Annotated in this window: 47 protein-coding genes, 1 tRNA gene and 1 pseudogene (2 of these 49 running past the window's edge); 30 read left to right on the forward strand and 19 right to left on the reverse strand. The window is 57.2% G+C overall.

All coding sequences use genetic code 11. From position 1 onward, the window contains the following. Both AEAC466_RS33005 and AEAC466_RS33010 read left to right on the forward strand, forming a co-directional pair. Window positions 1–516 carry the final stretch of a glycoside hydrolase family 3 N-terminal domain-containing protein gene (locus AEAC466_RS33005; protein WP_023458106.1) on the forward strand. Its footprint begins 1,773 nt before the window's first position, so 516 of the gene's 2,289 nt are visible here — the last part of the coding sequence; its start codon lies beyond the left edge, outside the window; it ends in the stop codon at window positions 514–516. Beyond that, window positions 516–2,369 carry a family 43 glycosylhydrolase gene (locus AEAC466_RS33010; protein ID WP_023458107.1) on the forward strand — a complete coding sequence of 618 codons (1,854 nt, stop codon included), beginning with the start codon at window positions 516–518 and terminating at the stop codon, window positions 2,367–2,369. Before AEAC466_RS33005 ends, AEAC466_RS33010 begins: the two co-directional genes overlap by 1 nt. Window positions 2,370–2,399: 30 nt before the next feature. On the opposite strand, the gene AEAC466_RS33015 is transcribed toward AEAC466_RS33010, so the two are convergent. Beyond that, window positions 2,400–3,086: a DUF6445 family protein gene (locus AEAC466_RS33015; protein ID WP_031238696.1), complete on the reverse strand. Its 687-nt coding sequence runs from the start codon at window positions 3,084–3,086 to the stop codon at window positions 2,400–2,402. A gap of 54 nt (window positions 3,087–3,140) precedes the next feature. Beyond that, on the reverse strand, window positions 3,141–3,416 hold the full coding sequence (locus tag AEAC466_RS33020; RefSeq protein ID WP_023458109.1) for a hypothetical protein: 276 nt from the start codon (window positions 3,414–3,416) through the stop codon (window positions 3,141–3,143). Between the two features lie 330 nt (window positions 3,417–3,746). On the opposite strand from AEAC466_RS33020, the gene AEAC466_RS33025 reads away from it, so the two are divergent. The 5 genes from AEAC466_RS33025 to AEAC466_RS0122355 all read left to right on the forward strand — a co-directional run bounded on the left by AEAC466_RS33025 (window position 3,747) and on the right by AEAC466_RS0122355 (window position 10,039). After that, window positions 3,747–4,373: an RNA polymerase sigma factor gene (locus AEAC466_RS33025; protein WP_023458110.1), complete on the forward strand. Its 627-nt coding sequence runs from the start codon at window positions 3,747–3,749 to the stop codon at window positions 4,371–4,373. Continuing rightward, entirely contained in the window at window positions 4,360–5,331 is a 972-nt protein-coding gene (locus AEAC466_RS33030; protein WP_023458111.1) for a FecR family protein, read from the forward strand. The genes AEAC466_RS33025 and AEAC466_RS33030 overlap by 14 nt, the downstream gene beginning before the upstream one ends. A gap of 103 nt (window positions 5,332–5,434) precedes the next feature. Beyond that, the gene (locus AEAC466_RS33035) at window positions 5,435–8,326 is read left to right on the forward strand and encodes a TonB-dependent receptor (RefSeq protein WP_023458112.1); all 2,892 of its coding nucleotides are present in this window, start codon (window positions 5,435–5,437) and stop codon (window positions 8,324–8,326) included. A 261-nt stretch (window positions 8,327–8,587) separates the two neighbouring features. After that, window positions 8,588–8,663, forward strand: a tRNA-Lys gene (locus AEAC466_RS33040). Between the two features lie 161 nt (window positions 8,664–8,824). Next, window positions 8,825–10,039 carry a tyrosine-type recombinase/integrase gene (locus AEAC466_RS0122355; protein ID WP_031238699.1) on the forward strand — a complete coding sequence of 405 codons (1,215 nt, stop codon included), beginning with the start codon at window positions 8,825–8,827 and terminating at the stop codon, window positions 10,037–10,039. Between the two features lie 277 nt (window positions 10,040–10,316). Here AEAC466_RS0122355 and AEAC466_RS44440 read toward each other — a convergent pair whose 3' ends face one another. Then, a complete protein-coding gene (locus AEAC466_RS44440) occupies window positions 10,317–10,472 on the reverse strand; it encodes a hypothetical protein (protein WP_155913598.1) in 156 nt (51 codons plus the stop codon). A 200-nt stretch (window positions 10,473–10,672) separates the two neighbouring features. Here AEAC466_RS44440 and AEAC466_RS33045 point away from each other — a divergent pair, with 200 nt between their 5' ends. From AEAC466_RS33045 to AEAC466_RS33060, 7 genes and pseudogenes are all read left to right on the forward strand, one after another. Continuing rightward, complete coding sequence (locus AEAC466_RS33045; protein WP_155913600.1) at window positions 10,673–11,158, forward strand: hypothetical protein; 486 nt, start codon at window positions 10,673–10,675, stop codon at window positions 11,156–11,158. 130 nt (window positions 11,159–11,288) lie between these two features. Beyond that, window positions 11,289–12,014: a helix-turn-helix transcriptional regulator gene (locus AEAC466_RS33050; protein WP_023458114.1), complete on the forward strand. Its 726-nt coding sequence runs from the start codon at window positions 11,289–11,291 to the stop codon at window positions 12,012–12,014. 73 nt (window positions 12,015–12,087) lie between these two features. Then, complete coding sequence (locus AEAC466_RS33055) at window positions 12,088–12,723, forward strand: acyl-homoserine-lactone synthase (protein ID WP_023458115.1); 636 nt, start codon at window positions 12,088–12,090, stop codon at window positions 12,721–12,723. 13 nt (window positions 12,724–12,736) lie between these two features. Next, window positions 12,737–12,967: a hypothetical protein gene (locus AEAC466_RS44445; protein ID WP_155913602.1), complete on the forward strand. Its 231-nt coding sequence runs from the start codon at window positions 12,737–12,739 to the stop codon at window positions 12,965–12,967. Between the two features lie 124 nt (window positions 12,968–13,091). Beyond that, window positions 13,092–13,190: pseudogene (locus AEAC466_RS45295) on the forward strand (hypothetical protein); the annotation flags it as partial. A 2-nt stretch (window positions 13,191–13,192) separates the two neighbouring features. Further along, the gene (locus AEAC466_RS43745; protein WP_162148942.1) at window positions 13,193–13,903 is read left to right on the forward strand and encodes a DUF2285 domain-containing protein; all 711 of its coding nucleotides are present in this window, start codon (window positions 13,193–13,195) and stop codon (window positions 13,901–13,903) included. Further along, a complete protein-coding gene (locus AEAC466_RS33060; RefSeq protein ID WP_081714613.1) occupies window positions 13,875–15,632 on the forward strand; it encodes an ATP-binding cassette domain-containing protein in 1,758 nt (585 codons plus the stop codon). The genes AEAC466_RS43745 and AEAC466_RS33060 overlap by 29 nt, the downstream gene beginning before the upstream one ends. A 340-nt stretch (window positions 15,633–15,972) precedes the next feature. On the opposite strand, the gene AEAC466_RS33065 is transcribed toward AEAC466_RS33060, so the two are convergent. From AEAC466_RS33065 to AEAC466_RS33125, 15 genes are all read right to left on the reverse strand, one after another. Then, entirely contained in the window at window positions 15,973–17,097 is a 1,125-nt protein-coding gene (locus tag AEAC466_RS33065) for an acyltransferase family protein (protein WP_023458119.1), read from the reverse strand. 36 nt (window positions 17,098–17,133) lie between these two features. Next, the gene (gene copD, locus AEAC466_RS33070; RefSeq protein WP_023458120.1) at window positions 17,134–18,057 is read right to left on the reverse strand and encodes a copper homeostasis membrane protein CopD; all 924 of its coding nucleotides are present in this window, start codon (window positions 18,055–18,057) and stop codon (window positions 17,134–17,136) included. Window positions 18,058–18,067: 10 nt separating this feature from the next. Beyond that, on the reverse strand, window positions 18,068–18,433 hold the full coding sequence (copC, locus tag AEAC466_RS33075; protein ID WP_023458121.1) for a copper homeostasis periplasmic binding protein CopC: 366 nt from the start codon (window positions 18,431–18,433) through the stop codon (window positions 18,068–18,070). A 27-nt stretch (window positions 18,434–18,460) separates the two neighbouring features. Then, window positions 18,461–19,213 (reverse strand): copper resistance protein B, encoded by a 753-nt coding sequence (locus AEAC466_RS33080; RefSeq protein WP_023458122.1) that lies wholly within the window; start codon window positions 19,211–19,213, stop codon window positions 18,461–18,463. Beyond that, on the reverse strand, window positions 19,203–21,278 hold the full coding sequence (locus tag AEAC466_RS0122370; RefSeq protein ID WP_023458123.1) for a copper resistance system multicopper oxidase: 2,076 nt from the start codon (window positions 21,276–21,278) through the stop codon (window positions 19,203–19,205). Before AEAC466_RS0122370 ends, AEAC466_RS33080 begins: the two co-directional genes overlap by 11 nt. 108 nt (window positions 21,279–21,386) lie before the next feature. Then, window positions 21,387–21,788 (reverse strand): hypothetical protein, encoded by a 402-nt coding sequence (locus AEAC466_RS33085; protein ID WP_155913605.1) that lies wholly within the window; start codon window positions 21,786–21,788, stop codon window positions 21,387–21,389. 115 nt (window positions 21,789–21,903) lie between these two features. Further along, entirely contained in the window at window positions 21,904–24,354 is a 2,451-nt protein-coding gene (locus tag AEAC466_RS33090; protein ID WP_081714606.1) for a copper-transporting P-type ATPase, read from the reverse strand. A gap of 9 nt (window positions 24,355–24,363) precedes the next feature. Beyond that, window positions 24,364–24,639: a metal-sensitive transcriptional regulator gene (locus tag AEAC466_RS33095; RefSeq protein WP_023458126.1), complete on the reverse strand. Its 276-nt coding sequence runs from the start codon at window positions 24,637–24,639 to the stop codon at window positions 24,364–24,366. A 175-nt stretch (window positions 24,640–24,814) separates the two neighbouring features. Then, complete coding sequence (locus tag AEAC466_RS0122375; RefSeq protein ID WP_031238708.1) at window positions 24,815–25,222, reverse strand: copper-binding protein; 408 nt, start codon at window positions 25,220–25,222, stop codon at window positions 24,815–24,817. Next, window positions 25,219–28,374, reverse strand: coding sequence for an efflux RND transporter permease subunit (locus AEAC466_RS33100; protein WP_023458128.1), 3,156 nt, complete (start codon window positions 28,372–28,374; stop codon window positions 25,219–25,221). The genes AEAC466_RS0122375 and AEAC466_RS33100 overlap by 4 nt, the downstream gene beginning before the upstream one ends. After that, window positions 28,371–29,855 (reverse strand): efflux RND transporter periplasmic adaptor subunit, encoded by a 1,485-nt coding sequence (locus AEAC466_RS33105; protein WP_023458129.1) that lies wholly within the window; start codon window positions 29,853–29,855, stop codon window positions 28,371–28,373. The genes AEAC466_RS33100 and AEAC466_RS33105 overlap by 4 nt, the downstream gene beginning before the upstream one ends. Further along, window positions 29,852–31,084, reverse strand: coding sequence for a TolC family protein (locus AEAC466_RS33110; protein ID WP_023458130.1), 1,233 nt, complete (start codon window positions 31,082–31,084; stop codon window positions 29,852–29,854). The genes AEAC466_RS33105 and AEAC466_RS33110 overlap by 4 nt, the downstream gene beginning before the upstream one ends. Before the next feature lie 131 nt (window positions 31,085–31,215). Beyond that, window positions 31,216–31,557 carry a hypothetical protein gene (locus AEAC466_RS33115; protein ID WP_023458131.1) on the reverse strand — a complete coding sequence of 114 codons (342 nt, stop codon included), beginning with the start codon at window positions 31,555–31,557 and terminating at the stop codon, window positions 31,216–31,218. Between the two features lie 159 nt (window positions 31,558–31,716). Further along, window positions 31,717–31,968, reverse strand: coding sequence for a hypothetical protein (locus AEAC466_RS33120; RefSeq protein WP_023458132.1), 252 nt, complete (start codon window positions 31,966–31,968; stop codon window positions 31,717–31,719). Between the two features lie 78 nt (window positions 31,969–32,046). Further along, a complete protein-coding gene (locus tag AEAC466_RS33125; RefSeq protein WP_023458133.1) occupies window positions 32,047–32,451 on the reverse strand; it encodes a helix-turn-helix domain-containing protein in 405 nt (134 codons plus the stop codon). A gap of 399 nt (window positions 32,452–32,850) precedes the next feature. On the opposite strand from AEAC466_RS33125, the gene AEAC466_RS33130 reads away from it, so the two are divergent. From AEAC466_RS33130 to AEAC466_RS33140, 3 genes are read left to right on the forward strand one after another with little or no spacing between them, the layout of a single operon-like run. After that, window positions 32,851–33,609 (forward strand): ImuA family protein, encoded by a 759-nt coding sequence (locus AEAC466_RS33130; protein WP_023458134.1) that lies wholly within the window; start codon window positions 32,851–32,853, stop codon window positions 33,607–33,609. Then, complete coding sequence (locus tag AEAC466_RS33135) at window positions 33,584–35,047, forward strand: DUF6504 family protein (RefSeq protein ID WP_023458135.1); 1,464 nt, start codon at window positions 33,584–33,586, stop codon at window positions 35,045–35,047. The genes AEAC466_RS33130 and AEAC466_RS33135 overlap by 26 nt, the downstream gene beginning before the upstream one ends. Beyond that, window positions 35,047–38,265, forward strand: a complete 3,219-nt coding sequence (locus tag AEAC466_RS33140) for an error-prone DNA polymerase (protein WP_023458136.1) — start codon at window positions 35,047–35,049, stop codon at window positions 38,263–38,265. The genes AEAC466_RS33135 and AEAC466_RS33140 overlap by 1 nt, the downstream gene beginning before the upstream one ends. A gap of 145 nt (window positions 38,266–38,410) precedes the next feature. Here the strand turns inward: AEAC466_RS33140 and AEAC466_RS33145 are convergent, their stop codons facing one another. Then, window positions 38,411–39,706, reverse strand: coding sequence for a hypothetical protein (locus tag AEAC466_RS33145; RefSeq protein ID WP_023458137.1), 1,296 nt, complete (start codon window positions 39,704–39,706; stop codon window positions 38,411–38,413). Between the two features lie 244 nt (window positions 39,707–39,950). On the opposite strand from AEAC466_RS33145, the gene AEAC466_RS33150 reads away from it, so the two are divergent. From AEAC466_RS33150 to AEAC466_RS33210, 13 genes are all read left to right on the forward strand, one after another. Next, on the forward strand, window positions 39,951–41,111 hold the full coding sequence (locus AEAC466_RS33150) for a cysteine desulfurase family protein (protein ID WP_162148943.1): 1,161 nt from the start codon (window positions 39,951–39,953) through the stop codon (window positions 41,109–41,111). Next, on the forward strand, window positions 41,108–42,244 hold the full coding sequence (dndC, locus tag AEAC466_RS33155) for a DNA phosphorothioation system sulfurtransferase DndC (protein ID WP_023458139.1): 1,137 nt from the start codon (window positions 41,108–41,110) through the stop codon (window positions 42,242–42,244). The genes AEAC466_RS33150 and dndC overlap by 4 nt, the downstream gene beginning before the upstream one ends. Then, entirely contained in the window at window positions 42,237–44,519 is a 2,283-nt protein-coding gene (locus AEAC466_RS33160; RefSeq protein WP_023458140.1) for an AAA family ATPase, read from the forward strand. The genes dndC and AEAC466_RS33160 overlap by 8 nt, the downstream gene beginning before the upstream one ends. Next, on the forward strand, window positions 44,516–44,953 hold the full coding sequence (locus tag AEAC466_RS45205) for a DndE family protein (protein ID WP_081714607.1): 438 nt from the start codon (window positions 44,516–44,518) through the stop codon (window positions 44,951–44,953). The genes AEAC466_RS33160 and AEAC466_RS45205 overlap by 4 nt, the downstream gene beginning before the upstream one ends. A gap of 229 nt (window positions 44,954–45,182) precedes the next feature. Then, window positions 45,183–45,380 carry a hypothetical protein gene (locus AEAC466_RS33170; RefSeq protein WP_023458142.1) on the forward strand — a complete coding sequence of 66 codons (198 nt, stop codon included), beginning with the start codon at window positions 45,183–45,185 and terminating at the stop codon, window positions 45,378–45,380. A gap of 4 nt (window positions 45,381–45,384) precedes the next feature. Next, on the forward strand, window positions 45,385–47,409 hold the full coding sequence (locus AEAC466_RS33175; protein ID WP_162148944.1) for an AAA family ATPase: 2,025 nt from the start codon (window positions 45,385–45,387) through the stop codon (window positions 47,407–47,409). 41 nt (window positions 47,410–47,450) lie between these two features. Next, window positions 47,451–48,881 carry an FtsK/SpoIIIE domain-containing protein gene (locus AEAC466_RS33180; RefSeq protein WP_162148945.1) on the forward strand — a complete coding sequence of 477 codons (1,431 nt, stop codon included), beginning with the start codon at window positions 47,451–47,453 and terminating at the stop codon, window positions 48,879–48,881. A gap of 8 nt (window positions 48,882–48,889) precedes the next feature. Continuing rightward, window positions 48,890–50,056, forward strand: coding sequence for an ATP-binding protein (locus tag AEAC466_RS33185; RefSeq protein ID WP_023458145.1), 1,167 nt, complete (start codon window positions 48,890–48,892; stop codon window positions 50,054–50,056). Further along, window positions 50,056–50,943 carry a hypothetical protein gene (locus AEAC466_RS33190; protein WP_023458146.1) on the forward strand — a complete coding sequence of 296 codons (888 nt, stop codon included), beginning with the start codon at window positions 50,056–50,058 and terminating at the stop codon, window positions 50,941–50,943. The genes AEAC466_RS33185 and AEAC466_RS33190 overlap by 1 nt, the downstream gene beginning before the upstream one ends. An 822-nt stretch (window positions 50,944–51,765) precedes the next feature. After that, the gene (locus AEAC466_RS33195; protein ID WP_162148946.1) at window positions 51,766–52,527 is read left to right on the forward strand and encodes an RNA polymerase sigma factor; all 762 of its coding nucleotides are present in this window, start codon (window positions 51,766–51,768) and stop codon (window positions 52,525–52,527) included. Window positions 52,528–52,585: 58 nt separating this feature from the next. Continuing rightward, a complete protein-coding gene (locus tag AEAC466_RS33200) occupies window positions 52,586–53,569 on the forward strand; it encodes a FecR family protein (protein ID WP_162148947.1) in 984 nt (327 codons plus the stop codon). Window positions 53,570–53,673: 104 nt separating this feature from the next. Further along, complete coding sequence (locus AEAC466_RS33205; RefSeq protein ID WP_023458149.1) at window positions 53,674–56,214, forward strand: TonB-dependent receptor; 2,541 nt, start codon at window positions 53,674–53,676, stop codon at window positions 56,212–56,214. Window positions 56,215–56,216: 2 nt separating this feature from the next. Next, a protein-coding gene (locus AEAC466_RS33210; RefSeq protein ID WP_023458150.1) for an Atxe2 family lasso peptide isopeptidase crosses the window boundary here: on the forward strand, window positions 56,217–57,671 show its 5' portion. 675 nt of this gene lie beyond the right edge of the window; 1,455 of the gene's 2,130 nt are visible here — the first part of the coding sequence; its start codon is at window positions 56,217–56,219; its stop codon lies beyond the right edge, outside the window.

Raw genomic sequence — 57,671 nt, forward strand, 5'->3', positions numbered from 1 at the left:
TGCAGCTTTCCGCAGAAGTCGGGCCAGGAACCCTTCTATTACAACCACCGCGCCACCGGGCGGCCGCAACTGTCGGAAACCGATATCAATTATCGTACGCGTTACCGCGACGCCAGCTTCGAGCCGCTCTATCCCTTCGGCCACGGCCTGACCTATGGCCGTATCGTCTATGGCCCAACACAGCTCAGCGCCGACAGCCTGCCGTGGGCCGGTCAGGTGACGGTGTCCGTCACCATCGCCAATTCGGGCACGCGTCCCGTGCATGAAGTGGCCCAGCTCTATATCCGCGATCGCGTCGCCTCGGTGACCCAGCCGATCCGTTCGCTGAAAGGCGTGCGTCATCTCGATCTGGCGGCGGGCGAAAGCAAGACCGTCACCTTTGCCCTGACCCGCGCCGACCTGGCGTTTGTCGGGCTCTCCATGAACTGGCAGGCGGAACCGGGTGAGTTCGATATCTGGATCGCCCCGTCGTCTTCCGCCGGCACATCCGCCCGTCTTAAGCTGCTGAAGGCCTGATGATGAAAAAGACGCTTGCCCTGATCACCGTTTCGCTGCTGGCGATGAGCGCACCGGCCCACGCGGAGCAGAAAACCTACGCCAATCCGGTCGATATCGATTACCGTTACAATTTCGAACAGATGAACGAAGGCATTTCCTACCGGACCGGTGCTGACCCGGCGGTGGTGACGCATGACGGCGCCTATTACATGTTCCAGACCCTGGCCGACGGGTATTGGCGTTCGACCGACCTGATCCACTGGGACTTCATCACCCCGAGCCGCTGGCCGTTCGAAAGCATCGTGGCGCCGGCGCTCGTGTCGGACGGCAAGACGCTTTACATCATGCAGTCGCATACCCGCCAGACCGGCCTGCTCAAAAGCGACGATCCGGCGTCGGGCAAGCTCGACTTCTGGGTGCGCCGCACGCCGCCGGTGCCGACCGCGGTGCGTGAAGGCGCGGACGACAGCCATCTTGGCCCCGATCAGGTTCAGCCCAGCCCATGGGATCCGGGCCTGTTCATCGATGATGACGGCAAATGGTACATGTACTGGGGATCGTCCAATGTCTACCCCATCTACGGCATCGAAATGACGCCGCAACCCTTCGCCTATAAGGGCAAGCCCAACCGCTTCATCTGGATGGACCCCGAACACCACGGCTGGGAACGTTTCGGTCAGGACCATTCCGGCACGCTGCCCAACGGCACGCCGATCAACCCCTACAGCGAAGGGGCGTGGATGACCAAGGTCAACGGCAAATACTATCTGCAATACGGTGCGCCGGGCACGGAATACAATGTCTATGCCAACGGCACCTACGTATCGGACAAACCGCTTGGGCCCTTCACCTATGCCGATTACAACCCCGTGGCCTATAAGCCCGGCGGCTTCGTCGAAGGGGCGGGGCATGGCTCGACCTTCAAGGACCTGCACGGCAATTACTGGAACACGGGCACGCCATGGCTTGGCTATAACTGGACGTTCGAACGCCGTATCGCCATGTTCCCGGCCAAGTTCTACGACGACGGCCAGATGGCGGTGTCGGCGCGCTTTGGCGATTTCCCGCACTATGTCCCGACCGGTAAGGTCGATGATCCGGACAGTCTGTTTACCGGCTGGATGCTGCTGTCCTACCGCAAGCCGGTAGCAGTATCGTCCCAGCACGCGCCGGTCGAAGGCCAGGATTTTTCGGCCAAGAACGCCACGGACGAAAATCCGCGCAGCTTCTGGCTGGCCGCCGACAACACACCGGGCCAGACCCTGACCGTCGATCTGGGCGGGCCAAAGACGGTGCGGGCGATCCAGGTCAATTATGCCGACTACAAGTCCGGCCTCTATGCCGACAGCCCGGACATCTACACCGAATTCACGCTTGAGGCGTCTTCCGACGGGCAGACCTGGACCCAGGTGGCGCAAACCGAAGCGCCACGCCGTGACCGGCCGAACGCTTATTTCGAACTCGAACACCCGGTGACGGCGCGCTATATCCGCTACGTTCACGGCCATATCGGCGCACCGAACCTGGCCATCGCTGACTTGCGCGTTTTCGGCAATGCGGCGGGCCAGGCCCCCGCCCGGCCGTCGGGCGTGAAGGCGGTGCGCGATACCGATCAGCGCAACGCCCATATCGCCTGGAAGCCGGTGAAGGGGGCGGTCGGGTACAATGTTCGCTGGGGTATCCGGCCGGATCGCCTGACCCTGACCTATCAGATCTTCGCCGAAGACGACGATAAGGAGTTCGGCGGCCGCCAGCATGGGAACGCGCTGGACCTGCGTGCGCTCAATGTCGGCGTCGGCTACTATGTCGCCGTCGAAGCCTTCAACGAAACGGGCGTATCGACCCTGAGCCCTGTGGTGAAGATCCGCTAAGCCAGCCGGTGTCTGTGTGCGGCGAATGCACTAAGGCGTACGCCCGCGCACAAACAGGTTGGCGGTCAGGCGTCCGGTCATGGGGTCGTCGCTCAGGACCATATCGGACGGGATGATGCCGCTATGGAGCAGGCTGCCCTGATAGATGGTCACGCGGTCCGGCACGGCATCGACCTGGCCGATCTGCTCGAAAAACGCGTTTGAGCCCAGAATATAACCGGCCTGGGGCGCTTCGGCCTGTTCGCGCTTCATGGCGTCGAGCAGGACGGGCATGTTGTCTTCCGTCACCCGTTCGATGCCGGTGGCGCGGTGGCGGAAAAAAGCCGTGCCGCTGCCCGGTGTCGGGCTCAGATAATGCAGGACGGCCAGATGGTTCGGGTCCGTATCGTCGAAATGGGGCGCGCGCTGACGCGGGGTGAGCTCGGCTGCGGTCCGGGTCACCATGGAAAAGCTCGTCTCCAGCCAATCGAACGCATCGACATCGAAGGCGCCGCCGATAAAGGGGGCCGCGTCTTCCAGCAGGCGCTCTGCATAGGCATAGGCGGCCGTGTCGTCCGGGGTGATGAGGCGCCGCAGGCCGGGATAGTATGTCGTGGCCGGCGGAAACGGAGCGAGGGCCGCGGCCAGGGCACGGATATGACCGGTCATCTGGCTGAAGCCGTCGATGACGACGACGCGGCTGTCATCATGGCCGAAGGTCAGCAATTGCGGTTTCATGCACAGGTCCCGTTTGGCCGGACTATGGCCGATCGCGCCACGCATGGAAAGCCATCACAGCCAGTGAATGTCCGTATCGGCGCGGGGACTGCGGTGCAGGGTGGCCGCCCGCGTTTTTATGAGTGTCGCGACCTCAACGGCGCGGGCCTTCGATACCGGCGCAGCGAAGAGGTCATCGATATAGGCATCCATTCTGGCCAGGTCGTCGCGTCCCGCGCCGCCGCACCAGGCGCGGATGACCTGCTTCAGCGCCGTATGGACCATATCGCTGTCCGTTATCCCCTGTTGCAGGCGGCGCATGACGACATCTATTTCGCTGTTCAGTTCCATTCGCCACCTAAGAATTTGTTTTCACGAGGTTTTAATGCGGGCGGGTCGGCATTTCAACAGCCATCCCAGCAATGTGTAGGAGTGGGCAGATAAATTTGCGATGGGGAGCGGGTCGTGAATCGCAAGTTCATCACACGCCTCCCGGTCGTGGTCTGTGGTGGGTGGGCCACAGGTCACGCGCAAAACCGGAAGCAGAACACGGCTCTTTGAATTGTAGTACAATATCGCAAAATCTATGATATGACGGCATCGGGCCTCGCCAATCGCGTTCGCCCGATAAAAAGACGTGGAACACGCAGAAAAGAGTCTTGGGGAGCGGCGGAAAAATCGATGGCAGGCATCGTACATAACAGTGAGGCGCGGCGCGCGCTTCTGAATTTTGTCGGTACGCAGATATTGCCGCACGAGGCGGACCTGCGGCAATGGCTGTTGCGACTGGGTGTGAAAGCGCATGAACTCGACGATATCGTTCAGGATGTCTATTGCCGCCTGCTCCGGCTGGAACGGTTCGAGCATATCGAAGACCCGCGCGCCTATCTGTTCCGGTCGGCGCGTAATGTCCTTTTGGAGCAGGTTCGCCGCAACCGCGTGGTGTCGATCGTGACGGTGCAGAATCTTGATGAACTGGGCATTGCCGATATGGGCGCCAGCCCGGAAGCCGCCGCCGGGGCGCGGGCTGAGCTGACGCGCGTGCTGGGCCTGATCGAGGCCTTGCCCGAACGGTGCCGGCGCGTATTCGAATTGCGCAAGGTGCACGGCCTGTCCCAGGCGGAAACCGCCCGCGCCATGTCGATCAGTGAAAACATCGTCGAAAAGGAAACGGCCAAGGGGCTTAGCCTCATCCTGCGCCAGATGGCGGACAGTGGCGCGTCCGTGGTTAAGGCGCTTAAGCCCAAACTGTCGCAACAGCCAGGCGACGATAAGCGGGGCGGCGAGAGGTTATATGTCGCGGATTGACGAAGACGCAGCACGATGGGTGGCGCGTCTGAATGGTGACGCAAGCGCAGAGGACCGGGTGGCGTTCGACGCCTGGTACGCCGCCGACCCGCGTCATCAGGGCGCCTATCTGCGCGCCGAGGCGGCCTGGACGATGCTGGACCGCGCCGAGGTGATGGCGCACGGCGATCCCGAAAAAGCGCAACAGGCGCTGGATCGCACGGTGCGCACAGCCCGGTCAGCGATGACACGGCGTTACGCCATGGGCGCGGGCATGGCCGCCAGCGTGGCGGGGGCTGTCGCCATCGGGTTTGCGCTGAAAGACCGCCTAAGCATCGCCACCAGCCTGGGCGAACTGCGCAGCGTGCCGTTGCAGGACCGGTCGGTCGCGGCCGTCAATACCGATAGCCGCATCGAGGTGGACATGAGCTCGCGCCTGCGCCACGTCGCCCTAGTCAAAGGGGAAGTCTGGTTCGAGGTCGCCAAGAATCCGGAGGTGCCGTTCGTGGTGTCGGCGGGCGATATCCGCGTGCGCGCCGTGGGGACGGCGTTCAGCGTTCGCCGTCGTGCCGGGGGCGCCGATGTGCTGGTCACCGAAGGTACGGTTGAAACCTGGACGGTGCATGATACGGATCGGCGTGTCACCCTGACCGCCGGACACGAAGCCTTCATGCCGGAAACACCGCAAACCGTCGCCGTGACCTTCCGGCCGGATGACGTCGAACGTCGACTGGCGTGGCGGACGCGTGAAATCGTGCTCAATTCGGAAACCCTGCGCGAGGCGGTGGCCGAATTCAACCGCTATAATGCCCGGCAAATCGTCATTGCCGACCCCGCGATCGGCGGCGAAACCCTTGTCGGCGGATTTCATGTCGATCAGCCCGATACCTTTGCCCGCGCGGTGCACGGCGCGCTCAATGTGCCGGTGTCCATAGGCGACGACCGTATCATAATTGGTACAGCCGCCGCCGCATCCTGAAAGTTTATCGTACAATTCGGCGGAAATTTCGTGCCCGCACATCTTGGTTTGCAGAAGGGGAGACGAAGCCTCTCGCAAACACAAGATTCAGGGAACATATCTTATGACATACTGGAATTCAGGCCTGCGCGCTGCCCTTATGGGTACGGTTGCGGCGGTCGTCATGGTCGCTCAGCCCGCGGCCGCTCAGGCCACCCGCACCTTCAATATTCCGGCGCAAGACGCCGCCACCGCCATTCCGACCTTCGTCAGGCAATCGGGTCTTCAGATCCTGGCCACGGCTTCCGATCTGGAAGGGGTGCGCACCAATGCCGTTTCGGGCGCGCTGACCACCGATGCCGCGCTGAAGTCGCTGGTCGCGGGTACGGGCCTAAGCATAAAGACGAGTGATGGTGCCTCCGCCGTCATCGTCCGGGCCGACACCGCCGAAGCCGCCGCCACGCCCGCCGCCGCTGAGGCCGCCGCCGACCCCCAGGAAGTGGTCGTCGTCGGCATGCGCAAATCGTTGCGCGACGCGCTTGACGTTAAACGCCGCGCCACCGGCATTGTCGAAGCCGTGTCGTCGAAGGACATCGGCGCCTTGCCGGACGTCACCATCGCCGAAACCCTGAACCGCCTGCCCGGCGTCATGGCCGCTCGCGATCGCGGCAATGACAGCCAGGCCTCGATCCGTGGGCTCGGTGCGCGTATGGTGCTGGGCACGGTCAATGGCCGCGAAGTCGCGTCGTCCGAACCGGACCGCAATGTGCGTTGGGAAGTCTATCCGTCGGAAGTCATCGCCGGGGCGTCGGTCTATAAGTCGTCGGAAGCCCGGCTGATTTCGGGCGGCATTTCCGGTACGGTCGATCTGCAAACCATTCGCCCGCTGGACTACAAGGGGCCGTCCGTCGTTGTGCGCGCCGGTCCGGTCTATTATGACGGCGGTTCGGCGTTTCCGGGCTATGACGGCACGGGCTATCGCGCCTCGGCCTCCTTCGTCCATAAGTTCTCCGACCAATTCGCCGCCGTACTGGGGCTGACCTCTCAGGTCCAGAAGAACGGCTATGAGTCGGTTCAGGGCTGGGGCTACAATTCCGGCGCCGACAACGGGCCCGTTCTGGCCAGCCAGCCGACGACGAAATACAACACCCCGTGGGGGGCGCAGGCCGAAGCCAAACGCCTCAAGGAAACGCGGGTCGGGGCCTCGCTCGGCCTGCAATATCGCCCGAGCGAGAATTTCCAGCTCGGTTACGACCTGCTCTATTCCGATATCAAGATCAATGAGTTGCAGGATCAGGCCTGGTACGGCGACGGCGTCTGGGGCAATTGGGACGGCGGCAATTACACCAACTATGTCGATGGTGCTGCGGCATCGGGCAAGCAGCCGACCATCGTCAATGGCGACGTGGTGGCCGCGACCGTCACCTGGGCCGGCGACAAGTCGGTGGTGGCGCGTTACACCGAAGACAAGACCCTGATCGTTCAGGGCCTGAATGGCCGCTGGACCTCGGAACGCTGGACGGTCAGCGCCGACGCCTCCTATTCGAAGGCCGAACGGCATAATCTATGGGCCGCCAACGAATTCCAGTACTGGCCCAACCAGATGAGCTACGATTTCACCGGCAAACCGGTGATCACCGTTTCTTCGGCGCCGCAATCCAATGCCCAGACGACGGCGACCGGCCAGACGACGCTTGGCGCCGTCACCGACGAACTAACCGCGCTGCATATCGATGCCGAACGTCATTTCGACGGCGGTCCGTTCAAGAGCCTGCTGTTCGGTGCACGGACATCGGAACGCACCAAGGAACTGGGCCAAAAGACCGGCACCGTCACCCCGATCATCGGCACGGTTCCGGCCAGTATGCTGACGGCCTATCAATTCAAGAATTTCAACGTGCCCACCATCCTGACCGGCGATTTTGGCGCGCTGGCCCGGACGATCTACGGCACGTCGTTCGACATCGACCCCAAGACGACGCCGATCACCGACACGGTGAAGGAGCGGGTGTCTGAGGCCTATGTCGAAGGCACCTACGCCACCACCTTCGCCGGCGTGCCGGTGGACGGCAATGTCGGTGTGCGCGTCGTTGACGTGAAGGCGGATTCGGCCGGCACATCGACTGTGGCAGGCGACTGGGTCGAAACACCGCCGGGCGGCGGCGTCTGGGTGCAGCAGATGGTCACCACGCCGGTCACCGGCGGCACCAGCTACACCAAGGTCCTGCCGTCGGCGACGGCGCGCTTCGATTTCGGCGAGGGACGCTACCTGAAACTGTCGGCGGCCAAGGTCATTTCGCGCCCGCCGCTCAATGACATGATCATCACGCGCCAGATATCCTCCACCGCGCCCTATACGGGCTCGTCGGGCAATCCGTATCTGCGGCCGTTCGAAGCCAACCAGATCGACGTCAGCTATGAATACTATTTCGGCAAGGACGCCCTGGCGGCGGTCAGCGCCTATCATAAGGATGTCAGCCACTTCGTCGGTTATGCCTCGCGTCAGGAAACCATCAACGGCAACGCCTACACCCTGACATCGCCGGTCAATTCAACGAAGGGCGGGCGGATCGACGGCGTCGAACTGACCTATCAATCGTCGTTCGCCTTTGTCGGGTTGGACGCGTTTGGCATCTATTCCAACTACGCCTATGTCGATTCCAACCTGAAGGAGATGACGGCGGGGCTGCCGCTTAACGGTCTGGCCCGCGATACGGCGACGCTCGACTTATGGTATTCCAACCATGGCGTCGATGCCCGCCTGGGCACCAAATACCATTCGGAATATACGGCTATCTACGGGTGGGACGATTCCCAGCTTATCCGTGTGCGCCCGGAAACGACGATGGACCTCAGCGTCAGCTATCAGGTCAATCCGCGTATCCAGGTGCGGTTCCAGGCGAACAACCTGCTCGACACACCGCTGCGCACCTATAGCGACAACCAGCCGACGCGTCTGGGGCGCTATGACCTCTACGGTAAGCGCTACCTGCTCGACCTGACATTCAAATACTGATTTCCGTTTTCGGGATGTCTTTTCGGCCGGGACCTTCGGGTTCCGGCCTTTTTTGTTTGCGCCAAACGGTCGGACGGGCGGTCCACAGAGCGGGGGAGCCCATGAGCGGGGCGCCCAAACCGTTTCTACATAAGGGTTTGCGAGAGCTTGAGTAAAAAACTTGGATAAAGCGCATTTTTGGCTTGAAACCGGTCAGAATTTGGCTATGTTCCGCGCCTCACCGCCGGGGTTACCAAGCCCGGCCGGATACGAAGTTGGTTCGGGTGTGTAGCTCAGTTGGTAGAGCAGCTGACTCTTAATCAGCGGGTCCACGGTTCGAGTCCGTGCCCACCCACCAATCTCCTTCCGCCAGCGTCCGCTGGAATTGAAAAAACCCTTTAAATATGGTATGTTAGGCCGGTATTCATCCGGCGACATCCACCCCAATCCACCCCCGTCCGGGGTATTTTGGGGTATCGACCTGGGAATACCCCAAAGTCCCTCAGACTCGGTACCCCAATGACCCTATCAGACAGCACGATCCGCACGGCAAAGCCACGAGACAAATCCTACAAGCTCTACGATACAGACGGGCTGTTCCTTGTGGTAGCCACCTCCGGCAGTAAGCTCTGGCGGATGAAGTATCATTTTAACCATCAGGAGAAGGTCCTTTCGTTTGGACCATACCCCATGATGTCTCTTCGTGAGGCGCGGGAGCGCCGGGATGCAGCGAAAAAGCTCCTTTACGATAAGATTGACCCCGCCGCCGAAAAGAAACGGCGAGAGGTGGCCGCGGCGATCGCCGCTGGCAACACCTTCGGCAAAGTTGCGCGAGAGTTCCTGGAGAAACTGGAACTGGAAGGTATCGCCAGTGCGACGAAGGTCCGTAACGACCGATGTCTCAAACAACTGGACAAGGAACTGGGCAGCCGTCCCATGGGTGAAGTCGAGCCGGTCGAGGTTCTTGCTATCCTCAAGAAGTTCGAGCGTCGTGGCGTATATGAAACCGCCAAGCGGTTGAGAGCATTTATCGCCCGCGTCTACCGATATGCGATTATCACCGGACGAGCGCGCTACAATCCGGCAGCCGATCTTGCTGATGGCCTAGTGAAGGTCAAGAAGAAGCACTTGGCTGCCATTATTGATCCTGCCGTTCTGGGCGATCTGCTGAGATCCATAGAGACTTTCAACAAATACATGGTGACGACCCTGGCCCTTCGCCTGACGCCACACCTGTTCGTGCGCCCGGGTGAACTCCGGCATATGGAATGGACCGAGATCGATTGGGAGGCTAAAGTCTGGCGAATACCCGAAGAGAAGATGAAAATGCGTCGGGAACACGTCGTACCTTTGTCCCGCCAGGCGCTAGCGATTTTGGAAGAGGCGAAAGCCATCGCATCGCATAGCAAGTACGTGTTTCCGTCTATCAGGACAGGGCTGAGGCCGATTAGCGAAAACACTATCAATGTGGCGCTGAGGCGGCTGGGGTACTCTGGCGACGAGATGACCGCTCACGGGTTTCGCAGCACAGCGAGCACCTTGCTGAACGAGTCGGGCAAATGGTCGCCAGATGCTATCGAGCGATCTCTAGCACACAAAGGCCAAGACAAGGTCAGGGCCATTTACCATCGTGGCGCACATTGGGATGAACGCGTCCGGATGGCTCAATGGTGGTCCGATTATCTCGACGGGCTAAGGGATGGAAACACAGTTTCGCTGAAAATTTTCGCCTGATACGAAGTAATCGCACCGAGCAGTGGGTTGCCAAGCAACCTTTCGCGTGGCGTCTTTCAGTTGAGAGGCCAGATGTCAAATCTGGCCCGTCGTCATATCACCCCGCTCACTAACGGCCCAAGCGGCGCGTTCGGGACAGCATCAATCTAAAAGCCTGCGTTTCGCCGCCGCTGAACCTATTTTGCAGTGGCTTCGGCCATCCAATCACCCTTTGCCAAACTGACCTAATTTGAGGTGCTTGGCACGGGGGGCAACTGACCCGCGGGATCCTCGGGCATCAAGGTTTGGGATGACCGGCGGTCGAGTTGAGATATTCTCGTGCCATTTGCCGTCCCAGCAAGCGAGCAAGCGTCTTCAATCCTGCCAACTCGGCGGCGTCGCCGGGGTGAATTTTCCAGATGACCAATATGTCCGTTCCTTTTTTATGTGTCATTTGCCGCTCTCCATTGTAGTTCGACCAAATGTAAAGAGCGCCCTAAGTAGGAAAACCCCACATACCAACCCATAATTCTCATGGTTCCGCCCGGACCTCCCGCGTTTGCTGGATATTTTATGAGCCGGAAGTGTGATGACCTGTTGCACCGAATTATGGAAATGGGTGTCGGTATGAAAAGGACTGAGTTGGTGTCTTCGATGAACGACGGCGCCGCGCTCTTATATGCCATGGCCCTGACGGCCTGCCAGCCTCACTACCGGGCGCGTTTATTTGCAAGTGCGCGACTGCAACGCGCCAAAGCAGCACTGGCCTGGTGCGGCGTACCTCGTCGCGTTATTGAGATGTTGCCCCGGCCAATTATGTGCGACAGGGCTCTTGGCGAGGAGCTGTCTTTACCGCTTGCACAGTTCAAGTCGAGACAATTAACGCTGGCTCAGATCAAAGAAATGATGATGGCATATTTCGAAATGCCCATGCCATCGCATGATTACGAGTTTTTGATAGACTATATCCATAAGATGATGACGTCTTTTATCGAAGTAGATGGTGACGTGAAGCGCTATGCCTATGAGATCGGCGGCGTCATTGAGGCCGAACGAGATCATGCTCTCATACGGATGCGTGAAGCGATCACAGATCTTCACTATCGTGGCGGACGTGAAGCCCGAGGAAACCAAGTGTGACAAATTCATAACAAAGTTGAATCAATTCAAAGTGTAAGTAAATTGAAATATGTTCTCCGGTTGAGTGTGGTGTAAATTTACCCTCCACGCATAGAGTTGCGTGGCGAAAAACGCCAATTGAGAGGTAATTATGCCTGCATTTCTAAACTTCATTACAGCGTCCCGACGCGCAAAGTCAGTGGATGCGCTCTTTGAAACCTTTATCGAAGCTATGCGCAGCCTAGGCTTCGATCTCATCAACTTCTCAGTCATTGCCGCCTACGACATCTCAAGCGTTCATTGGGGATTCGGCCGCATCAATACCTACCCGAGTGCCTGGCGTCAGTATTACGAAGCGAATGATTGCCGACGCATCGACCCAGTCGCGCGGTGCGCGACAAGTACGTTCAGGCCTTTCTATTGGAGTGAACTAGATCGGATCTTGCCGCTTACGGCACGACAGCGAAGATTTCTACGAGATGCCCAGAAAGCCGGTCTACACAATGGCGTGGGTATTCCGTTCAAGGGCCCTATGTCCCAGGTGGCGGGGATAGCGCTGGCGACGTCCGCGCCTGTTGTCAAAGAGTTGCCACCGCTCGACCTGATCGTCGCCTATTGCAATCAGTTCTTCGACGTTTTCCGCACCATGGTCGCGCCTGAGCGGACTGTACCGAAGTCTGCCATCCTATCGGACAGAGAATGTCAGGTGCTCGAAGGTATCGTGATGAGCCTCACCGATTCCCAAATTGCCGAAATGTTGGGCATCAAACCCAGCACAATCGATTCGCATCTCCGCAGCATCTTCCGCAAACTAAAGGTCCGGAATCGCACCGCAGCCGTCATATCCGCTCAAAAAATGGGGCTGATTGACCTTTAAGCCACGCGAATGCTGGATTTTATTTGGTTAATTTCTCTGTTCATCTGGTTACACCGCATAACGGAGTAATCAGATGATTAGAGTCGTCAGCTACAAAGACATCTCCTATAACCACGATCTGTTTATTGGTCAGCACCAGCTTAGGCACCGTGAGTTTATTGATCGACAAAATTATCAAGTCAAATCGATAGACGGACTTGAGTTCGATGCTTATGACCATATCGCCGCCGTCTATCTCGTTTACTCAGATGATGGTCGGCATGTTTTGGGTGTAAGTCGGCTTACACCCGTGCGTTATGGCTGTATGCTGGCCGATCATTTTTCCCACTTGGTCGATGACGCCACAGTTTTCCGTTCTGATGATAACGTGTGGGAGAGCACACGTTTCTGTATTGATCATCGTCTGCCGGCCGAGAAGCGCCAGGCCATATGCCATGCGCTCGTGGCTGCCAATATTGAGTTCGGAATGGCCAGGGATATCGACCGAATTATTGGGTTGATGCCAACGATGATCCTCCGGTCGGTTTTCGAGAGATCAGGCGTTGTGCTTGATCGACTGGGGCCAGTGCAGCGGGTCGGCGGCCACACTAAAATTCAGGCCGCTTCCATCTCGATATCGAAAGCGCAATGGCAGCGCGTCAAAAGGGCCACCGGGCTGTCATCGGTTCTTTTCAACCACGCCGCCGAACGACGCGCGCATGTCGCGTAGGCGAACCGGGAACGTGACGTTACCCCCTGGAAATGGACACAGCCTCGATGCCAGCCTTTCTCGGACCATTGATGCCATGAGCCTGTTGCGCGAGGACCTGCGCCGTGAAGGTATTCAGGAACTGGCCAACGACCTCGACGATATTCTCGTCAAATGCCTAACGTTGTATCTCGATCGCGAGAACAGCAAGGCCGCCTTGGACGTACCGGACCAAACGAATGGTTCGGCGACCAAGCCTGAGTAAGTGGCCGCGTTTGCGGCCAAAGCATAGGTAGCTGTGAGCGCCTTAGAGGTGCTGAATAAGGGGCTTCCCTGAACGACTTGCAGCCTCAGTACAGCGGGCAGAACGCCCGCTTGGAGTACCGGAAATGGGCCAGAGTATAAGTCGAGCACATCAAGGCGGTGATTGGACCAACGCCGCCAATTATACGCGATACCTGCAAAGCGATCGCCGCACCTGGGCATGGCTATGGCTCAATCGCAACCCGACATTTCAACAATCAGCCCGAAATACGGAGTTGACCGAATGGTCTCAGCGCAATGGATCGATTGTCCTCGTCGAGAACTTGTGCCGCCATTTTTAGGTGGGGTATGGGTTCATACGGAAATGCGCGGCGATGGCGATCCAATACGACGGCTGTTCTGGCTACCGGAGTACGATCCGGCGGTAATTGCAGTACATGCCGAACCGATACCCCCATCTGATCCTGAAGCGTTCGATATCGCCCAATATGCGGACATGTCCGATCTGGCTATGGACAAACTGGGGGCTGAGTTTCTGGTTCTGGATGACGGCATCCATCAGATTGAACTGCAGGTCTGTTCCGGCACGCTATCAAATGGGCCCGTGCGATTGCGGTGTGACATCGGTCTCTTCAAGGGCAGTGAAGCCAAGGCGCTGACGGTCCTGCGTCTGGGCGCCTTCCGTCGCCTTGGCCGGTTTCCGAATAGCCTGTTTCCGCCCGAGCGGCGGGCACCAAAATGGGCGGTCGCCCTTCAGGCTTACGACGGCATGGTCGCGGGCGCTTCGCACAGAGAGATCGCCTGCGTCTTGTTCACCGAGCAATTCGTGCGTGAGGAATGGAAGGGTGGCTCGACCTTTCTGAAGGGTCGCATTCAACGTTTGCTCCGGTATGGAAGGAAAATGGTCGATGGCGATTATAAGACACTTCTCCAGTAAGGGGCAAACGCACGTCATAGCGACCCTGGCCGCGGCGATGGTGGACCGTGCGACGGGTCTTAGGGCTGACCTCGGCGCGAGTCTGGCGCTGGAGGCGGCCGCTATCGGATTGGCCACCGGCGGGCCACTTGCGCTCAAAATGTTGCTGGATGGTATGGGGCAGGGGCATGTGTCCACAGCGTTGGCCTGCGGCCTGGTGGTCGCGTTCATTCTGAGTTGGTTAGGCGGCGGCGTGCTTCAAGCCTGGCGCCAATGCTTCTCCCAGAACATGCTCAACAGGCTGAACGCCGTCATTGTGGACGAGGCCTTGGCTTCGGTCATGCCGTCACTGGTCGGCAACAGAGATAGCGACAGCGGGCGACTGCTCGGTGCGATGGAAAGATTGCCCTTCAGTCTTCAGGTGATCGTGGAAGGCCTGATCTGGCAGATTGCGCCGACCATAGTACAAGTCCTGATCAGTCTGGCCATTATCCTGAGCATCCTAAAGCCGCTCTATGTTGTTATTCTGGCTCTGACGCTGGCAGGTTTCGCCCTATCTGCCTGGTTTGGCGCGGTCAGGCAAAACACGGTCAGCTTAGAGGCCAGTGCCACCGCGGGGCAACTGTCGGAAACCATGGGGGATGTCCTGCGCAATGCCCGTCGTGTTGTGCTCAACGGCGCGCTGCCCGCCGAGCGGCAGCTCATCTCCGAACGGTTCGAGGGGAAACGGCAAGCGTTCCGACGCATGCTCACCTCACAGCTCATCATGGCGCTTTTGCAGTATGGCACCGCCGGATTGGGATTGGCGTGCCTGCTGACACTAGGGGCCTACGATGTATTGGCCGGGCGCATGACAATTGGTGAGTTCGTTCTGTTGCAGGCCTATGGTTTCCGTCTGGTGCTGCCGCTCAGCGGCTTTGGCTTTGTGATCAGCCAAGCCGCGATCGCTCTTATTACCGTCCGGGACGTGCTGGATATGGGACGGGAAGGGCAGGCGGCCGATATTCTCATCACCCCTCCGGAAGGTGCGGCGGAACTGGTACTGCGCAACGTCGCGTTCAGTTACGGTCTGGGTTTGCCTGGGCTTCAGGATGTCAGCGCGACACTGGAACCCGGCTCATTCAATGTCATCGTCGGGCCAAATGGGTCAGGCAAGTCGACCCTGGCCCAAGTGATGGCGGGACTGCTGGAGCCCACATCCGGCGACGTCGTCATCAGTGGAGTGCCTTTGCGATCAATCCCCCGCGACCAGCGCTACCGTTTCCTGCTCTACGTGCCCCAGTCTGTGACTTTGCTGAATCGCACCCTCCTGGCGAATGCGCTTTATCCGCCATCAGGCCAAACCGAAGCTGACATTGCACGCCTGCTAGCCGAGTGGCGTTTCTTCGATCCCGCACGCGACATCGATTTCACAGCCGTGGTGGGCGAACAGGGCGAGAGGCTGTCGGGCGGGCAAATTCAGAAACTGGAGTTAGCGCGCATCGCCCGGGTCAAGGTTCCGGCGATCATTCTTGACGAATCCACATCAGCGCTCGACCCCGTCAGTGAAGCCGACATTATACGCACCCTTCGCGAAGGATACGGCGCGGCGACAACCTTGATCCTGATCACCCATCGTAAAGGCCTTGCTGAGATAGCCGATCAGGTTCTCTTCATGAAAAACGGAACGCTCATGCGGAGCGGAACGCACGAGACACTGATGCAGGATTCGGCGGCCTATGTCAGATTGTGGGAGAAGACAAGGGGTTAGCTGGTCAAGCCAAAATGACTTCGGATATGCCACGCATTTGGGCGAATGTCGCCGTAGCGACATCGGTATTGCCAGCAGCCGACCGATGGGTATTCAGATGCGAAAGGTGTTGGCACGGCAGTTATCTCGATGTTGGCAAATTCCTTCACCAAATAGGCGGTATTTTTCGACCAATCCAGGACGCTGACAAGCCCTTTGCCGCCGCAATGGCATTTTGTTATCCCAAGCCTATCCGACGCGCGGTTCGGCAATCATTTTGAAGTCCATGGACTAGGCTTGGATTAGATTGCCGCATGAGAATAATATGCTTTGGGCCATCTCCGGGATGGGGAGCTCACCGTCAATCTATAGGTGTATGCAGAGCTGAGGGCGGCCGGTACTTGGAAAACTTCAGCAGACGCATATAGTGTCGTGCCGGTAGTTCGACGAGGTGATGCAGGACCATCGCCGCCGGAATGACGCCCGAGACCAGTCCAGCCCATAACCAAACTGGCATCGCATCCGGATTGACGTGTGCCACCCTTTGCAGGCCTTCGACATAGACCAACTGCCAGGGGATGCAGATCATGTAGATGGCGAAGCTGACCTCGCCGAGGTATACCAGCCAACCTTGCGAAAGAACCGACGAGCCCGCGCGAGCCGCCAGACCCAGTCCGAGGATTAGGATGGCGCAGAACAGGACCGAGACCAGATCGGGGCCGTGAAGCAGGACGGTCGCAATCAAGCCAACCAGTCCGACTGCGGCCATCACTAAGGTTATTTGAACGGATGAAATCCTCCTTGAGCGCCAAACGAGCCACATCGCGCAGCCGAGCGCGAAACAAGGCACAATGCGAAGCGCGCCCCAGAACATGGTGGCCTCGGTGAGCGGAAATCCTGCGAACAACTGAAATACCGTGTAGAGCGTGCCGAGAAGAACGACGGCAAGTCCGACAGCCACGAAAGGCCTGGCCCAAAGGGCGACCGCAACTGTCGCGAAGGCGGGGAAGGTCAGATAGGCGAACCATTCGGCCGAGATCGACCAGGAGGGATGGTTCCAGCCGCCGTGCGGCGCCAAACCCCAGGCTTGTGTAAGTGTGAGGTGCGCGGGCAAGGACGACCAGATAATGAGCTTGTCGCCGGCATGGATGCCGGCCAAAGCCAATGCGCCGATCAACAAGCCGAGGCCTGCGATGATCGCCACGTGCATGGGATAGATGCGAGCCAGGCGCGCCCAGATGAAGTCGCGGTAGCCGAAGCGCTTCGCCTTGAAGCTTTCGAGATAGACGTGGCTGAGAATAAATCCCGAAAGCACGAAGAACAGCTCAACGCCGAGGTAACCTTTGGCGACGAAGTCCGGTCGCATGGGTTGCAGGTTTGGCCAGAAGTGAAAGGCGACGACCCACATGGCGGCAAAGAAGCGCAGGCTGGTGAGCGGCCGCAGATCCTGCGGCCTGGCTATGGAAGTGTCATTGTGATGCGTCATATCTGGCCCCTGTAGACCTTATGTAGATGTGGGATTTTAAAGAGCGATCGGTGGTTCCATCATGCCCAAGGCGGCCACCAGGGCGAGGACAGAAAGGCCGGCCAATGTTTCAAGAATGAGACTGTGGCGGAGCGCGGCGATCGCGTAAGCCGTGTCACCCGCTGGGATGGATTTTTCCAGAGCGGGCGTTAACCGGAACCGGTTCAGTCCGGCGAGAACCAGCATCCCTGAGAAAACCACAAGCTTAAGACTAAGCAAGACGCCGTAAGGCGACTGGAAGACCTGCCCGATATGATCCAGGCCTATGAGAAAGTAGCTGTTGATCAGGCCGGAAACGACAAGCACGGCGACAAGGGCAGAGCCGACGCCGGAGAAGTCCTTGAGGGCATTAAACAGTGTGGTTTGCTGTTCGAGATCCTGAGTTTTTGGCAGGCACAGCAAGGCCAGAAACGCGAAGAGCGCACCCAGCCACACGCCTGCGGCAATCATGTGCGCGATATCGGCAATCAGATGAACGGCGCCGCCCGCGCCCTCGGTTGATGCGCCGTGGCCGGTCCAGGCAAAACTTGCGAGCAGAACCGTCCCAAGCAGGCAGGTCGCCTGCCACAAACGGAGGGAGGGTTTTATGAGCACTACGGTCAATAGCGTCACGAAACTTAAGGCAATTCGCGCGGCGATGGCATGACCCCACTGGGTGTCAGTCAAGACAACGGACACGGACGGCATATCGAGTTTATCGAGCGAGATACCGTTCATCGTGGCGGCCTGGGCTGCCAGTGACAGCAAGGCACCTAAAAAAAGGAGCAGACTGCTGGCAACGAGAAGTGGCTTCGGCCAGCGCAATGCGCCGGCCGAAGTATTGCCGTCAGGCGGAAGAAGCATGAGATAGAACAGGGCCGCGCCGAACAGGCCGGTAGCCCCTGCGTATTGCAAAAATCTCGCGATGCTTGCCGCCCACATATTGGTCTTCCTATTTTACGGTGAAGCTGTATTCGCCGGTTACGCGGTGACCGTCGTCGGTCGTGACCGCGTGCCAGGAGACTTTGTAAGTGCCGGCCATCAGCTTGCCTTTGACGGGTGCGGTCAGCATCATGCCGCTGGAATCCACAGCGGGCGCGACATCGACCTTCATGCCGTCAGCCATTGTGACGTCAAAGCCGGAGAGCTTCGGCGCCAACTTTTCGTTGAAGTGCAGCATGATCGATTTCGGCGACGCCACCGTCGAACTGGCCGCCGGCATGGCGCTTTGCAGCTTCGCGTGAGCGTCCGCCACATTGGCTACGAACGCTGCGGCCATCAGTGTAGCGGAAGCGAGGAACAGGTTGAGCTTTTTCATGATAGTCTCCTTGGGGTTTGGGAGGATTTAGAACATCCACCGGATGCCGAAGCTGAGCCGGGTGTCCGTTGGTTTTTCGCCACGCATGCGGGCGTAATCGGCGGTCTTGCCGAATTTTTGCTGATAGGTCAGATCCACATAGGGCGCGAATTCACGGCGGATTTCGTAGCGCGTTTGCACGCCTATGCTGGCATCGGTGAGACCGGTGCCGAGACCCTCAACCGCGTCATTCCGGCTGTTTACGTTCATTTCGAAACGCGGCTTCATGATGAGGCGTTGGGTAATCAGCCATTGATTTTCGTAGCGAAGACGACCGCTTAAAGCGCCATCGTCGCGTAGAAAGAGGTGCGCTTCCGTGTCGAAGAAGTAGGGCGCCATGCCCGTCAAACCGGCAGCGAGGAAGGTATGGGCCTTGCCACCTGGGACGTCTGGCTTCAAATCCGTCCTTACCCCGACCTGGGCATCCCAATAGGTTGCGACGTGCCGGCCGTAGAGTGCCCACAGTTCGGCCTTGTCGGTCTTGCCGTCGGTGATCTCGCCTTCGCTTTTCAGCCATAGACGATTTGTGTCGCCACCCGCCCAGCCGTCGAAATCCCACGCGCCTGTATCAAGGCCGTTCTTCCTGGAAAGTTCGGTCTCCAGAGTGAACATGTGATAGATGCCAGGTTTATGCATATTGGCCATGGCGTTCAGGGCGGCGGGCTCATCGGCATATGTGGCATTGGCGATAAACCCCACACCAAACGCCATGAGAACGAGCGTTTTGAGGTTAGTGCGCATGGGAAGACTCCTTGCTGCTGCTGGCGGAGGACCCGCTCATATCCATGCCGCCCATGTTCATGCCATCCATTTTCATCGGGGCGGGCTTGGATTTCGGCGCGGCTTTCTTCTTGGTGGCGGGTGCCTTCTTCTTGGCAGGGACCTTGGCCGCCGGTGTCTTGTCCATGTCCAGTCCGGACATTGCCCCCGTGGCTTTCGGTGCGGATACCGTTGGCTTGGCGTCAGGCGCGGTCATTACCATCGGAGGAGTTGAGGGCGCAGTACCGTCTTTTTTGCCCATATCCATGGTCCCCATGTTCATTCCGCTCATGTCGTCGGATTTGGCGCCAGGTGTGGCCGGTTGGGACATATCCGTGCCCTTCATGTCACTAGGCAGACCTGGATTGGACGCCGTGCCCATGTCCATACCGGGCATGTTGCTCATGCCTTTCATATCGCCTGACTGCATCGGCATGGCTGCGGGAGGAGACGCGCCCGGCTTTTCAACGACGAGATCCGTCATCATGCCGGAGAGCATGTGGTACATCAGGTGGCAATGAAACGCCCATGTACCTTCGGCGTCGGCGGTCAGGATGACCGACAGGGTTTGGCCAGGGGGCACAATGACCGTGTGTTTGTTCGGCAACTTGTCGAGTGACTGGCCGTTTTCCAACTGAACGAACATGCCATGAAGGTGGATAGGGTGCGCCATCATGCTGTCGTTGATCAGGGTCAGGCGGACACGTTCGTTATATGCGACGTGGATGCCGATCGTCGGATCGAACGTCTTTCCGTTCATGGTCCAGATGTAGCGTTCCATATTGCCGTCGAGGTGTACCGCGATGTCACGTGTCGGTTCGCGAACGTCGGGCTGAGTATCGCGATAGATCAGGTCGTTGTAGCTGAGTATTTTCGTGCCTTCGGGCGCGTGGGCGTCCGCCCAGCCACTCGGTCCATCCATGGACGACATGTCCATCTTCGGATCGTCCATCATCATCATGTTCATATTCATGTCGGACATGGTCAGGATGGCGCGCGGCCGCTGAGCAGGCACTTCCCCCTTCATGCCTTCGCGTGGCGCCAGAGTACCAAGGGCGAAGCCAGTTCGGTCGATAGGTTCGGCGGCGATGGTGTAGGCCTTGTCGTCTTGCGGCTCGACGATGACATCGTAGGTTTCAGCGTTGCCGAAACGGAACTCGTCGACCTCGACTGGTTCAATGGGCTGGCCGTCGGCGGCGATGACCGTCATTTTCAAGCCAGGGATACGAACGTCATAGATCGTCATACTGGCGGCATTGATAAATCGCAGGCGTACCTTTTCACCGGGTTTGAAGATCCCGGTCCAGTTTTGATCAGGGCTCCTACCATTGACCATGAAAGTGTAGCCTTCGACGTCGGCCAGGTCGGTGGGCATCATATTCATCTTGCCCCACTGACCGGCCGCCTTCACCGCCTTGCCAAGGCCCATCTTGCCGACATCGGATAAGAAGTCGCCAACGGTGCGTCGATGATATTGGTAGTAGTCGGAAGAGGCTTTCAGGTGCGCCTGGATTGTCTTGGAATCCTCAAGGCTTTCGTCGGATAGAATGACGGTGTAGTCACGGTCGGACTTCACGTCCTGGGTCGCATCTTGCGATCCGGGCGCCGGGTCGATGACGATGCCTGAAAACAGGCCGTCCTGCTCCTGACCCATGGAATGGGCATGATACCAGTAGGTGCCGGATTGTTTGATATGGAACCGGTACGTGAAAGTCTCGCCAGGGCGGATACCGTCGAAGCCATTGAAGCCCGGAACGCCGTCCTGGGAACCGGGCACCAGCATGCCATGCCAGTGGATGGAGGTATCCTCCTTCATGGTGTTGGTGACGTGGATGACAGCGTCATCGCCCTCCGTGAAGTGAAGGACGGGACCGGGTATGGTGCCGTTGACGGTGATCTTGCTGCGGGGCTTGCCCGCGACCTCGACCATCTGGCGTGCGATGGTCAGGCTATATTCTTGAATGTGAGTCGGGGTTTCGGCTTGAACCAGCGTCGGCGGTAACGCCAAAGCCAGCAAACCGAACACCAGCGAAAGCAGGTGTTTCATAGTATTTATCCTGGAAGAAGACACGCTTGCAGGCGTCAGATTGGCGCAAGCAAGCTTGGGAATGCCACGCGCCAAAGAGCGCGTCACAGGGCGTCTAAGATTGCAGGATCAGGCTCGGGGAGGTCGTTTAAGCGTATCGGCAAGATACGAGGGCAGGGCATATGCGCTCTGCCGATCCACGACTAACTCTTCCATATGGAAAACGGCCGGGATTAAATCGGTCAGCAGCGATGGCGTGGCTGGACAATGGCTCAAAGGGCAACTGCATCCATTCGAGCAGCAACCGCCACCCATGTGGCCGGCGGGCTTGCTCTTTGAGGGAATGTCCTTGGCAGTTTGCGCCGCCATGGCCTTGGCGCATTCCGCACTCATGCCCGGCATTGAGACTTCAGCAGCCGGTTGCGCGTGTTGCTGCGTATTGGCTGCCATGGCCTGAGCATGCAAAGGCGAGGTAATCGTCACGAAGACGAACACCAGTCCCATCAGCAGTCTTGTCCAAACCTTGGTCATGAAACGCCAGATAACGCGATTATTGTTAAAATGAAATGTCTAACCCTCTACATACCCCTATGGGGTATCTATTGCAAGCGCGTTTGAAGCACCGAATAATCTATCCCGCCGATACTCATAGCTTCACGCTTCTGATCCGAAGGCTATTGCCGATAACCGAAACCGAGCTGAACGCCATGGCGGCTGATGCGATAATCGGCGAAAGGAGCAGGCCAAACGCCGGATATAGGACGCCAGCGGCGATCGGCACGCCGATCAGATTGTAGGCGAAGGCGAAGACCAGATTCTGTTTGATATTCCGCATGACGGCCCGGCTCAAGGCTCGTGCCCGTACAATGCCACCAAGATCACCTTTGATAAGGGTGATACCGGCACTTTCCATGGCGATGTCGGTTCCATTGCCCATAGCAATGCCGACGGTTGCGGCTGCCAGCGCAGGCGCATCATTAACGCCATCTCCGGCCATTGCGACTTTGCGGCCTTCCTTGATCAGGCGTTCGATGACGTCGGCCTTGCCACTAGGCAACACATCGGCCTCGACCTCGTCGATCCCTAAGTCCTTGGCGACGGCCTTCGCCGTGACCGCGTTGTCGCCGGTCAGCATGACAAGACGCAAGTTCTCGCCTTTCAACGCCTTCAGCGCCGCGACGGTCGATGCCTTGATGGGATCGGCAACGACGATAATTCCGACGGACTTACCATCGATCGAGGCATAAATGGCAGTCTGCCCCTTGTCACGATAGGGTTGGGCAAGGGCGACCAATACACCATCCTCGCTGATAAGTGAGGCATTTCCGAGCATCACTGCGGCCCCATCGATGCGTCCTGTTACGCCCTTTCCCGATGGCGCTTGGAAGTCCTTGACGGCAAAGGTAGCAACACCTTTGTCCTTTGCGCCCTTGACGATGGCGTCGGCGATAGGATGCTCACTGACCGCTTCAAGAGAGGCCGCGAGTGACAAAAGCCTGTCGGCATCGAAGCCGTCGATTGTTTTGACATCGATCAGTTTCGGCCGGCCCTCGGTAAGTGTACCCGTTTTGTCGAAGACCAGTGTATCGACCCCTTCAAACGCTTCCAGAACAGCGGCGTCACGCACAAGGACGCCTTCCTTGGCTGCCCGGCCCGTGCCCGCCATGATCGACATGGGGGTGGCAAGTCCAAGAGCACAGGGGCAGGCAATGATCAGCACGGCAATAGCATTGAGAATGGCGTAGCCGAGTTTAGGCTCTGGGCCCCAAAACATCCAGACGGCAAATGTCACCAAAGAGACGGCGATGACGGCCGGGACAAAGTAACCCGAGACGGTATCGGCGACGCGCTGTATCGGAGCGCGAGAACGCTGGGCCTGGCCGACACGAGCGACGATCTGTGCCAACAGGGTATCATTGCCAACGCGCGTGGCTTTCATGACAAAGCTCCCGGATTGGTTGACCGTGGCACCTGTGACCTTGTCTCCAGGCCCTTTGGTGGCGGGCATGGCTTCGCCGGTCAGCATCGATTCATCGACATGGCTTGAGCCTTCGGTAAGTTCACCGTCCGTCGGAAGCTTCTCACCGGGTCTGACGCGCAAAAGATCACCGACATGGATCTGTTCCAACGGAACGGTTTCTTCGTCTTGCCCGTTCAACCTGTGAGCGGTCGCCGGCGCCAACTTCAGCAAGGCACGGATCGCATTGCCTGTTTGCGCGCGTGCCTTCAATTCAAGAACCTGACCAACGAGCACAAGCGCGGTGATGACGGCGGCAGCCTCGAAATAGACTTCCGGCCCCATCCCCATCGGATGCGGAAATAGACCCGGCACCAGGACGGCCACAACGGAATAGGCCCAGGCGACCAGGACGCCGAGCGCAATCAGGGTGAACATGTTCAAATGAAGCGTCTTCAGCGAGTCCCAACCGCGAACCAGGAACGGCCAGCCGCATCCCAACGCCACCGGCGTTGCCAGGATCATTTGAATCCAGAGCGATACAGTTTCAGGAACATATCGCGACAAGCCGAAGTGCGTGCCCATAGCGAGGACGGCGACGGGAATACTTAAGGCTGTCGCGATCCACAGGCGGCGCGACATGTCCTTCAACTCATGATTTTCTGGCTCGTCGAGCGTTATGACCTCGGGTTCCAACGCCATGCCGCAGATGGGGCAAGAGCCTGGACCTTCCTGGCGGATTTGTGGGTGCATGGGACACGTAAAGATAACGGTCTCGCCTGCCTTCGGCACAAGGGACTGTCCGGGCTCGGTCTTGTCATGATGGTGACAGTGTTCGTGAGCTTGAGGTGCTTGCTGATTAGCCGCAACGGTTTCCGGCGCCTTGTGACAGCACGACGCCGCAGGTGTTGTGGTTGCGGTCTGCGCGTCGCGTTCAACGGGCACGAGGGGCATATGGCATATCGGGCATGATCCCGGCCCCTCTTGCCTGACCTCGGGGTGCATAGAGCAGGTATAGGTCTTTGAACCCGCCACAAGCTCTGTCGTCTGAGACGCCACCCCCGTGTCGGACTTAGCATTCTGGCGGCAGGACGCCTTGCCGGCTTCAGACTTGGAGCCGGTTATGTCTTCGTGCGACATTGTCGCCTCCTATTCGTACTTCTTGAGAAGGACCATTATTTCGGTGAGTTGTTTGTCGCGCGTCGCGTCGTCACCGCAGGCGCAAGACTTGGCGAGGCAGGATTTCATGTGCGTTTCGAGGACGCTCAACTCTATGGTCTTGATGGCGCTACGCACGGCCCGAAGCTGGGTAAGAATATCGACGCAATACTGGCCTTCGCCGATCATGCGTTTGATGCCTTCAAGCTGGCCTGCGGCACGATTAAGACGCGGAAGCTGTTCAGAGTGTGATGGATGTTCCGACATTGCGACCTCAGTTATACCCTATAGGGGTATATATACCCGTCAGGGGTATATTACAAGATCGGATCGTCAATAAACAATGTGCAAGGTTGTTTGATCGCTATTCGTCAAACGATGCCAAATGTACCTACATAACCGGGCGATGGAAGGTGGCTTTTATCGCCACCTTCGCTGTGGGCTACTGTGGTGTTGCCGCCGTGACTTCAGCGTCCGATCCCTGGACCTTGACGTCGAATTTGATCTTTTCGCCGACCTTCAGACCGTCGAGCAAAGATGATGGCGTGGCTTTGAACGCCATGGTCATGGCGGGCCAGTCAACGGCTGGAATGGCGTCGTGTTGGATGGTTACGGTGCCTGCCACCTTGTCGATGGCGGTGATGACGCCTACACCACTGCCTTTTTTGGCACCGGCGTCGGTATCCATAGCCATGCCGGACATATCGGACATACCCGACATGCTGGCCATTTCGGCTGGTGCCGCCGCCGAGGTCGAGGCAGCTTCAGGCGCTGCAGGCCTGGGGCTACAGGCTGCGAGCCCGCCGGCAAATGCGAGTGTTGACAAGGTAATTGCTATTTTGGCTCTCATGATAATCTCCTTTGGTTGAGAGTTTGGCGGAAAGGTTTCGGTGCACGCCGGCGCAGCAGCAGGTAAGCGGCCGGGACGACGAGCATGGACAGAAGCGGCGCGGTTAGCATCCCGCCGATCATGGGGGCGGCGATGCGGCTCATGACCTCGGAACCGGCGCCATGACCGAACAGGATGGGCAAGAGGCCGGCGAGGATAACGCAGACGGTCATAGCCTTGGGCCGAACGCGCAGGAGCGCGCCTTCGCGCACGGCGGTTTCGATATCTGCCTGTGACGGATCTGGACCGTAGGCTTTCAGGGCATCTTTCAGATAGATCAGCATGATGACGCCGAACTCGGCCGAGACGCCCGCCAGCGCGATAAAGCCGACGCCGGTGGCGACCGACTGATGGAAGCCCAGAAGGTAGAGTGTCCAGATGCCACCGGTCAGCGCGAACGGCAGGGTGAGCATGATCAGAGCGGCTTCATCGAACCGGCCGAATGTGACGTAGAGCAGCAGGAAGATGATCACGAGCGTCGCCGGCACGACCAGTTTCAATCGCTCGACGGCCCGTTGCAGGTACTCGAACTGACCCGAATAGGCCACCGACACGCCCGGCGACAGCTTGACGTCCTTCGCCACCGCCTTTTGCAGGTCGGCGACAACTGAGGCGAGGTCGCGGTCGCGGACATCGACATAGACCCAGGTCGAAGGCCGGCCATTCTCCGTCTTGAGCATGGGCGGCCCGTCGGCGATCTCGACCTTCGCAACGGTCGACAACGTAATCTGCTGACCCATCGGGGTGAGGATGGGCAGCTCGCGCAGGCCTTCGAGGCTGTCGCGCAATTCGCGGGGGTAGCGGACGCTGATGGGATAGCGCGCCAGGCCGTCGACCGTTTCGCCGACGTTCTCGCCGCCGACCGCGCCGGAAATGATCGACTGGACGTCGGAGATATTGAGGCCATAGCGCCCCGCCGCCGCCCGATCGATATCGACATCGACATAGCGGCCACCGGTGAGACGCTCGGCCAGGGCCGAACTGACGCCCGGTACGGTCTTGGCGACCGTCTCGACATCGTGGGCGATGCGGTCGAGTTCGGCGAGATTGCTGCCGGAGACCTTGACGCCTATGGGGCTTTTGATGCCGGTCGCCAGCATGTCGATGCGGTTACGGATCGGCGGCACCCAGACATTGGCGAGGCCAGGCACCTTCACGGTCTTGTCCAGTTCATCGACGAGCTTGTCCGGCGTCATGCCTGGCCGCCACTGATCACGCGGCTTAAACTGGATCGTCGTTTCAAACATTTCCATCGGCGCCGGATCGGTGGCGCTCTCGGCCCGCCCAGCCTTGCCGAAGACCGTGGCGACTTCGGGGACGGTCTTGATCAGGCGATCGGTCTGCTGAAGGAGTTCGGAAGCCTTGTCGGCCGACAGGCCGGGTAGGGCAGACGGCATATAGAGCAGATCACCCTCATCGAGTTGCGGCATGAACTCAGCCCCGAGACGTGTCAGGGGCCACGCCGTTGTTGCGAACGCCAGCGCGGCGATCAGCAGGGTGGTCTTCGGCCGCCGCATCGCTGCGTCGAGAGCCGGGCGATAGATATGGGTCAGGAAGCGGTTGAGGGGATTTGAGGACTCTGCCGGGATCTTGCCCCGGATCAGATAGCCCATCAGCACCGGCACGAGCGTGACCGACAGGATGGCTGCGCCCGCCATGGCGTAGGTCTTGGTGAAGGCCAGTGGCGAGAATAGACGGCCTTCCTGTCCTTGCAGGGTGAAGACCGGGATGAAGGAAAAGGTGATGATGAGGAGGCTGAGGAACAGGGCCGGGCCGACCTCGGTCGCGGCCTCAGTTATAACTCGCCAGCGTTCATCGCCTTTCAGGACTTCGCCGGGATGATCATGTGCCCAATGCTCGATCTTCTTGTGGGCGTTTTCGATCATGACGACGGCGGCATCCACCATGGCGCCGATGGCGATGGCGATGCCGCCCAGCGACATGATGTTGGCGTTGACGCCCTGGCTGTGCATGACAATCAGCGCGATCAGGACGCCGATCGGCAAGGTAAGGATGGCGACCAGGGCCGAGCGGACGTGCCACAGGAACAGCCCGCAGACGATAGCGACGACCAGGAATTCCTCGATCAGCTTTTCGCGCAGGTTGCCGATGGCGCGGTCGATCAGTTGCGACCGGTCATAGGTGGTGACGACTTCGACACCCGGCGGCAGGCTCTTTTTCAGTTCGGTGAGCTTGGCCTTGACGGCGGAAATGGTCTCCATGGCGTTCTTGCCGGAGCGCAGGATGACCACACCGCCGGCAACCTCGCCCTGGCCATTTAGTTCGGCGATACCCCGGCGCATTTCCGGCCCGATCTGGATAGTCGCGACCTGGCCCAGGGTGACGGGGATACCACCGGCCGCCGTTTTCAGCGGAATGGCGCGGAAGTCGTCCAGCGTCTTCAGGTAGCCGCCGGCCCGGACCATATATTCGGCCTCGGCCAGTTCCAGCACAGAGCCGCCGCTTTCGCCGTTGGCGTTCTGGATCGCCGCAACGACCTCCCCATGCGTCACGCCATAGGCGGCCAGCTTTACCGGATCGAGCACGACCTGATATTGTTTGACCATGCCGCCGATACTGGCGACCTCGGCGACGCCCGGCAGGGACTTCAGTTCGTAGCGCAGGAACCAGTCCTGGAGAGAGCGAAGTTGCGACAGGTCATGTTGGCCGGTCTTATCGACGAGGGCATATTCATAGACCCAGCCGACGCCGGTCGCATCCGGCCCGAGCGAGGGCTTGGCGCTGGCCGGCAGGCGGCCCTGCACCTGATTGAGGTATTCCAACACGCGCGAGCGCGCCCAGTAGAGATCGGTGCCGTCCTCGAACAACACATAGACGAAGCTGTCGCCGAAGAAGGAATAACCACGGACCGTCTTGGCGCCCGGCACCGACAGCATGGTCGTGGCCAGCGGATAGGTGACCTGGTTCTCGACGATCTGCGGCGCCTGACCGGCATAGGAGGTGCGGATGATGACCTGCACGTCGGAGAGGTCGGGGAGGGCATCGACAGCCGTAGCTTTGATGGCGAATAGGCCGCCGGCGATGACCGCAAGCGTCGCCAGGATGACAAAGAAGCGGTTCCTGACGGACCAGCGGATAAGGGCAGCGATCATGGCTTCGCTCCCATCGGCTGAATCTTTTCGATGACCGGACCATCAGGCTTCTGGACAAAGCCGAATGTCACATGGTCGCCGGTTTTCATGCCCTTGGCGAGCGTGGCCGACGACAACTTGAACGTCATTGTCATGGCCGGCCAGCCGATAGCGGGGACGGGGTCATGGCTGAGGGTGATTGAATCCCCCTTCAATTGTTCAATCATGCCCCGTGTCTGGTAGAGGGCTGCGGCCGATGAGGCTGTTGCCGCGGGAGGCATACCGGTCAGTGGACGCGCGTTGATTCCGGCCAGGCTGGCTTCGGAGTCGATCAGGAACTGGCCTGACGCCACGACTTTGTCGCCCGCGCTGAGACCAGCAAGGACTTCAGTGCGATCGCCGCTTTCGCGGCCAATCTGAACCTCGGCCGGGGTGAACCGGCCATTGCCGCTGGCCAGCATGACCAGCGTGCGTTTCCCGGTTCGGATCAGGGCTTCGGACGGCACGAAAAGCGCCTGACTATTGTTGCCGTTCAAATGGACGGTGGCGAACATGCCGGGACGCAGTTTTCCGCCCTTATTCGGCAACTCGATACGCACACTGAGCGTCCGGCTCTCAGCTTGTGCGGTCGGCAGGATGGCGGCAACGCGGCCGGTGAAGGTTTCGCCCGGAAAAGCCGTCAGTTCGGCCGTTATGGGCTGGCCAGGTTTTACGCGGCCCGCCTGGATTTCCGGCACTGACGCTGTAAGCCAGACGCTGGACAGGCCTGTGACCTGAGCCAGCGTCTGTCCCTGACTGACGGTCATGCCCTGACGGACGTCGAGCGTTTGAATAGCGCCGCCGACCGGCGTGGTGATGGTGACGACATTGCTGATCCGGCCGGTGCGGGCGACGCTTTCGATCAGGCCAGCCGGCATGCCGAGCAGCACCAGCCTTTGTCGCGCAGCGGCCTCAAGCGCGTGATCGCGGGTCTGTCTGACGGCGAGGTATTCGGACTGAGCGCCACCCCAGGACGGCACGAGGATGTCGGCGATCGGCGCGCCGGCGGCGACGATGTCGCCGGGTGCCCTGGCATAGACCCGTTGGACGAAACCGCTCGCCCGTGCCTGGACGATGGCGACATCACGCTGATTGAAGTCGAGTGAGCCAGCGGCATCGAAGCTCTCCGCGAAATCGCCACGCTCGACGGAGGCCAGCCTGACGCCGAGATTTTGCAGGCGGGTCGGATCTATGCTGACACCAGCCGTTGCATCACCGGTGTCGCCGGCATATCGCGGCACGAGCTGCATATCCATGAATGGCGACTTGCCCGGCTTGTCGAAATGCTGGTCCGGTTTCATCGGATCATACCAGTAGAGCACCTTGCCTTTGTCGGCGGAGGCGGCAGTGGGGTGCGGCCCCTGTAGCTTGGCGAGGCCAAAGCCCGCGCTACCGGCGACCAAAGCGATAATAGCGGCCGACAGCCCGAGACGAAGGCGGGGAGACTGGTTCAAAAAGGTCATTGCTCATCGCTCTCGTAGGTCAGGGTGATCCGCACGGCATCGACGGCGACGTCGGCTTCGCGGGACAGGAGATCGACGTGGGCCTCGGCCAGGGCCAGTTGTGAACCCAGCACATCCGATAAAGTCGCGGTGCCTGCGCCATAGCTGGCGACTTCCAGATCGGCCTTCCTCTGCGCCAGCGGCACGAGCGTGGTTTGGGCGCGAGTAAGCCGGTCATGGTGCATGATGTGATCGGCCAGGTCCGCGTCGAGCTGCGCCTGCAATTGCCGATGAGCGGCGTCGCGCTCGAAGCGCACCCTATTGGCAGTGTCTTGCCGGGCCTGGATGGTTGGATCTTGCCGGCTCTTCGAGAACAAGGGCAAGCTGAGAGTTACGCCGGCCGAGACCATATCGCCCCACATCTGATCACGATGCTGGTAGGTAACATCCCATCCCCAGTCGGACCGCTTGCCGGCTCTGGCCAGCTTCACATCCGCGTCAGCTTGTTCGTTCATGGCGTTATACACCCCAAGCGTCGGGTTTCGCTCCAACGCCATCTGAAGGGCGGACGGATCAACCTCATAGCCCGGCAATTCACCTGCGACGTCTGCTGTTTCGTCGCCAGTCCACCGGATCAATTCAGCGCGTGCCTTCGCCGCCTCGGAGACCAAATCGGCGCGACGGTCCTCAAGCGCCGCCATGAGTTGGGCGGCGTCAAGGGTCTGAGACGGCCGCAGGCTGCCCCCTGTCAGTTGCGACGGCGCACTTTTCTCGATAGACCGAATAGATGCGGCGATGCCGTCAAGTGCGGCCAGCTTCTGCTCGGCATAATAAAGATTGACCCAGGCGACGGCCGTATTGACCTGTACCGTGCGGCTCTCAAGCGCGACGCTGGCTTGGGCTGCGCCGATATCTGCGTCTGCCCGGCCTCGCTCCGCCTTGCGTTTACCGGCGTTCGGCACATCCTGCACAACCCCAAGAGTCGTCATGGTCATGCTGTCAAGGCTGAACGACCCGGCTGGCGGACCTGAAATGGGGAAATTCTCCACGCCGAAGCGCAGCTTGGGATCGGGCAGGCGACCTGCCGCTATGGCAGATGACCGGGCGGCCGCCAGATCGGCCGTTTTGGCGGCCAGGCTCGGCGCGGACTGCTGGGCCTGTTGTAGCGCCGCTTCAAAAGTGAGCGGTTCGGCCCGCGCCATCGGCGCGACCATGGCGACCGACAGGGCCGCGCAGAATAGGATTCGCATTGGAAAAAACCTGACAGAGTCATCCCCGCGTTATTGCAGGGTTCAAATCCGCGTCCGGTCCGGCGCTATCGTTAAGGAATAGCGCGCACGGGCAAGCCACGGGCGTTAAGCGGTCAAAAGCCGCTTTAATGTCAGGCGAATTTTTTTGGAGGCGGGATGAGGAGGCGAGGTTCCTCGGCAACCGAAGAGGTCGTCAGGTCTTCGAACGATGCCTGAACGATGGCCAGCACCGGTTGCGACGTCAAGGACTCGACGTCAAAGGCGACGCTTAGGCCGCACATGGCAATGCAGGTATTAAAGCAGGCTTTGTCGGATGACTTGCTGCTCTTGTCGTGATCGCAGCAATCCATCGAATCGCCGTTCATTGCCATCGACGCAGCCATATCTTCGCAATCCCGCTGCGCCGCTTGCGCGTGAAGCGGTGCGATCAACAGGCCCATGACGGCGAAGATGTAAAGAACGGCTTTGACCATCGTCCGGCAAGCATATGTTATTGGTGTGTGCAAAGTCAATCGAACCATTTAAACGTCCCATTGGCTATACCATGACATCTACCGGAGATGTGAGCCGGGGTAAGTTTTATCTGAAGCGCGACACTGTCTCGCCCAACGATACCAGCTTACTGATATGTCTCAAATGCCTCTCGAAAACGTCTTTGGCGCCGTATATTGTGTCGATAAGCCCAAGTCGCGTGCAGCTTGCATGTTGAGGATCTGCACAATATCAGGCGCGGCTTCGGCAACAAAGAAGGGCTTGCCGTCGATGTCGTAGTGATAGCCGCCGACATCGAACATCGCCGGATTGGCGCGGTTCTTGGAGACCTGCTGAGGCTGGGCGCTATCTCTGAACAAGACCCAGGCGCTGTCGTACAATCGAATGCTCATAAAGGAGCCTATATCGCGGGAACAGGCACGCGGTCTAGTCCGCGGCGCTGTATCAAGTCAAATTTGATGAGGCATGACTTATGCGTCTTCTGAAAGTGTGCGGACGAGGTCGAGAATTTTGCGGCGATGCTTTGCGGATTTTACGCGAGGAAAAACTTCAGCCAGTTCGATGCCCTCAGTCGTCATCAGGAAATCATGGACGAAACGCTCGGAGTCGGATTCGCTAAAGCCTTCAGGCGTCTCGCCCTCTGCATAGCCTTCAAAGAAGTAGGCGACAGGCGCTTTCAGAAATTTCGATATGTCGTGAAGCTTGGACGCGCTGATCCGGTTGGAGCCGCGCTCGTATTTCTGAACCTGCTGGAAGGTAAGGCCGATCGCATCGGCCAGATCCGTTTGTGACAAACCGAGGAACTTGCGACGCATGCGAACCCTGGCGCCGACGTGAAGGTCGACCGGATTAATGCTGTTGTCGTCAAATGCCATTTTGGTCCTCGTTGAGTATATGTCGAACGCCGAGCACAGTCGGCTTCCTGCAATGTATATATTGGCCACAGTTATTGCGCGTATATGCGGCCGAGTTATGACCTGGGTTGAGCCCGGGCCATGCCTTTTGAAATAAATAGAAGAATTTCCTGCCGTACTTCGCGTAGCCGGTGTGCGGCGCAGCATTGTGACGCGAGCTACGAAGCTCTGCAATAAAAAATATGACGCCCGACATTTCAAATCTAAGCCTTTGTAGAGCCGCAGATTTTTAGTGGCTTTCAAGGTGCTATGACGCCGCCCGCCAATCCGTTCGCCAAGTCCGCGTATTGACTCCGTTTTTAAAAAGAACAAATGTAGAACATAATTGTTAATCCAGCTCCAGAAAGGACCTTTGATGTCATGTCAGTCGCCAGTACGGCCAGCCTCACAGACCTCCGTCATCAGATCGCCGGCATTGAGCGGGTCTACACCCGGCTGCGCACGGTACTTCCATTTTCTGTCCCCGCAATCGATGACAAGCTGCCCGGCGGAGGGCTTGCCGTGGGCGCTCTCCACGAAGTTGCCGGCGGCGCCCAGGACGCAGTAGACGGCGCGGCCTCTGCCGCCTTTGCCGCCGGGATCGCGGCAAGGACGGGCGGCACCGTGCTGTGGTGTTTCAATCAAGCCGATCTGTTTGAACCGGCCCTAGCAAGGTTTGGATTGACGGAAGACCGGGTGGTGTTTTTCAGGGGCAAGGACGAGACCGATGTCCTGGCCGGTATGGAATACGCGCTACGCCATGGCGGGCCTACCGCTGTCGTAGGTGAACTGGCCGGCCTGTCCCACGTGAGTTCCCAACGCCTGCAACTGGCGGCGGAGACGTCAGGCACGATGGCGATTGCCTTGCGCCGTTGGCGAAGGCACGTGGATGCGCGGGATTTCGGCAATCAGACCACGTCATTTACCAGGTGGCGGGTCACAGAAATCAAGTCCGAACGTTTGCCGGTGCGTGGCGTCGGTCGGGCGCGATGGCAACTGGAGCTCATGCGCTGTCGCGGCGGAAGATGTGCGGATTTTGAAGTAGAGGCGACCGATGTCACGGGTCATATCACTGTTCCTGCCTTACTGGCCGACCGATCGGTTGAGGCGGGCGATGGGCACTTCCGGGCCGTCTCGTGAGGTGCCCCTGACCTTAAAAGGCTCGGATGGTCGCCGGCGCGTCATTACGGCGGCGGATGACCTGGCGCTTCGGATGGGCGTCCATGTCGGTATGGCTGTGGCCAAGGCCGAATCCTTGTTCTCCGATCTGGTCATTATGGACGCTGACGTGAGAGCCGACGCGATCGCCCTGGAAAAGCTGGCCTTATGGGGTCTGCGGCACTATTCGCCCAATGTGGCGGCCGACCCGCCAGACGGGCTGGTCCTCGATATCAAGGGCGCCGCCCATCTCTTTGGGGGAGAGGCGGCGCTGATCTCGGACCTGCTCGGTCGGCTGGGTGATCAGGGCATAACGGGCGTCGCGGCGCTGGCCGACACCTGGGGCGCGGCGCACGCCCTGGCGCGCTTCGGCGGGCAACAGGTCCAGATCATCGAACCCGGCAAGTCGGGCGAGGCGCTGCGCCGCTTGCCCGTCGAATCCTTACGTCTCCCGCCTGAGATGCTGCCCGATCTGCATCTCCTGGGCCTCGACACCATCGGCGAGTTGGCCGCCAAGCCACGTCCACCCTTGGCCAAGGCCTTCGGCAACAAGCTGTTTCGTCGCATTGATCAGGCTTTCGGGCGTTTGGCGGAACCCATAGAGCCAGTGGATGCACCAGAGCTGATCAAGGTGGAGCGTATCTTTGCCGAGCCTATCGGTGCGTCCGAAACCATCGAGAAATATACCCGGCGCCTGACAGACCAGATGTGCGCACATCTGGAAGAGCATGGCCTGGGTGTCCGGCGCCTCGACCTGCATTTTACGCGCACCGACAATAAGGTGGAGACTATTTTTGTCTCGACCGCCAAACCGGTGCGCGAACCCAAGCGTCTGGCCAAACTTCTGTGCGACAAGATCGAGACCGTCGATCCCGGCTGGGGTATCGACAAGATGATCATGACCGCCGCCTGTGTCGAACCGCTGACCATGAAACAGACACTGGCCAGCTTTGAAGCGCCGGCGCGGCCGGACATGGACGAGCTATGGGATGGTCTCGCTAACCGTTACGGTGAGGATAGCGTCTATCGGGCTATATCGGTTGCGACCGATATTCCCGAACGCGCCGTGGCCCGTCTGTCGCCCACGTCAACGGCCGTGGGCTCACGTCGCAACGCCCTCTATCGTCGGCCGCAGCGGATCTATCGCAAGCCCGAACCGATCCTGGCGTTGGCTGTCTTGCCCGATCATCCGCCACGCGCCTTTACCTGGCGCGGCCAGCGCTATGCCGTGGCCTGTGCCGATGGTCCGGAACGTGTCCAGGGCGAATGGTGGGTCAGCCCGCGTGAGAAAGGCAAGGTGCGGGACTACTTCATTCTTGAGGTCGAAAGCGGCGAACGCTTTTGGGTCTTCCGCACGGGCGATGGTGTCCATGAAAACACTGGCTCGCTGGCTTGGTACATGCACGGGAAGTTCGAATAATGACCTACGTCGAACTGCAATGCGCTTCCTATTTTTCCTTCCTGCAGGCCTGCTCATCGCCGGACGATCTGTTCGCACGAGCCAAGGCCCTGGGCATGGAGGCCCTTGCGATCTGCGACCGCAATACCCTGGCCGGCATGGTCCGCGCCCATGTTGCGGCAGAGGACCATGGGGTGCGTTTGATTATCGGCTGCCGGCTCGACCTGATGGACGGCATGTCGTTGCTTGTCTATCCGACCGGGCGAGTTGGCTATGCCAACCTGTGCCGGCTTCTCTCTTTGGGCAAAATGCGCGCCGGCAAAGGAAAATGTGACATCGAGTGGTCGGATATCGAGGATTTCAGTGAGGGACTGCTGGCCATCTTCCTCCCGGACGAAGCCGATGGCCTGTGCGCGATCCGTTTGCGTAAGTTCAAGGCGCTGTTCACGGATGGCGGCTATATGGCCCTGTCCCTACGCCATCGGCAGAACGACCATCTGCGCGTTCATGACTTATCGAACCTGGCCATCAAATACGGCGTGCCGACGGTCATCACCAATGACATTCTCTATCATGTCCAAGAACGGGCTTTCCTGCATGATGTGATCACCTGCATCCGTCACAACTGCAAGGTCGATGACATGGGCGACCTCCGAACCCGCTATGCCGATCGTTTCCTCAAATCGCCAGAGGAAATGCACCGTTTGTTTCCGGATTGTCGCGAGGCCATGCGCCGGACGGTGGAGATTGCCAATAAGTGCCGCTTCTCCCTGTCCGAACTGGAATACCAGTACCCGGAAGAGAAGCTCATGCCAGGTATGTCGGCAAGCGAAGCGTTGAAGCGGCTCTCCTGGGCCGGCGCCAAATGGCGCTATCCCGAAGGCGTGCCGGACAAGGTCATTGCGCTTCTCAAGCATGAACTCGATCTGATCAACCGGCTCGATTACGCGCCATACTTCCTGACCGTCAACGCCATCGTCCAGTTTGCCCGCTCCAAGGACATCCTGTGCCAAGGGCGCGGCTCTGCCGCCAATTCCTGCGTCTGCTATGTTCTGGGTATCACGAGCGTTGACCCGGATCGCAACGATCTGTTGTTTGAGCGCTTCATCTCCGAAGAGAGAAAAGAACCGCCCGATATCGATGTCGATTTCGAGCACCAGCGCCGTGAAGAGGTCATGCAGTGGGTCTTCAACACCTATGGTCGCAACCACGCGGCTCTGACCGCTGTCGTCAATCGCTTCCGCACGCGCGGCGCCATGCGCGACACCCTGAAAGTCTTGGGGTTCCCGGAAGATACCATCAAGGTTTTGGCTAAGAACATCCGCTATTGGCATAGCGAAGGTTGCACCGAAGAGATGGCCGCCGAACTGAATCTCAATACCAAGGATTATCGCCTCAAGCTCGCCTTCGAGATACACCTCCTGCTTCTGGATGTGCCGCGCCAGCTCTCCCAGCATCCGGGCGGTTTTGTCCTGACCCACGACCGGCTGGATGAACTCGTGCCGATCGAACCGGCGCGCATGAAGGACCGCCAGGTCATCGAATGGGACAAGGACGACATCGACGCCCTGAAGTTTATGAAGGTCGATTGCCTGGCGCTGGGCATGATGTCCTGCATGAAGCGGTGTTTCGACATGCTGGCCGAGACCAAGGGCATTTCCATGGACATGTCGTGCATACCGCCGGAGGACCCGAAAACCTATGCGATGATCAGGCGTGCCGACACCATCGGCACCTTCCAGATCGAGTCCAGAGCCCAGATGTCCATGTTGCCGCGCACCAAGCCGCGCACTTTCTATGATCTCGTTATTCAGGTCGCCATTGTCCGGCCAGGGCCGATCCAGGGCGATATGGTTCATCCGTACCTGCGTCGGCTCGAAGGCCTTGAGGAGGTGACGTTTCCGACGCCGGAACTGGGTAAAATTCTCGGCAAGACGCTGGGTGTGCCACTGTTTCAGGAACAGGCGATGAAGGTGGTCATCACTTGTGCCGGCTTTTCGCCCGGCCAAGCCGATCTGGTGCGCCGGGCGCAAGCGACGTTCAAAAAGACCGGGGGTATCGGCGCCCTTTCCCAGGACATCATCAACGGCATGCTGAAAAATGGATACACTGAAGAGTTCGCCATGAGCCTCGTCAAGCAACTGGAGGGCTTCGGCTCCTACGGCTTCCCCGAGTCTCACGCCTTCAGCTTTGCCATCATCTCTGAAGCCTCATCCTGGATGAAATGCCATCACCCCGAGGTGTTCTTGGCCGCCATTCTCAACAGTCAGCCCATGGGCTTTTACGCACCGGCGCAACTGATCCGTGACGCCAAAATACACGGCGTGGAAATTCGCTGGTTCTGCGTCAACAATAGCCGCTGGGACTGTACTTTGGAGCCTACTGGTCGGCCGGGCAGGTTTGCCGTCCGCCTCGGCTATCGCCTGATCAAGGGCATCCGCAGCGCGGATGTCGCCAACCTGATTTTCCACCGGGGAGAACAGCCCTATAAGTCTATCCCGGACCTGTGGCGCCGCGCCAGGACCCCGGAGCCGACCTTACGCAAGCTGGCCAAGGCCAACACTTTCGCGGAAGCTTTTCGGATCACCCGACGTGATGCAACCTTCGCCATCAAGTCGCTCGGGGATGATGTCCTGCCTTTGTTTGATTGTGTGCTGGACGCGCAAGGCCGCAGCATCTCTGAAACCGGTCAGCCGAACATGAATTTCCGCCCCATGACGGACGGCGCCAATGTGGTGGAAGATTACAACCAGGTCGGTTTCAGCCAGACGGTTCATCCCGTTCACTTCCTGAGGGGAGACCTGAAGGACCGTGGCTACGTGTCGTGCAAAGAGGCCATGACGTCGAAGGACAAGCGTTATGTCTCGGTCGCCGGCATGGTCAATGTGCGTCAACGGCCAGGCTCCGCCAACGGCGTCATCTTCATGACCATTGAGGACGAAAGTGGCGACGCCAATGTCATCGTTTGGGAGAAGGTGGGCGAGGCGCATAAACAGGCCGTGTTTGGCGCGACTATGGTCTTGGTCACGGGCTTCATTCAGAAGGAAGGGGAGGTCGTTCACCTCATTGCTCGTACCGTGGTCGACCTGTCACACATGCTGGCCAGCATCTGCGGACGCAATGCGCCGCTGAACGTACCGCACCAGCCGGGGGATGAATTCCGGAACGGTGGGCCGGGTGTTGATCCGCGCGTGGCGAAGGTTGCGCAGATTGAGCATCGGAGCCGAGATTTTAAGTAGAGTTTCTGCCTGACAGCGACCGGGTCTTGGCCTTTCAGGCCTGTATGTTTTGAGGTTGTCTCGCCGACCTGCAATTTGCGCGTCAGGCTAACTCGGACTGGAAGAGTACAGCGGTTCGCCTGAGCGCCGACGGATGAAAAAAGTACTATTTTATGTGGGCAGATGTGTGCGGTTCGAGGTTTTGTAGGATGCCAAGACGTTCTTGTAAGTATCTAGCCTCTTCCAGGTCATGTTCGGTCCATCCGCTACTGTCATGCAGCACCGTAAAGATGGCTGTATCTTCTGCATCCGGGTTAGGCACGCATATTCCTAAGACCAATGTTTCCGGAAACATGGCTTGGAGCACAAATATGTGCTGTTGTAAGTAGATTATCATTGAAGAGTCGAATTGCTTTTGAGTTATTTCAGCTGGACGTTTGGGGTAGGCCAGCCAAAAATATCGCAGGCTGGGCATTGTCGGGGACGCACAAGTCGCCGACCAGAACGTCGACAGGTCTTTTTCTTCCAAAATGCCATTCAGCTGCAGCGCTATGATGCGCCTTGCGAGCCGACTTTCCCCCGCCAACAACCTTAAGGTTTGCTCATGACTGTCGAACGAAGGAATGTCACTGACCACCCTGTCATTTCGATACTCTTCGATCTCTGAAGCTATATATGCGTCGATAACTCGGCTGCCGCGATTCGAGCGATCGCGGCGACGTTTGGTTTCTCCCGCGACATACATCTCCCATAAGCCGGGAACTACAGCCTCAAGTGGAGGCACTGAGGGCAGACCAGTTGGCGCTGGATCATCCACCCAACCAATTTGCGAGGCACCAAGCAGATCAAGCTCTTTAAACTCGAATTGTCTGGCGCTTTCAAAACTAGCCTCCCGGCCTTTCAGATAGGCCAAAAGATCAGATACAGTATCTAACTCTGTCAGGAGGGCATCAAAAGAGGGGCCGTCGAACACATGAACAAATGTGCCCGAGACTTTCATCTTTCCAATATGAAAAACTTGAGGATCGGGGGAGCTGGTATAGGTTAGCCCTGGCCACTCAGGTACAACTTTCGCAGGGTCAACGTCGGGGCGCACAACGGAAATGAGATGAAACCTTTTTTGCAAGGGATTTCCCATTCCGATGCGCAAAGCTTCCGTGGCCCGCTTATCTGTGAAGATTGACGCCGGCTGCCTTTTTATCCGCTGAAGCGCCGTCTTGAGTTGTCTTACCGTGCCTTCGATCGCGTGACGAAACCACCTTGACCAAGCAAGTTCACGATCGATCTCAAAGTCGAAGCTGCACGCTTTATCCGAAATGATTATAACATCGTCACCAAATGGAACGATAAGGTCCGTTAACTCCTTTCCGGAAGCGTAAAACGTGTTCGGAATCGACCAAAGCTTCAAAAAGGTTCGATCCGCCAGAGAGTTTAGTTGCCTTTCGGATTTGCTTTGGTGCATCTTGATGTCTCGCTTTCTGGCTCCATGATAATGCTTTACAAGCCCAAGCTCCGCAAGCGTCCGACTGACAAACTCAGCATCAAAGGAAGCGACCTGGGACGTTAATGGTGTTGCTCTCGGGCAGCTTGGCTCCATAAGGCACACTACGCCACAAGTTGATCGGTCGTATTGCTATCTTCGGGTGCATAGGCATGTTAGGTTTTGCGCGATCATTTAACTCACGAATCGAATGCTGGAGCCTGAGATGAGCGGCCTGTCACTATATTTGGACTATCACGCGCATGCGCCGCTTGACCCGACTGTGCACGCGGCAATCTGCTCGGCCTATCGTGACTTTGATTACAACGCTCATTCCGCTTCAGTCGCCGGTGAACGGACGCGCGCGGCTGTAGAGGCTGCTCGCGAAATTGTTGGAAAATTGGTCGGGTTCCAGCCCACTGACGTAATTTTTACGTCTGGTGCCACAGAGGCAAATAACCTCGCTATCAAAGGGCTAGCTAGCCGCCTTCGAGAAGTTGGTCGCACACAAATCATTGTCTCATCGATCGAGCACCTCTCTGTCTTGATGGCAGCTGAACACGTTGGTGAGGAGTTTAGCGTAATAGTTGCGCCCGTTCTGCAAAATGGATTGGTCGATCTCGACCGGCTACGGGAATTGGTTACGGAAAAAACGGGCCTTGTGTCCATCGCAGGGGCTAATCACGAAATAGGTGTAGTTCAGCCAATTGTCGACATCGCTGCGATCGTTAAGCCCGCAGGGGCCATATTCCATTGTGACCTTGCGCAAATCGCAGGCAAATTGCCGCTCGATCTTAGTTCCGTTGATATGGTCAGCGTTACAGCCCACAAACTCCATGGCCCGATAGGTGTTGGCGCCCTTTGTGTTCGCCGCAAGGTGCGCCGCGTGATGACGGCTGCCCAACACGGCGGTGGCCAGGAGGCCGGTCTCCGGGCTGGCACGTTACCAGCACCATTGTGTATCGCTTTCGGAAAGGCATGCGAAATCGCGGCCGAACTAATGGATGCTGAAATTCCGCGCGTGACACAGTTGCGCGATGAGCTCCTGGCCAAATTGCAAACTTTGCCTGGCGTAACTCTGAATGGTGATTTGAACCATAGGCTCCCCGGAAATATCAACCTCTGTATACAGGGCGTGGATGGGGAGGCCCTTGTTATGCGTATTAAAGACCGCGTTGTTATCTCTACAGGCTCAGCTTGCTCGGCGCACTCGCTGGAGCCATCCCACGTACTCTTGGCTATCGGTCTCAATCGGACAGCGGCCGAATCTGCTATACGAATTGGGATTGGTCGTTACACAACACAAAAAGACATCGACGTAGCGGCAACCGTCATAGGGCAGGCGATACGCGACCTACGGAATATCAGTATGAGACTGCGCGCATGAGTGTTCTATTGGAACAAGCCGGGGCATCGTCGGATGGCCTGGCTGGAAAGCTACGTGAGATCGTCAATGATCTTCGGGATGAGTACAGGCAGCCGCATGCCGTGCCTTGGATCATTGGTTTCTCCGGGGGAAAAGACAGCACATTGCTCGCACAGCTCGTGTTTGAGATGCTTCTCGATTTGCCTCCGCGAGAACGCAGGCGAACAGTTCATATCGTGGCCAATGACACTCTTGTAGAGTCTCCGGTCCTTGGCCGACACCTCGACGCAGTGCTGGAAAAAATTTCGGCGGCCGTAAAACCATTGCGCCTACCAATGATCGTTGCCAAGACGACCCCGGAAGCTGATCAGACCTTTTGGGTCAACCTAATTGGTCGGGGTTATCCGTCGCCCAGTCGGATTTTTCGCTGGTGCACCGATCGGATGAAAATACAGCCGACGACCCAGTATATTACGGATCAGGTCAGCGCAGCCGGCCAAGCCATTCTGTTGCTTGGCGTTCGCCGCTCCGAGTCGGTGCAGCGTCGCCGAAGCGTTGAACGGTACGAGAATGGCGAACGTTTGAACCCTCACACCACCCTTGCTGGCTGCATGGTTTACAAGCCAATCGTTGAGCTCGACACGGACGAAGTATGGCAAACCTTGCTGCAGGTCGTCCCACCTTGGGGCGGCACCCATCGTGACATCGTCACCCTTTATCGCAATGCAGGTGGGGCTGAATGTCCTCTGGTGACCGATAAATCCGAAGCGCCTTCTTGCGGTAGCAATTCGTCGCGTTTCGGATGCTGGACTTGTACAGTAGTAGAAAAAGACAAGAGTGCCGCAGCCTTTGCTGAGGCAGGTTATGAAGACATAGAACCTCTGCTTGAGTTTAGAGACTGGCTTAAGGAAATCCGTGAACGCGGCGATATGCGCATGTCTAAACGGCGTAACGGCAGCCTGAACTTCGTCGGGGAGGGAAGGCTGATCCCTGGCCCTTTCACCCTTGAGGCGAGGCAAGAAATACTGGCGAGATTGCAGCAGATTCAATCTGAAGTTAGTTACCCGTTGATCCGTGAAGAAGAGATCGAAATCATCAAGCAGATTTGGGCAAAGGATTTCTCGGATCCGGTGAAGGCCGTGGCTAATGTATAATTTGCTCAATGACACGAACCCGCTGATTGATCTAAAGACGATCCGCGCAGCATGCCAAACGGAAGATCTATCGTTGTCCTTGTTCCTGGAACTTCTGAAAGCCAGGAAAGAAAGCGGACGTGACGGCAACCGACGTCGCTTGTTTGCGGCGTTCGACGCCCTTCTGGCTGAAGACGCAAGACCAGCCGTAAACGATGACGACGAAGCGTCCGTGATGCACGATCGCTCGGAAATCCATCTGTCTCGTCTGTCTTTCAGAAATTGGAAGGTCTTTAGCGAAGCTGAGTTCTCATTTCCTACGCATCAACCAGACAAACCTGTTGTGCTGGTCGGAGGTAAAAACGGCTACGGCAAGACAAGCCTGCTTGAGGGCGTCTTGTACTGTCTTTTTGGGCGCACTGCCTTTGGTGAGCGATCAAGGCTGCTGAGTGAGGCCCAATCCCTCGCGGGCCGCAATGCCAACTACCGACACTTTATCGAGCGCGCCCTTCATCTTCCGGCAAAAGAAAGAGGCGATCGCGTCGCCACCGTTAAGTCTGAGTGGGTCACGTCCGAAGGGCCGTTCGTGGTGGAACGCCGCTGGTATCTCGACGATGATGGCGCAATGAGCGATGAGGATGAGGTCCTGACCATTTGGACAGGAGCCGATCGTGATGTGCTATCGACGCCAGAAAACGCGGAACCGACAGCCTTCTATCAATCTGAGATCGAACGGCGTCTGATGTCGCCAGGTTCTGCCGCCTTTATGCTATTCGATGGCGAACAAGTCGGTCGTTTTTCTGAAAAAGGATTCGGCGAACAAGTAAGACTTGTAACTGAAGGCGCTTTTGGCCTCTCCGTTTGGAACGACGTTGTTGACGATTTGCGCGACTACGCCCGTGATCGTACCCGCCGACTTGAAAAGGGAGGGGGCGCCTATGAACAGAAGATCGCAGAAATCGCCGCACTACAGAGTGAACAAGCTCATCTGTCAGAAGAAATTTCGCTTCTTGAAGGTGAGGCCGCTCGCCTCCGTGATGCGCGCGATGCGGTATTGGGCACTCTAAGTCGGTTGCAAGGGGGAACATACGACACCATGCATCAGCTGCTTGAGCAACGACACTCTAATTCGATGGACTTAGCCCGCTACTACCATGAATTTGCGGGCTCGGCGTCAAGCACGCTTCCGTTTGCATTGTTCGGTCAGGCTTTGAAAAGTAAGCTGCTAGAATCTCTCAAGGGCGATAGCATCGTGGATGCTCGTCATGCATCAATTTTCAAAAATGAAGAGGCTCTTGCCGTTCTCATCGAACGCATATCTGCTGGCGCCAAATCGCCGGCCGAACAAGAGCGGCTGTCGAACGCGATAATTGCAGCTTGGAGCGGGCTGGCAGGGAGTGCATCTGAAGCTTCGGCGGCACTTAAGCACGATTACATGAAAGCTTCGCTCCGGTCGGCAATCGTATCAAGGCTATCCAGGAAGACGGCAGATGTAGAAAACGTTAGATCTCTGGCTGCTCGGATCGATGCGGCAGAGCAAGAAAGTGAACGCCTTGCCCGAGGCATTGCGGAAAATGAGAAACGTGAAGTTGACACGACTTCGAACCGTGAAGAGCTAAAGACCATAACTGCTGACTTAGCGACCTTAGGCCAGGAGATCGGCACAAAGCGATCTGCTATTGAACGCCTTGAAGCCAAGCTTGCAATATTCAAAAATGCCTTGCTGCAAATGTTTGGCGAGCATTCGTCCGACCGCAGCACGCAATTTCTGGTCGAGACTGCCATTGCCACAGCAGCCAAAATTGACGGCGTTATTGCGGCCGTTAGACCCGATTGCTTTAGCAAGATTGGCGCCGCTGTTACTAAGACCTATGCGAGCCTAGCTCACAAACAGCTTGTCGCGAACGTCGAAATCACTGCTGATGGTATGGTTCACCTCTACGACGCGACAGGTCGCGATGTCCGCAGTCTGGAGGCGTCCGCCGGTGAAAACCAAATCTTCTCAATGGCGCTTATGGCTGCCATTGGTGACATCATGCCGGTCTGCGTGCCGATCATAATGGATACGCCGTTGGGACGATTAGACCGCGACCACCGCGAGCGGCTGCTTACGTATTTCGCTCACCGAGACGTCCAAACAATTATGCTTTCGCAACCGGATGAGGTGAATGGCATATATCTAGAAATGATTGAGGATCGAGTCGCAACTAGGTTTATCTTAGATCATCAAGGCAGTTCTAAAGGACCCGGTGCTACGGTTGCTCGCGAAGGCTATTTTAGCGAGGCCGCGGCGTGAGTCTGAACCTAATTGACGTTTTTCGCATAGATTTTCGGACTTCTGCTGAGGCTGATGCTCTCAACTCTAGCCTTCAAAAATCTCTCAAATTTGACTATCGGTATCAGCCTGCGCGCATAGGCATATCCTTGTCGCTAGGGAGAAGGACAGCGCCTTCACCAGTGTCTGACTTGCTTGGGAAGCCAATTCGTGGCGAGACCTTGTTCGGTCAGGAAGAGAGTGAATTGGCACTGTGGGTCGCCCTAATATTTGAACACAGCTCATCACCACAATTGACTAAAAAGGATCTGACAGAGCTCGTTGCGGCGCATTGGCATCGCGGGATGCGATTGCTCGCGGAGCAAATTGGGAATTGGGACGAGGAACCTCATTCATTCCTCCTTCACCTAGCGAATGAAGAAACATTCCTGCCTATGGAGGCTGAGACATTTTGATATTCCAATAATACACGTAAACTCGGAAGTCGGAGGGAACAGTTGTGAACGCTATAATGTGGCAGGTTTTAAGATAGTCAGCTTTCGCGTGTTCGTTCTATCTATCGGGATAACGGTGGCCAAGTGCGCACCTTGGGTTCACAGGTAAAGAGTAGGGGGCTATGACTTAAGTCAATTCTGCGTTGAAATTGTTCGCGCACTGGTGCACATTCAAATGAGAGGGGCAAAAATGAAAAACAAAGATCTTAGAGATCAGATTATTTCCGAAGTCTGCCAAGAGTTTGAAGTTGATAAGCTGTTCATCCTGGAGTTGATGTCGCTTGAGTCCGAGCATGGCGACCTCCTTGCCTGGGGAGCTAAGCCGAATTTGCGACGCGATATTGCTGCGGTGGTGGATAGAGCTTTAAATAGCGGTCACACGGAATAAGTCATTGAAACTACTTCGCGTTAAATTAGAAAATATATTTGCTTATAAAGATGCCGATTTTGACTTATCGGCAACTACCGTGAAGCAGAACATTGTCCTCATCTGGGGGAGAAACGGTATGGGGAAAACCAGCTTTCTCAATGCCGTAAAGTTGTTGTTCACGGGCTTTGAGAAGATGATCTACCGGCAAGTTGGATTTCCCCCCGCTCAACTCTCAGCCGGTCAGTTCGTTCTTGGCGACGGTACAAGGTGGACAGGGGTGGTAAACCGCGAAGCTCGACGTCGCGCGCTCACGCTGGGCGAGCCTTTAAATGCGAAGATTCAGTTGTCTTGGCTAGATCGTTCTGAAGAAACTGTAACCGCGACTAGGTGGTGGACCGTTGAGGCGGATGACTTCACAAGTGGGTTGGCTATTGAGCGTGCCGGGCAAAGATTAACGGGAGCGCCTGCTCAAGAGCTCCTAGAAGATACAATCCCTTCTGAACTAGTGAAGTTCTTTTTCTTCGATGGCGAGGATATAAAGAGTATAGCAGAAAGCTCGGGGCTATTTCAGGCCGATTTTAACCGACTATTACAAATTACCTTCGTTGAAAATTTGGCCGGTGAAATGGTCAAATTATCTAGCGAGAGAAAAAGACAAGGCCTTGAGGCGTCGTTACAGAAAAGTCTCGATGAGGCATCAAACAACGCGCGAAAGGCAAAGACAGTTCAATTAGAGTCGAAGGAAAAGATCGAAGAATTAGATGCTCAAATAGGAATTGATGGTCTTGAATTAAGACGTGTACAGATACGCCGCGCTAATCTGAGTAGCGGTGCCTCCGAATTTCAAAAAAAAGCACTCGAAGAACAGAGAAAATCGGTTCACCAGCAGCTTGAAAAAGTAGTGCAAGAGATTACTCGCGATCTTCCGAAAGATGTTCCTATACTTGCAAATCTTGCACTCGCGAAACGTACACTCGACGCCATCCTGTCCAGACTTGCGCAGCGGGGCAGTGCGGAGGCAAGTTATGTCGAGAAAGTCAGCACTAATTTACAGGGCTGGATCGGCGAAGGTTGTCCGGTTCTTTCTGACGAGGAAACGGCGCGCCTGGCCATTCACCTAACAGGTCAGATGAGAAAACTCCTCAGTGCTGACGAATCGGCCGGTATTTTTGCGGGTGTGAGTATTGCGACGCTCGAGCGCATAGTGACTCGGTTCGAAGTTTGGGCGACAGCAGGCGAGCAACTGAAAAGCGGTCGGACTCGGCTGCTCATTGAAGCCTTTAGACTTGCCAACTCAAGACAAGAGATCGACCAAAGTCTTTTCACATTGGAGGTCGGCGCCAATGGGAATGCGGAGGAGTTTCGGAATGTATCTAACCGAATGGCCGAATTGGAAGAGGGGCTTGCCAAGCAAAACCAACTAAAGGGGCAGTGGACTCAGAAATTTCGGGAAGCCGTCGAAGAAGAGAAACAATGGGCGTCAGAAGTTAAGCGCCTGGAGGGCACCCAAGATCAAGTTTCTCAAGCAGCAAATGAGAGCAGATTTGTGCTAAAAGCTGCGAAAGCATTGAATGAAATTAGTGAACGTCTTAAAGCGGCGACGCGGCTAGAACTGGAAGATATGTTGAATGATCGGTTTAAACGGATCATTCAACACCCCCTAATTGACCGAATTGGACTTGACGAAGGGTATGTTATGACCTTCTTCGAAAAAAGTGGAAAGCCAGTTGGGCGCACCAGTCTTTCAAGTGGTATGAAGCAACTAGCGGCAACCGCCCTGCTTTGGGCTATGAAAGACAGTGCCGGTGCGGATTTGCCAGTCATCATCGACACTCCGCTGGGGCGAATTGACCGGGAAAATCAAGAACACCTTTTGAGGGCATATTACCCCGCCTTGGCTAATCAAGTAATAGTTCTGCCCACAAACGCAGAAATCGACGACCGAAAGCTAAAAATACTGTCTGACAGAATTGCCACTCACTATAGCATTGTTAATGACAGTGGTGATTCAGCCCGCATCGAAAACAAACCTCTGGTTGAAATGTAATGGTAGCTCGCGTTCAATTAACCGAAGCCGACAGAGCTGTCATGGACCGGATTATGGAACATGGCTGGGGGTTGGACCTCGATTATTGGACAATTGCGCGAATTGCACTTGCCCGGTCACTTCAACTGCCCAGTGCACCTTCCCCGCAAGCTTACCCGATTATGCCTAGTCAGGAACGAGGCGTGTCACTTCATCCAGCGCAGTTGATTGGAGAAAGTAGATCCGGCGACGAGGATTTTTCTGACGTTTATCGTGCAATGCTGTCAGTCTACGAGGGTATTAGCCTTTTCGGTGACGACGCGGCTTTTCATATGGTGTTGCAGCGCCACGTTAGGCGTGGACTGGCAACTCTATCTGCCGAGTGGATGCCGGATACGAACTTTGACGCGTACCTATTAAGGGAGCTATTTCCGGAACCCGCTTTAGACCAAGATTCTGACCGAGCAGTTGACTTGGGCAGCCAATTATCCCGTTTGCTTACCGAATTGGGTGCAGATGCCCGTTTGGTTCAGACAGACGAAGGACCAAGAATTACGCGTTTTACGTATCAGTTAACGCAGCTTGATGATTTCGCACGAGTTAAGAGAGGCGAAGACAAAATAAGCTTTGGCCTTGGTTTAGGGGAGGGAGCAGCTAGCGTTTCCGGCGCGGCTGGAGAGCGTCAAATTTGGATCGACATCGCCCGTACTTCAAGCAAGTGGCGGAATGTAGAATGGGCGGATATAAAACCTTGTCTTAGCTCGGCAGAAGCTGTCGCCATGTCGTTGGCAATCTGCCTAGGGACAGACGTATTGGGCAAACCATTGTTGATCGACTTGGTCGAAGCTCCCCACTTATTTCTCGGCGGCACTACGGGGAGTGGCAAGAGCATGACGTTGCACTCTATTTTATTGTCTTTATTGAGCGCGAAAAAGCTGCCCCGGTTACTTCTGATTGATCCAAAATCGGTCGAGTTTAACGGCTACAAGAGTTTGAAAAACCTTGAGGGAGGCGCAATCCTCTCGTCGCCGGCGGATGCGTTGAAGGCGCTGAATGAACTTATCGAAGAAATGGACCGTCGGCAGAAGATATTTGCTGACCTCGGGGTGCGCGATCTCGAAGAGGCACAGGAAGCGGGCTCAGATCTCACACGCATCGTCGTGGTGATCGACGAATTGGGCGATTTGTTTATGCAATCCGACGAGATAGAAATCCCTTTGATTAGACTAGCTCAAAAGGCACGATCGGCAGGAATTCATCTCGTGCTTGCAACGCAGCGGCCAGAGGCCGCAACCTTTCCGGGCATGCTCCGCTCTAGCGTACCAAGCCGCATCGCCCTTACTGTTCAAAAGGCGTCAGAATCACGAATAATTTTGGATGAAGGTGGCGCCGAAAGCCTTCTCGGACGGGGCGACATGCTTGTGAAACTTACAGGGCGGCAACCAATTAGGGGGCATGGCGCCAGAATTCAACCATCTGACATAGCTGGATAGTGAGTTAAATGACGAACCTAATTTTAGCCGATTGGCACATGGTACGTGTAACAGTTGATGGGCTTGGGCCATTCCGGCAAGGCAAACAGTCGTTTGAAATTTTTGGCGCCGATACCGATGCTCCTGAATCCGAAAGTCGTGCACCCGCGAACATTTACATGCTCTTGGCGGCAAATGGTTTCGGTAAGACAACCTTATTGGAAACGATTTACGGACTTTATGGTTTGTTGAATGATAGACCGTCCGGCAGGTTTGCAGAAGGGTTCTATAATTCGGGGGCCGCTCAACTAGATATTGTTTCTCACTGGACAGTGGACGGACGATCGGAAACCGTCTTGCTTTCGATCTGGACCGGAGCTGAAGAGCCTGTAGACAATTTGTCGGAAGACGACCTAGATCGTTTGGGATCAACTACGGTTTGGGCCAAGCTTGGTTTGAGTGGAAATGGATCGAGCGTTGAACGCCTTTCCGGCACCAACGAGCTTGGAATTGTATTCCACGAAGCGATTAAGCAGCACTTGAATGAGCCGCCTACAAAACTATTTGGTAATTCGCAGTCGATGCCAACCGTTTTATATTTTCCAGCCGATCGGCGAGTCGTAGCCCCTGTGCGACATGAGGCGGTAACAAGGCCTGATAATTGGGGCTATCAGCCAGCGGTAAATTTTAGTTCTGATGGACCAGAATGGGGCAAGTCGATTGACAATGTTCTCGTTTGGCTGGAGTGGCTGGCGGCCAGGGATGTCGACGATATCGATAGGCGCATCAATGATCTCCTAGCATTCGTCAACGACCTTATTTTCAGAGATTCGCCAGATAAAGCAATTTTGCGTCCTGATCGCGAAGAGCTTAGATCATATGTCAAGACACGCTTTGGTCTCCACCCGCTCAGCGCACTTAGTCATGGGGAACGGGCGCTACTGCAAATCCTTGCCCGTATTCTAACTCACATGACGTCGAATACCGTCGTGTTGATTGACGAAATTGAGATTCATCTTCATGTGCGATGGATGGATCGCATGTTTGAAGCGTTGAAAGAACTCCTCAGATCCTATCCAGCGGTCACGCTTATATTTACCACTCACAATCTTGCGCTCATTGATACATACCGATTTGAGACCAAAGAGCGCGGTTTAGTGAAGGGGGGCTACCTCATCGAAGCGGACATTTTGTAATGCCTAGCTTATCGGTTATTGGTGACTCCACCGCTTTGCGACTCAAGTATATCCGAAAGGTTATCGTTTACGTAGAGTCGGAAAGCGACGTAAACCTTTATAAGACGATAGTCGGTCCGGGCTATGATGAGTTTTTGGACTTTCAAAAGCCTCCTGAAAAGGGAACTGGCTGTGGTCCAGCTCGGGCTTACGTGGAGAAATACCGGCCTGCAAATTCTCAAATTTATGCTTTGCTCGACGGTGAGGCTGTCGTGCCCGAAAAAGATGGGTTTACCGGTCTGGTAAAGGCGACAGCGTCAATATTTTCGCTGAACCGTGAGACCGGAATACTATTCCTTGCTGACCACGAAGCGGAGAATATATTAATCCGGCAGGCGGACATTGTGTCGTCGATTGTTGATCAGGTGACGTTGGCGAATCTCGGACGTAGGCAGCCTGATGAGGTGGAGATGGCAGTAGACGAAATCGTGCAGCGGCAATTCGAAGGTGCCTTATGTAAATACACCAGTTACCGGTTACATTCAGACGGTAAGATTACTGGAGTGCTCGCAGCCACCCATTTAGATAACCTTAGTGAAGCAGATACGCTCAATCTGTTGCAACAAAGAGTCAGTAGCAAGCAGTGCGACTGGCAGACTTTCACTGCGGAGCTAGTTATCGTTCAGAGAGTTGTTGAGGCGCACCTAGAGTTGCTAACGCCGGCTGAAAAAATCGACACTAAGCGTCGTCTCGCAGACGGAAAGATGGCTATGAAAATTATGCAGAAGATTTACAACATCGCCGAAACTTGGCAGGGCGCGCTTGCAAGGAAAGTTGCGCTCACCGAATATGCCCGGAGATTCCGCCAAGATTTGTTCACCTTCACTAATATATCTGTTGCCGCGTGACCGGAAAGAAAAACTGCAATGGCGTATTAAAGAGTGGAGCAGCTACGCGTGGCGACCAAACGAGCGATCATCGCCTATGTAAGAGCTGAATATGGATTCACGCCCGCAGATTGCTGGATTGCCCACGCTAAGGCAGCCGGCCAACGAAGCCGCGGTGCCGACGATACACCAGATATTAGCTCATCGGCCCGACCATGTCCTGATTATAAGCGCATTGCATTGTTCCGAGCTCTTAGAGAACTGGGAGTCTTTGAACGCCCGTAACTCCAAGTCACGCGGACGTGCCTGTTGATTTGAGAATAACAATAGACCTCTCATCGATCAGTTGTACTTAACGTTACTGTTGCGACGCAGGTAGGCTCAGTCACGTAGATCGACACACGACGTCAAGTTAAAACTACCGTCATTTGACCGCCCAGGTCAGGAATCATGACGCCTGCTTAAAATCCGGGCTGGCTCATTTTACCGTTTCGCGCTATAGTTATCAGTGGAGCCGTACGCGCGGCTCTGGGGCGTCGTAACCCCTCTATAACATTCTGAAGGTGCAGAATTCAGCACCACTCCTTGACCCATGCGGTCCGGGAGCCTGTTGTCATACAATAGGTTCGCCGAAAGCACAGGGCCGTGTTATAGCGGTTTACGAACTCCCCGATCACCAGGATCAATGGAGGCTCAAATGCGGGGGCGTACCGCGAACGAGCCTTTCGGGGTTTGTCCATGGATATCGATCAACTTGAAAAGCTTTATATAAATGCCCGTGCCGTTGGCGCGCTGGATCGCCACATCGGTGCGCGATTGCGGTCGCGTCGCGTTATGCGGCAGATGTCTGAGCAATGGCTGGCCGATGCTCTGGGCTTGCGTCTGGATGAGCTGGAAGCCATGGAAGCCGGCGCGATGCGTATTGGGGCGCGGCGACTGGCCTTTATCGGCGCTGCCTTGGATGTCGCCGACAGGTATTTCTTTTTGGATTTTCTGGAGACATCTGACGGGGCATCACGAAGACCGGGCTGGCTGCGCGACGTCGATTGCTGGTTCCGCGACCGCGTGGCTCCTTATGAAAATTTGCTCCTGAGCGTAGCAAAGGACCTAATCGGTTCTAAGGGCGCGGCGCGCGACCTTGTCCACGACGTTTATGCCCAGGTGCTGGTGGGCGATCGGTGGCGTACCATCGAAAATCCGAAAGCCTATCTCCGCAAATCGGTCGTTCATGCGGCCTATGCCTTTCTGGCCAAGAGCCGGATCGTACCGTTAGCACGGGGGGATGATGTCAAAGAAGATGTGAAGGATGAACTGCCAGGCCCGGACGTGGAGGCCGAACAAAGGGATCATCTGCGCCGCGTGCTGGCAGCAATGAACAAGCTGCCTCCTAAAAGCCGGCGTGTGATGATCATGCGGAAGGTCCAGGGTTTGTCAGGACCGGAAATCGCAAGGCGGCTGGGTATCAGCGTGAAAGGCGTTGAAATCCACCTCACGCGCGGCATGGTCGCGCTCAACAAACATTTAGAGGCGGACGCTGTGGGGTTAGGGTTGAACGCGATCATCTATCACCAAGACAGCACCGCCGACACTTCCATCGCAGATTGAACTGCCTTAAGCTGGAACGGTATCGGGATGCACCGAACCGTGGCTGGAAATGTTTGACTTGACTGACCCTCTCGACAAAGATGTGGATGACCTCCTTGAAGCCGCAGCATCATGGCATGCGCGGCTAGACTTGGGCACGGCCAAGCTTAAGGACTTTGAGCGCTGGCGCGATGCTGATCCGCGGCATGCCGCGGCTTTCGCTCGCATCGTGGGCACGGACGAATCGATCGAGGATGTGAAGTTTCGGCTTTCCGATGAGGTGGATGAATTCGAAGAGCCGCCAGTGTCCATGAGCCGCCGGCATTGGCTGGGCGGCGTGGTTGCCGGCGCCGGTGCAGTGGTCCTTGGGGGAGGAGGGCTTTTTGCCATTCTTAATCAGCACGCTCACGCCGAAACGGCGATCGGTGAACGTAAGAGCTTGACCTTGACTGATGGCGCCCACTTAGAGGTGAACACCGACACCCGACTATCGTGGAAATGGGGTGTGCGTAAAAAAGAGGTCTGGTTGAAGCAGGGCGAGATCGCTGTTTCCGTGCCGGCGTCGTCTCAATTCGTTTCCATCCATGCCCTTGGCTATGAGATCAAACCCACTGAAGGCGAGATCAATGTACGTATCCGCGATGGCGCGCTCGAAATAACGTGTCTAAAGGGCGAAAGCCAAGTTGTCGGGCCGCCGGTCAAACGGGACCCAAATGTGGTTATCGAGGAAGCCGCGCCTCTGGTGCTCAAGCAGGGCCAAGCCTATTATTCGGCCTCGCAGACCGACGACCTAAAGACTCTGAAGGACACCGAGATCGAAACGGTTGAAGCCTGGCAGTCTGACGAGTTGCTCTTTACCGGCCAGTCTCTTTCGGCAGTCGTCGAGGAGTTCAATCGCTATCTCACCCGTAAGCTTGTTATCCGCGACCGGTCTATTGAAGGCATTCGCCTTGGCGGACGGTTCAATGTTCATGATGCGCCCCTCTTTTTGCAATCCCTCAGGGGCAGCTTTGGTATCCATGCGTCTGACGATGGCGATGTGATTGCTTTGACACGGTCCTAATCGGAATTGCACATTCTTGATTGATGCGTGTGGGGTATCCAGAGATGTCCCACTCCTTCTCCCCAACGGTCACAAAAGTGACACGTCACGAAGGGGAAAAGATCATGTTCAACCATTACCGTCTGCCTACCGTTCGCTCATCCGTCGTCGCCCTTGTCATCGGCGCTGCCCTGCTATCCAGTGGCGTGGCCATCGCTGACGACAGACGAATTGCTTTCGACATTCCCGCGGAGACCACCGCGGCCGCATTAAACGACCTGGCAACGCAGGCCGATATCCATCTGCTGTTTCCCTACGATGCCGCCGCGCGCACATCCGCGCCCGCCCTTAAGGGCACTTATTCCATCGACGAAGCCTTGGCCTTGGTAATGGCCGGTGCTGGCTTAGAGATCGCCGAACAGAAGGACGGCAGCATTTCGCTGCGCGTGACTGCCGGAAAAGATGATGCGGCGACTGAGGTCATTGTAACCGGCAGCCATATCCGAGGCGGAAACCCGACCTCGCCCGTCCATACCGTCACGCGCGCTGATATTGACGCCTCCGGATATTCGCAGATTGGCGACGTAATGCGCAGCTTGCCGGAGAATTTCGCCGGTGGCCAGAATCCCGGCGTTCTGGCGGCCTCCAACAGCAATATTGCCAATATGAACATCACCAATGCCTCGACCATGAACCTGCGAGGCCTGGGGTCAGATGCCACCTTGGTGCTTGTCAACGGCCACCGTCTGGCCGCGGACAGTTCTTTTCAGGGCGCCGATATCTCAGTGATACCCCTCTCGGCCGTGAAGCGTATCGAGATAGTGCCCGATGGCGCCTCGGCCCTTTATGGATCCGACGCGGTGGCCGGGGTCGCCAATATCATTCTGAGGAAGACCTTCAATGGGGCCGAGGTCAGTGCCCGCCTAGGGACGACCACGCAGGGTGGCGGCGCGGAACAAACCTACAGTCTCCTGGCAGGCCGCGCCGGCACCACTGGCTACGTAATGCTCAACCTGGAATATGCGAAGCAAGACGCTATCCTGGCGGGCGATCGCGCCTTCGCGTCCGACGTCGCCTCGGATGCGACCCTCATTCAGCCGCAGGTGAGACGCTCGGCGTTCGTCAGTCTTGGCCGTGATCTGACCGATACTGTCTCGGTATCCCTGGATGCCTTGGTGTCTGACCGGGATACGACCTATCTCAATCACATGTACAGGGACTATCCCGGTTACACCGGGTGGGCTTATACACCGGCCTTTTCTGTGACGGCCATGGCCGATGTCGCCTTGTCCGGAGGCTGGAAGGCTCATATCACCGGTGGGGTGGCCGGCAGTCGCAACAGCACGGGTATCAGCTCATACGGCGTAGATTACCCAAGCTACAACACCAACCACCTTGAGTATATCGAGGCGACCGCAGACGGCACGCTCTTCTCTTTGCCAGGCGGTCCCCTAAAGGTCGCGGTAGGCGGGGGCGTTCGCACTGAGGGCTTTCAGCAAAACTTTAGAGGCAGCCCCAGCCTGCTGACGCCGTCAAGACAGGTGGACTATGTCTATCTCGAAGGACAGGTGCCCCTGATCGCGCCGTCTTCGGATCGGACCGGGCTCCATGCCCTGGAACTGAACCTCTCGGCGCGCATAGAGCATTATAGCGACTTCGGATCGACGACCAATCCGCGCGTCGGGATACGGTACGTTCCCTTCAACGACCTGACCCTTCGCGCCAGTTGGGGCCAGTCATTTAAGGCGCCTTCCTTCCTTCAAATGTATCAGGCGGTCACCTTGGCGCTCTACAAGCCCGGCATCCTGGGGGGAAGCAATGACGGTTCAATCGCGATGCTCGTCTATGGTGGCAACACAGACCTGAAGCCCGAAACATCCACCTCATGGTCCCTGGGCGCGGACTACGCCCCGGCACGCATGCCGGGCCTGACACTATCGCTCAATCTGTTCAATATCGATTATACCGACAGGGTCGTGCAACCGATCAATCCGCTGACCGCGTCCCTGTCAAATCCCCAGTTTGAACCGTTCCTGAAGATCGATCCGGCGACGGTGACCGTCGAGACCCTGGTCGCCAACGCCTATTCGCTGGATAACTATTCCGGTCTGACCTATGACCCGAACAAGGTCTCGGTGATTATCTACGACAATTATCAGAATGCGACGGCCCAGACCGCGCATGGTGTCGACCTCGGATATCGTCAGCACTTCACCTTGGCAGGGGGTGCCTTGGATGCGTTTGCCAACGCGACCTGGCTTCACCTCGAACAGCAAACCATCGCAACACAGCCGAAGGTCATTCTGTCCGGGACTATCTTCAACGCTCCCGAATTTAAGGCGCGCGGCGGTGTGACGTGGCAAAAAGGGGGCCTGTCGCTATCGGGCATCGTGAACTACCTGGGCGAGGAGACCGACACCGGCGTGACACCCAACCATGCGATCGCTTCCTGGACCACGGTGGATACCCATCTGGCTTATAATTTCGCCGGCCGGTCAGGCTATGCCCGAGACCTAAAACTAGCCCTGTCGGTCTCCAACCTGTTGGATCGCGATCCGCCCTATGCGCCCAGCCCGGCACTTTTCTATGAGGGTTTGGCTTTCGACAGCACCAATGCCTCTCTCATCGGACGTACCGTTAGCCTGACCCTGACTAAGGGCTGGTAAGGATGCGCATAACGTCGTTTGTTTCACCGACCACCCTGCTGGTCGGGCTCATCCTCAGTACGGGCGGGGTTGCCAAGTCTGCCCCCTGTACCAACCTCCTGCCGGAAAGTGCGTCGGCAGGAGGCGCCAAGCGCCCCATTGTCGCTGATGACCTCTTACGACTGAGGGACATCGGACCGAAACACCCATCGGCAAGGGACCCCATCTTGAGCTTGTCACCGGACGGTACCCGCGTGGCGTTTCAACTTCGCCGGGCCGATCCCGAAACGGATGCCTACTGTCTGGGCATGGTTGTGATGCCGCTTACGCCCGGCGGAAAACCGACCGTCGTCGATATCGGCGGCGATTATATCCGCGTGCGGCAGGAGATTGGCACCCTCACCAACGGGCCAAGCGGATATACCGAGATTATCACGCCAAAATGGTCGCCCGACGGCAAGGTCATCGCCTTCAAACGCAGCGACAACAGTACCGTTCAGGCCTGGATCGCCGTTGCCGACGGAGGTGGGTCACGATCGGTCTCGCATCTCCCATTCGATGTCGAAGACATAGCCTGGACACCTGATGGGCTGAGTCTGATCCTAACGGGTCGACCGGGCCTGGAAGACGCAAAGAGGGCGATTCAGGTCGAAGGTGAAAACGGCTATTTGTTTGATGACCGCTTTGTTCCTTTCGATAGCAACGCCCCGTGGCGTCGTAATAACATCCCCAGACAAGCCTATGTCGTCAACGTGGCGACGGGTGAGGCCCGGTTGGCTTCCGGTACAGAAGTGGTGGACAGTCTGGCGACGCAGCCGACTGCCGCCCCCGCAACAGCCCTAAACAGCGTCTCAGGGCCGTCCGGTAAAGTGGCATGGACCGAATTGTCTGATCCCAACAATGTCGCATCGCCCGAACGCTTGGGTGTCAGCGGGCCTAACGGGAAAATTTGGACCTGTGCTGCTAAGGTGTGTGCAGGGGCAAGGGCGATCTGGTGGCGCGATGAGGAGACACTCGTTTTCCAGAAACTCGAAGGCTGGGCGCGATCCGAGACCGGCCTGTACGAATGGACTATACGTTCGGGCAAGGTCCGGCAGATACTCAAGACGCAGGATCTCATCGCCGGATGCCAGATCGGTAATGGCGTCCTCGTGTGCGCCCACGAAGCCAAGGTGCAACCTCGTGACATCGTCCAGATCGATCTGCCATCAGGGCGGTTAGAGACGCTGTTCGACCCCAATCCGGATTACAAGGCCATCGCCTTTGGACCTGTGAAACGGCTGCAGTACGTCAATAGCTTTGGGGTGGAAGGCTTTGCCGACCTGGTCCTGCCGTCAAACCGTAAGCCCGGAGAGAAGGTGCCGCTCGTCGTTGTACAATATCTCAACCGGGGCTTTTTGCGCGGTGGTATCAACGACGAGGCGCCAATCCTGTTGTTCGCCGCCAACGACATGGCCGTGCTCAGTTTTGAAGACTAC

The sequence above is a fragment of the Asticcacaulis sp. AC466 genome (genome assembly GCF_000495815.1).
Taxonomy (GTDB): domain Bacteria; phylum Pseudomonadota; class Alphaproteobacteria; order Caulobacterales; family Caulobacteraceae; genus Asticcacaulis.

Excerpts from the sequence above, each read along its gene's own strand:
- AEAC466_RS33010 (WP_023458107.1), top strand. The coding sequence starts at position 516 with ATGATGAAAAAGACGCTTGCCCTGATCACCGTTTCGCTGCTGGCGATG.
- AEAC466_RS33015 (WP_031238696.1), bottom strand. The coding sequence starts at position 3,086 with ATGAAACCGCAATTGCTGACCTTCGGCCATGATGACAGCCGCGTCGTC.
- AEAC466_RS33020 (WP_023458109.1), bottom strand. The coding sequence starts at position 3,416 with ATGGAACTGAACAGCGAAATAGATGTCGTCATGCGCCGCCTGCAACAG.
- AEAC466_RS33025 (WP_023458110.1), top strand. The coding sequence starts at position 3,747 with ATGGCAGGCATCGTACATAACAGTGAGGCGCGGCGCGCGCTTCTGAAT.
- AEAC466_RS33030 (WP_023458111.1), top strand. The coding sequence starts at position 4,360 with ATGTCGCGGATTGACGAAGACGCAGCACGATGGGTGGCGCGTCTGAAT.
- AEAC466_RS33035 (WP_023458112.1), top strand. The coding sequence starts at position 5,435 with ATGACATACTGGAATTCAGGCCTGCGCGCTGCCCTTATGGGTACGGTT.
- AEAC466_RS0122355 (WP_031238699.1), top strand. The coding sequence starts at position 8,825 with ATGACCCTATCAGACAGCACGATCCGCACGGCAAAGCCACGAGACAAA.
- AEAC466_RS44440 (WP_155913598.1), bottom strand. The coding sequence starts at position 10,472 with ATGACACATAAAAAAGGAACGGACATATTGGTCATCTGGAAAATTCAC.
- AEAC466_RS33045 (WP_155913600.1), top strand. The coding sequence starts at position 10,673 with ATGAACGACGGCGCCGCGCTCTTATATGCCATGGCCCTGACGGCCTGC.
- AEAC466_RS33050 (WP_023458114.1), top strand. The coding sequence starts at position 11,289 with ATGCCTGCATTTCTAAACTTCATTACAGCGTCCCGACGCGCAAAGTCA.
- AEAC466_RS33055 (WP_023458115.1), top strand. The coding sequence starts at position 12,088 with ATGATTAGAGTCGTCAGCTACAAAGACATCTCCTATAACCACGATCTG.
- AEAC466_RS43745 (WP_162148942.1), top strand. The coding sequence starts at position 13,193 with ATGGCTCAATCGCAACCCGACATTTCAACAATCAGCCCGAAATACGGA.
- AEAC466_RS33060 (WP_081714613.1), top strand. The coding sequence starts at position 13,875 with ATGGCGATTATAAGACACTTCTCCAGTAAGGGGCAAACGCACGTCATA.
- AEAC466_RS33065 (WP_023458119.1), bottom strand. The coding sequence starts at position 17,097 with ATGACGCATCACAATGACACTTCCATAGCCAGGCCGCAGGATCTGCGG.
- copD (WP_023458120.1), bottom strand. The coding sequence starts at position 18,057 with ATGTGGGCGGCAAGCATCGCGAGATTTTTGCAATACGCAGGGGCTACC.
- copC (WP_023458121.1), bottom strand. The coding sequence starts at position 18,433 with ATGAAAAAGCTCAACCTGTTCCTCGCTTCCGCTACACTGATGGCCGCA.
- AEAC466_RS33080 (WP_023458122.1), bottom strand. The coding sequence starts at position 19,213 with ATGCGCACTAACCTCAAAACGCTCGTTCTCATGGCGTTTGGTGTGGGG.
- AEAC466_RS0122370 (WP_023458123.1), bottom strand. The coding sequence starts at position 21,278 with ATGAAACACCTGCTTTCGCTGGTGTTCGGTTTGCTGGCTTTGGCGTTA.
- AEAC466_RS33085 (WP_155913605.1), bottom strand. The coding sequence starts at position 21,788 with ATGACCAAGGTTTGGACAAGACTGCTGATGGGACTGGTGTTCGTCTTC.
- AEAC466_RS33090 (WP_081714606.1), bottom strand. The coding sequence starts at position 24,354 with ATGTCGCACGAAGACATAACCGGCTCCAAGTCTGAAGCCGGCAAGGCG.
- AEAC466_RS33095 (WP_023458126.1), bottom strand. The coding sequence starts at position 24,639 with ATGTCGGAACATCCATCACACTCTGAACAGCTTCCGCGTCTTAATCGT.
- AEAC466_RS0122375 (WP_031238708.1), bottom strand. The coding sequence starts at position 25,222 with ATGAGAGCCAAAATAGCAATTACCTTGTCAACACTCGCATTTGCCGGC.
- AEAC466_RS33100 (WP_023458128.1), bottom strand. The coding sequence starts at position 28,374 with ATGATCGCTGCCCTTATCCGCTGGTCCGTCAGGAACCGCTTCTTTGTC.
- AEAC466_RS33105 (WP_023458129.1), bottom strand. The coding sequence starts at position 29,855 with ATGACCTTTTTGAACCAGTCTCCCCGCCTTCGTCTCGGGCTGTCGGCC.
- AEAC466_RS33110 (WP_023458130.1), bottom strand. The coding sequence starts at position 31,084 with ATGCGAATCCTATTCTGCGCGGCCCTGTCGGTCGCCATGGTCGCGCCG.
- AEAC466_RS33115 (WP_023458131.1), bottom strand. The coding sequence starts at position 31,557 with ATGGTCAAAGCCGTTCTTTACATCTTCGCCGTCATGGGCCTGTTGATC.
- AEAC466_RS33120 (WP_023458132.1), bottom strand. The coding sequence starts at position 31,968 with ATGAGCATTCGATTGTACGACAGCGCCTGGGTCTTGTTCAGAGATAGC.
- AEAC466_RS33125 (WP_023458133.1), bottom strand. The coding sequence starts at position 32,451 with ATGGCATTTGACGACAACAGCATTAATCCGGTCGACCTTCACGTCGGC.
- AEAC466_RS33130 (WP_023458134.1), top strand. The coding sequence starts at position 32,851 with ATGTCAGTCGCCAGTACGGCCAGCCTCACAGACCTCCGTCATCAGATC.
- AEAC466_RS33135 (WP_023458135.1), top strand. The coding sequence starts at position 33,584 with ATGGGCACTTCCGGGCCGTCTCGTGAGGTGCCCCTGACCTTAAAAGGC.
- AEAC466_RS33140 (WP_023458136.1), top strand. The coding sequence starts at position 35,047 with ATGACCTACGTCGAACTGCAATGCGCTTCCTATTTTTCCTTCCTGCAG.
- AEAC466_RS33145 (WP_023458137.1), bottom strand. The coding sequence starts at position 39,706 with ATGCACCAAAGCAAATCCGAAAGGCAACTAAACTCTCTGGCGGATCGA.
- AEAC466_RS33150 (WP_162148943.1), top strand. The coding sequence starts at position 39,951 with ATGAGCGGCCTGTCACTATATTTGGACTATCACGCGCATGCGCCGCTT.
- dndC (WP_023458139.1), top strand. The coding sequence starts at position 41,108 with ATGAGTGTTCTATTGGAACAAGCCGGGGCATCGTCGGATGGCCTGGCT.
- AEAC466_RS33160 (WP_023458140.1), top strand. The coding sequence starts at position 42,237 with ATGTATAATTTGCTCAATGACACGAACCCGCTGATTGATCTAAAGACG.
- AEAC466_RS33170 (WP_023458142.1), top strand. The coding sequence starts at position 45,183 with ATGAAAAACAAAGATCTTAGAGATCAGATTATTTCCGAAGTCTGCCAA.
- AEAC466_RS33180 (WP_162148945.1), top strand. The coding sequence starts at position 47,451 with ATGGACCGGATTATGGAACATGGCTGGGGGTTGGACCTCGATTATTGG.
- AEAC466_RS33185 (WP_023458145.1), top strand. The coding sequence starts at position 48,890 with ATGACGAACCTAATTTTAGCCGATTGGCACATGGTACGTGTAACAGTT.
- AEAC466_RS33190 (WP_023458146.1), top strand. The coding sequence starts at position 50,056 with ATGCCTAGCTTATCGGTTATTGGTGACTCCACCGCTTTGCGACTCAAG.
- AEAC466_RS33195 (WP_162148946.1), top strand. The coding sequence starts at position 51,766 with ATGTCTGAGCAATGGCTGGCCGATGCTCTGGGCTTGCGTCTGGATGAG.
- AEAC466_RS33205 (WP_023458149.1), top strand. The coding sequence starts at position 53,674 with ATGTTCAACCATTACCGTCTGCCTACCGTTCGCTCATCCGTCGTCGCC.